The organism is Sphaerotilus sp., assembly GCF_034519685.1.
Taxonomy (GTDB): domain Bacteria; phylum Pseudomonadota; class Gammaproteobacteria; order Burkholderiales; family Burkholderiaceae_C; genus Sphaerotilus.
The window spans coordinates 110,530-164,820 of record NZ_JAXHOF010000007.1; the positions used below are offsets into that span (position 1 = coordinate 110,530).

Annotated in this window: 61 protein-coding genes (2 of these 61 cut by a window edge); 40 read left to right on the forward strand and 21 right to left on the reverse strand. The window is 67.9% G+C overall.

Features of this window, described 5'->3' with window-relative positions; all coding sequences use genetic code 11:
* A protein-coding gene (hpf, locus tag U5O44_RS22385; RefSeq protein ID WP_322590646.1) for a ribosome hibernation-promoting factor, HPF/YfiA family crosses the window boundary here: on the reverse strand, positions 1-268 show its 5' portion. It extends 80 nt beyond the left edge of the window; the window shows 268 of its 348 coding nt (coding positions 1-268); its start codon is at positions 266-268; its stop codon lies off the left edge, out of view.
* A gap of 279 nt (positions 269-547) precedes the next feature.
* Here hpf and corA point away from each other — a divergent pair, with 279 nt between their 5' ends.
* Together corA and U5O44_RS22395 are read left to right on the forward strand one after the other, a co-directional pair.
* On the forward strand, positions 548-1,510 hold the full coding sequence (gene corA, locus U5O44_RS22390; RefSeq protein WP_322590647.1) for a magnesium/cobalt transporter CorA: 963 nt from the start codon (positions 548-550) through the stop codon (positions 1,508-1,510).
* A 197-nt stretch (positions 1,511-1,707) separates the two neighbouring features.
* Positions 1,708-2,115 (forward strand): hypothetical protein, encoded by a 408-nt coding sequence (locus tag U5O44_RS22395; RefSeq protein WP_322590648.1) that lies wholly within the window; start codon positions 1,708-1,710, stop codon positions 2,113-2,115.
* 20 nt (positions 2,116-2,135) lie between these two features.
* Here the strand turns inward: U5O44_RS22395 and U5O44_RS22400 are convergent, their stop codons facing one another.
* The 9 genes from U5O44_RS22400 to U5O44_RS22440 form a co-directional block, all read right to left on the reverse strand.
* The gene (locus U5O44_RS22400; RefSeq protein WP_322590649.1) at positions 2,136-2,585 is read right to left on the reverse strand and encodes a nuclear transport factor 2 family protein; all 450 of its coding nucleotides are present in this window, start codon (positions 2,583-2,585) and stop codon (positions 2,136-2,138) included.
* A gap of 10 nt (positions 2,586-2,595) precedes the next feature.
* A complete protein-coding gene (locus tag U5O44_RS22405; RefSeq protein WP_322590650.1) occupies positions 2,596-3,369 on the reverse strand; it encodes an SDR family NAD(P)-dependent oxidoreductase in 774 nt (257 codons plus the stop codon).
* Between the two features lie 13 nt (positions 3,370-3,382).
* Positions 3,383-3,967 (reverse strand): DUF3833 domain-containing protein, encoded by a 585-nt coding sequence (locus U5O44_RS22410; RefSeq protein ID WP_322590651.1) that lies wholly within the window; start codon positions 3,965-3,967, stop codon positions 3,383-3,385.
* Positions 3,968-3,972: 5 nt separating this feature from the next.
* Positions 3,973-5,235 carry an MFS transporter gene (locus U5O44_RS22415; RefSeq protein ID WP_322590652.1) on the reverse strand — a complete coding sequence of 421 codons (1,263 nt, stop codon included), beginning with the start codon at positions 5,233-5,235 and terminating at the stop codon, positions 3,973-3,975.
* Positions 5,232-5,816 (reverse strand): chalcone isomerase family protein, encoded by a 585-nt coding sequence (locus U5O44_RS22420; protein ID WP_322590653.1) that lies wholly within the window; start codon positions 5,814-5,816, stop codon positions 5,232-5,234. Before U5O44_RS22420 ends, U5O44_RS22415 begins: the two co-directional genes overlap by 4 nt.
* Positions 5,813-7,075: a cyclopropane-fatty-acyl-phospholipid synthase family protein gene (locus U5O44_RS22425; RefSeq protein ID WP_322590772.1), complete on the reverse strand. Its 1,263-nt coding sequence runs from the start codon at positions 7,073-7,075 to the stop codon at positions 5,813-5,815. Before U5O44_RS22425 ends, U5O44_RS22420 begins: the two co-directional genes overlap by 4 nt.
* A gap of 87 nt (positions 7,076-7,162) precedes the next feature.
* A complete protein-coding gene (locus U5O44_RS22430) occupies positions 7,163-7,948 on the reverse strand; it encodes a DUF1365 domain-containing protein (protein ID WP_322590654.1) in 786 nt (261 codons plus the stop codon).
* Positions 7,945-9,261, reverse strand: coding sequence for an NAD(P)/FAD-dependent oxidoreductase (locus U5O44_RS22435; RefSeq protein ID WP_322590655.1), 1,317 nt, complete (start codon positions 9,259-9,261; stop codon positions 7,945-7,947). The genes U5O44_RS22430 and U5O44_RS22435 overlap by 4 nt, the downstream gene beginning before the upstream one ends.
* Positions 9,262-9,537: 276 nt before the next feature.
* Entirely contained in the window at positions 9,538-10,128 is a 591-nt protein-coding gene (locus U5O44_RS22440) for a glutathione peroxidase (protein ID WP_322590656.1), read from the reverse strand.
* Between the two features lie 155 nt (positions 10,129-10,283).
* Here U5O44_RS22440 and U5O44_RS22445 point away from each other — a divergent pair, with 155 nt between their 5' ends.
* The 4 genes from U5O44_RS22445 (at position 10,284) to U5O44_RS22460 (ending at position 13,133) form a co-directional block, all read left to right on the forward strand.
* Entirely contained in the window at positions 10,284-11,225 is a 942-nt protein-coding gene (locus U5O44_RS22445; protein ID WP_322590657.1) for a MerR family transcriptional regulator, read from the forward strand.
* Positions 11,226-11,314: 89 nt separating this feature from the next.
* Positions 11,315-11,875, forward strand: coding sequence for a cytochrome b (locus U5O44_RS22450; protein ID WP_322590658.1), 561 nt, complete (start codon positions 11,315-11,317; stop codon positions 11,873-11,875).
* 36 nt (positions 11,876-11,911) lie between these two features.
* A complete protein-coding gene (locus U5O44_RS22455) occupies positions 11,912-12,496 on the forward strand; it encodes a YceI family protein (RefSeq protein WP_322590659.1) in 585 nt (194 codons plus the stop codon).
* Between the two features lie 61 nt (positions 12,497-12,557).
* Complete coding sequence (locus tag U5O44_RS22460; protein ID WP_322590660.1) at positions 12,558-13,133, forward strand: YceI family protein; 576 nt, start codon at positions 12,558-12,560, stop codon at positions 13,131-13,133.
* On the opposite strand, the gene U5O44_RS22465 is transcribed toward U5O44_RS22460, so the two are convergent.
* Both U5O44_RS22465 and U5O44_RS22470 read right to left on the reverse strand, forming a co-directional pair.
* Complete coding sequence (locus tag U5O44_RS22465) at positions 13,123-13,380, reverse strand: hypothetical protein (RefSeq protein ID WP_322590661.1); 258 nt, start codon at positions 13,378-13,380, stop codon at positions 13,123-13,125. The genes U5O44_RS22460 and U5O44_RS22465 overlap by 11 nt on opposite strands.
* A gap of 213 nt (positions 13,381-13,593) precedes the next feature.
* Positions 13,594-13,755 (reverse strand): hypothetical protein, encoded by a 162-nt coding sequence (locus U5O44_RS22470; RefSeq protein ID WP_310459854.1) that lies wholly within the window; start codon positions 13,753-13,755, stop codon positions 13,594-13,596.
* A gap of 215 nt (positions 13,756-13,970) precedes the next feature.
* Between U5O44_RS22470 and U5O44_RS22475 the strand changes: the two genes are divergently transcribed.
* The 5 genes from U5O44_RS22475 to U5O44_RS22495 all read left to right on the forward strand — a co-directional run bounded on the left by U5O44_RS22475 (position 13,971) and on the right by U5O44_RS22495 (position 18,841).
* Positions 13,971-15,005 carry a hypothetical protein gene (locus tag U5O44_RS22475; protein ID WP_322590662.1) on the forward strand — a complete coding sequence of 345 codons (1,035 nt, stop codon included), beginning with the start codon at positions 13,971-13,973 and terminating at the stop codon, positions 15,003-15,005.
* A 5-nt stretch (positions 15,006-15,010) separates the two neighbouring features.
* The gene (locus U5O44_RS22480) at positions 15,011-15,994 is read left to right on the forward strand and encodes a LacI family DNA-binding transcriptional regulator (protein WP_322590773.1); all 984 of its coding nucleotides are present in this window, start codon (positions 15,011-15,013) and stop codon (positions 15,992-15,994) included.
* Between the two features lie 149 nt (positions 15,995-16,143).
* Positions 16,144-16,824 carry a WYL domain-containing protein gene (locus tag U5O44_RS22485; RefSeq protein ID WP_322590663.1) on the forward strand — a complete coding sequence of 227 codons (681 nt, stop codon included), beginning with the start codon at positions 16,144-16,146 and terminating at the stop codon, positions 16,822-16,824.
* 214 nt (positions 16,825-17,038) lie between these two features.
* A complete protein-coding gene (locus U5O44_RS22490; protein ID WP_322588856.1) occupies positions 17,039-18,094 on the forward strand; it encodes an IS30 family transposase in 1,056 nt (351 codons plus the stop codon).
* Positions 18,095-18,298: 204 nt separating this feature from the next.
* Complete coding sequence (locus tag U5O44_RS22495; RefSeq protein WP_322590664.1) at positions 18,299-18,841, forward strand: hypothetical protein; 543 nt, start codon at positions 18,299-18,301, stop codon at positions 18,839-18,841.
* Between the two features lie 8 nt (positions 18,842-18,849).
* Here U5O44_RS22495 and U5O44_RS22500 read toward each other — a convergent pair whose 3' ends face one another.
* Entirely contained in the window at positions 18,850-19,155 is a 306-nt protein-coding gene (locus tag U5O44_RS22500; RefSeq protein ID WP_322590665.1) for an addiction module antidote protein, read from the reverse strand.
* Between the two features lie 3 nt (positions 19,156-19,158).
* Entirely contained in the window at positions 19,159-19,458 is a 300-nt protein-coding gene (locus tag U5O44_RS22505; protein ID WP_322590666.1) for a type II toxin-antitoxin system RelE/ParE family toxin, read from the reverse strand.
* Between the two features lie 154 nt (positions 19,459-19,612).
* On the opposite strand from U5O44_RS22505, the gene U5O44_RS22510 reads away from it, so the two are divergent.
* The 4 genes from U5O44_RS22510 to U5O44_RS22525 all read left to right on the forward strand — a co-directional run bounded on the left by U5O44_RS22510 (position 19,613) and on the right by U5O44_RS22525 (position 23,626).
* A complete protein-coding gene (locus U5O44_RS22510) occupies positions 19,613-20,599 on the forward strand; it encodes a Gfo/Idh/MocA family protein (protein ID WP_322590667.1) in 987 nt (328 codons plus the stop codon).
* A 142-nt stretch (positions 20,600-20,741) separates the two neighbouring features.
* Entirely contained in the window at positions 20,742-22,001 is a 1,260-nt protein-coding gene (locus tag U5O44_RS22515; RefSeq protein ID WP_322590668.1) for a YbiU family protein, read from the forward strand.
* 31 nt (positions 22,002-22,032) lie between these two features.
* Positions 22,033-23,253, forward strand: coding sequence for an AGE family epimerase/isomerase (locus U5O44_RS22520; protein WP_322590669.1), 1,221 nt, complete (start codon positions 22,033-22,035; stop codon positions 23,251-23,253).
* A gap of 67 nt (positions 23,254-23,320) precedes the next feature.
* Entirely contained in the window at positions 23,321-23,626 is a 306-nt protein-coding gene (locus tag U5O44_RS22525; protein WP_322590670.1) for a Dabb family protein, read from the forward strand.
* 12 nt (positions 23,627-23,638) lie between these two features.
* Here U5O44_RS22525 and U5O44_RS22530 read toward each other — a convergent pair whose 3' ends face one another.
* Together U5O44_RS22530 and U5O44_RS22535 are read right to left on the reverse strand one after the other, a co-directional pair.
* Positions 23,639-24,736: a tartrate dehydrogenase gene (locus U5O44_RS22530; protein ID WP_322590671.1), complete on the reverse strand. Its 1,098-nt coding sequence runs from the start codon at positions 24,734-24,736 to the stop codon at positions 23,639-23,641.
* Between the two features lie 98 nt (positions 24,737-24,834).
* Positions 24,835-26,424, reverse strand: a complete 1,590-nt coding sequence (locus U5O44_RS22535; RefSeq protein ID WP_322590672.1) for an alkaline phosphatase family protein — start codon at positions 26,422-26,424, stop codon at positions 24,835-24,837.
* A gap of 405 nt (positions 26,425-26,829) precedes the next feature.
* Between U5O44_RS22535 and U5O44_RS22540 the strand changes: the two genes are divergently transcribed.
* From U5O44_RS22540 to glnT, 7 genes are all read left to right on the forward strand, one after another.
* On the forward strand, positions 26,830-27,312 hold the full coding sequence (locus tag U5O44_RS22540; RefSeq protein ID WP_322590673.1) for a DUF456 domain-containing protein: 483 nt from the start codon (positions 26,830-26,832) through the stop codon (positions 27,310-27,312).
* Between the two features lie 92 nt (positions 27,313-27,404).
* Complete coding sequence (locus tag U5O44_RS22545) at positions 27,405-28,169, forward strand: tellurite resistance TerB family protein (protein WP_322590674.1); 765 nt, start codon at positions 27,405-27,407, stop codon at positions 28,167-28,169.
* A gap of 179 nt (positions 28,170-28,348) precedes the next feature.
* Positions 28,349-28,861 (forward strand): methylated-DNA--[protein]-cysteine S-methyltransferase, encoded by a 513-nt coding sequence (locus U5O44_RS22550; protein WP_416222229.1) that lies wholly within the window; start codon positions 28,349-28,351, stop codon positions 28,859-28,861.
* Entirely contained in the window at positions 28,848-29,723 is an 876-nt protein-coding gene (locus tag U5O44_RS22555; protein ID WP_322590676.1) for a DMT family transporter, read from the forward strand. Before U5O44_RS22550 ends, U5O44_RS22555 begins: the two co-directional genes overlap by 14 nt.
* Positions 29,724-29,855: 132 nt before the next feature.
* On the forward strand, positions 29,856-30,749 hold the full coding sequence (locus U5O44_RS22560; RefSeq protein WP_322590677.1) for a helix-turn-helix transcriptional regulator: 894 nt from the start codon (positions 29,856-29,858) through the stop codon (positions 30,747-30,749).
* Positions 30,750-30,794: 45 nt separating this feature from the next.
* A complete protein-coding gene (locus U5O44_RS22565; RefSeq protein WP_322590678.1) occupies positions 30,795-31,655 on the forward strand; it encodes a TlpA disulfide reductase family protein in 861 nt (286 codons plus the stop codon).
* 43 nt (positions 31,656-31,698) lie between these two features.
* Positions 31,699-33,066, forward strand: a complete 1,368-nt coding sequence (gene glnT, locus U5O44_RS22570) for a type III glutamate--ammonia ligase (protein WP_322590679.1) — start codon at positions 31,699-31,701, stop codon at positions 33,064-33,066.
* Positions 33,067-33,102: 36 nt separating this feature from the next.
* On the opposite strand, the gene U5O44_RS22575 is transcribed toward glnT, so the two are convergent.
* Entirely contained in the window at positions 33,103-33,726 is a 624-nt protein-coding gene (locus U5O44_RS22575) for a glutathione S-transferase family protein (protein WP_322590680.1), read from the reverse strand.
* Between the two features lie 71 nt (positions 33,727-33,797).
* Positions 33,798-34,055, reverse strand: coding sequence for a YkgJ family cysteine cluster protein (locus U5O44_RS22580; RefSeq protein WP_322590681.1), 258 nt, complete (start codon positions 34,053-34,055; stop codon positions 33,798-33,800).
* 62 nt (positions 34,056-34,117) lie between these two features.
* Here U5O44_RS22580 and U5O44_RS22585 point away from each other — a divergent pair, with 62 nt between their 5' ends.
* From U5O44_RS22585 to U5O44_RS22605, 5 genes are all read left to right on the forward strand, one after another.
* Positions 34,118-34,750, forward strand: a complete 633-nt coding sequence (locus U5O44_RS22585; protein ID WP_322590682.1) for a UPF0149 family protein — start codon at positions 34,118-34,120, stop codon at positions 34,748-34,750.
* Between the two features lie 58 nt (positions 34,751-34,808).
* Positions 34,809-36,752 carry a tRNA uridine-5-carboxymethylaminomethyl(34) synthesis enzyme MnmG gene (mnmG, locus tag U5O44_RS22590; RefSeq protein ID WP_322590683.1) on the forward strand — a complete coding sequence of 648 codons (1,944 nt, stop codon included), beginning with the start codon at positions 34,809-34,811 and terminating at the stop codon, positions 36,750-36,752.
* Positions 36,742-37,380: a 16S rRNA (guanine(527)-N(7))-methyltransferase RsmG gene (gene rsmG, locus U5O44_RS22595; protein WP_322590684.1), complete on the forward strand. Its 639-nt coding sequence runs from the start codon at positions 36,742-36,744 to the stop codon at positions 37,378-37,380. Before mnmG ends, rsmG begins: the two co-directional genes overlap by 11 nt.
* A 1-nt stretch (position 37,381) precedes the next feature.
* Positions 37,382-37,996 (forward strand): LysE family translocator, encoded by a 615-nt coding sequence (locus U5O44_RS22600; protein WP_322590685.1) that lies wholly within the window; start codon positions 37,382-37,384, stop codon positions 37,994-37,996.
* A gap of 66 nt (positions 37,997-38,062) precedes the next feature.
* Positions 38,063-38,911: a ParA family protein gene (locus tag U5O44_RS22605; protein WP_322590686.1), complete on the forward strand. Its 849-nt coding sequence runs from the start codon at positions 38,063-38,065 to the stop codon at positions 38,909-38,911.
* On the opposite strand, the gene U5O44_RS22610 is transcribed toward U5O44_RS22605, so the two are convergent.
* On the reverse strand, positions 38,875-39,948 hold the full coding sequence (locus U5O44_RS22610; protein WP_322590687.1) for an MBL fold metallo-hydrolase: 1,074 nt from the start codon (positions 39,946-39,948) through the stop codon (positions 38,875-38,877). The two genes, U5O44_RS22605 and U5O44_RS22610, sit on opposite strands and share 37 nt — an antisense overlap.
* A 76-nt stretch (positions 39,949-40,024) precedes the next feature.
* Between U5O44_RS22610 and U5O44_RS22615 the strand changes: the two genes are divergently transcribed.
* From U5O44_RS22615 to U5O44_RS22660, 10 genes are all read left to right on the forward strand, one after another.
* Complete coding sequence (locus U5O44_RS22615; RefSeq protein WP_322590688.1) at positions 40,025-40,477, forward strand: MerR family transcriptional regulator; 453 nt, start codon at positions 40,025-40,027, stop codon at positions 40,475-40,477.
* A 131-nt stretch (positions 40,478-40,608) separates the two neighbouring features.
* Positions 40,609-41,283 carry a carbonate dehydratase gene (can, locus tag U5O44_RS22620; protein WP_322590689.1) on the forward strand — a complete coding sequence of 225 codons (675 nt, stop codon included), beginning with the start codon at positions 40,609-40,611 and terminating at the stop codon, positions 41,281-41,283.
* A gap of 15 nt (positions 41,284-41,298) precedes the next feature.
* A complete protein-coding gene (gene aceK, locus U5O44_RS22625; RefSeq protein ID WP_322590690.1) occupies positions 41,299-43,077 on the forward strand; it encodes a bifunctional isocitrate dehydrogenase kinase/phosphatase in 1,779 nt (592 codons plus the stop codon).
* Between the two features lie 31 nt (positions 43,078-43,108).
* Positions 43,109-44,287 (forward strand): acetyl-CoA C-acyltransferase, encoded by a 1,179-nt coding sequence (locus U5O44_RS22630; protein WP_322590691.1) that lies wholly within the window; start codon positions 43,109-43,111, stop codon positions 44,285-44,287.
* Between the two features lie 95 nt (positions 44,288-44,382).
* Positions 44,383-45,582, forward strand: coding sequence for an acyltransferase family protein (locus U5O44_RS22635; RefSeq protein ID WP_322590692.1), 1,200 nt, complete (start codon positions 44,383-44,385; stop codon positions 45,580-45,582).
* Between the two features lie 46 nt (positions 45,583-45,628).
* Positions 45,629-45,904, forward strand: coding sequence for an AbrB/MazE/SpoVT family DNA-binding domain-containing protein (locus U5O44_RS22640; RefSeq protein WP_322590693.1), 276 nt, complete (start codon positions 45,629-45,631; stop codon positions 45,902-45,904).
* Positions 45,901-46,329 (forward strand): type II toxin-antitoxin system VapC family toxin, encoded by a 429-nt coding sequence (locus U5O44_RS22645; RefSeq protein ID WP_322590694.1) that lies wholly within the window; start codon positions 45,901-45,903, stop codon positions 46,327-46,329. The genes U5O44_RS22640 and U5O44_RS22645 overlap by 4 nt, the downstream gene beginning before the upstream one ends.
* A 13-nt stretch (positions 46,330-46,342) precedes the next feature.
* A complete protein-coding gene (locus U5O44_RS22650; protein ID WP_322590695.1) occupies positions 46,343-46,996 on the forward strand; it encodes a LysE family translocator in 654 nt (217 codons plus the stop codon).
* Positions 46,993-47,679, forward strand: coding sequence for an SDR family oxidoreductase (locus U5O44_RS22655; protein WP_322590696.1), 687 nt, complete (start codon positions 46,993-46,995; stop codon positions 47,677-47,679). The genes U5O44_RS22650 and U5O44_RS22655 overlap by 4 nt, the downstream gene beginning before the upstream one ends.
* Positions 47,680-47,739: 60 nt before the next feature.
* Entirely contained in the window at positions 47,740-48,876 is a 1,137-nt protein-coding gene (locus U5O44_RS22660) for an acyl-CoA dehydrogenase family protein (protein WP_322590697.1), read from the forward strand.
* Between the two features lie 227 nt (positions 48,877-49,103).
* On the opposite strand, the gene U5O44_RS22665 is transcribed toward U5O44_RS22660, so the two are convergent.
* Complete coding sequence (locus tag U5O44_RS22665; protein ID WP_322590698.1) at positions 49,104-49,589, reverse strand: Lrp/AsnC family transcriptional regulator; 486 nt, start codon at positions 49,587-49,589, stop codon at positions 49,104-49,106.
* 101 nt (positions 49,590-49,690) lie between these two features.
* Here U5O44_RS22665 and U5O44_RS22670 point away from each other — a divergent pair, with 101 nt between their 5' ends.
* The gene (locus tag U5O44_RS22670) at positions 49,691-53,401 is read left to right on the forward strand and encodes an indolepyruvate ferredoxin oxidoreductase family protein (RefSeq protein ID WP_322590699.1); all 3,711 of its coding nucleotides are present in this window, start codon (positions 49,691-49,693) and stop codon (positions 53,399-53,401) included.
* Between the two features lie 70 nt (positions 53,402-53,471).
* Positions 53,472-53,717: a hypothetical protein gene (locus tag U5O44_RS22675; protein ID WP_322590700.1), complete on the forward strand. Its 246-nt coding sequence runs from the start codon at positions 53,472-53,474 to the stop codon at positions 53,715-53,717.
* Between the two features lie 44 nt (positions 53,718-53,761).
* Here the strand turns inward: U5O44_RS22675 and U5O44_RS22680 are convergent, their stop codons facing one another.
* The gene (locus tag U5O44_RS22680) at positions 53,762-54,004 is read right to left on the reverse strand and encodes a hypothetical protein (RefSeq protein ID WP_322590701.1); all 243 of its coding nucleotides are present in this window, start codon (positions 54,002-54,004) and stop codon (positions 53,762-53,764) included.
* A 169-nt stretch (positions 54,005-54,173) separates the two neighbouring features.
* Here U5O44_RS22680 and U5O44_RS22685 point away from each other — a divergent pair, with 169 nt between their 5' ends.
* On the forward strand, positions 54,174-54,291 hold the beginning of the coding sequence (locus U5O44_RS22685) for an ornithine cyclodeaminase (RefSeq protein ID WP_322590702.1). The gene runs 950 nt beyond the window's last position; only the first 118 of its 1,068 coding nucleotides appear in the window; its start codon is at positions 54,174-54,176; its stop codon lies beyond the right edge, outside the window.

The window sequence follows — 54,291 nt, forward strand, 5'->3', positions numbered from 1 at the left end:
CCTGGCGGTCGAGCTTGTCCATCAGTTGGTCGATCGCGGCATACAGATCCTCGCTGGCGCTTTCCACGAAGATGTCGCGCCCCTTGACGTGCAGCGTGACTTCGGCGCGTTGGCGGCGTTCCTTCTCCTTCTGCTTCTCCACAGTGAGCAGCACGTTGACATCCACGACCTGATCGAAGTGTCGCGTGACCCGGTCCAGCTTGGTCAGCACATATTCGCGCAGAGCAGGTGTAACTTCCAGATGATGACCGCTGATCGTGAGATTCATGAGGCCTCCTTTCGAGAGGTTGGGTGGGGAGTCGTTGAACCCAGTGTGACCATTTCATGAATCGCTGACAAGCCCTCCCTGTCACACCCTGCAAGCGCTGTGTGGAATTGCGCTGCACCCCTGAAAACCCGGTCAGTCCTCGGGTTTTCGAGCATTCAGACACACCCGCTTCCGCAGTGCAATAATTGGTTATCCCCGCCGGCACAGGAGTTGAACTCGGACAGCAGTCGCCCTCGGTGAACGTCCCCCTCCGGGCACGATCTGCATGCAGGAGCCCTGATGCTCAACGTCTTCACCTTGGCCAATGGCCGCCTGTTCCAGGAAGAGATCGATGCCCCCGAAGCGCTGGCCCATGTGGCGCCGGTCTGGGTCGACCTGGAAGCCCCCACGGCCCAGGAAAAAGGCTGGATCCAGGCACGCTTCGACCTGACGATTCCCGAGAACATCGTCGACGACGATCTGGAGGAATCGGCGCGGTTCTACGAGGAAGACAACGGCGAGCTGCACATCCGCTCCGACTTCCTGATCGACGACGGCGAGACGCCGCGCAACGTGCGCGTGGCCTTCATCCTGCACCACAACGTGCTGTTCTCGGTCCACTCGGAAGACCTGCCCGTGTTCCGCCTGCTGCGCCTGCGCGCACGGCGCATCCCGGCGATGATCGAGGACGCCAAGGACGTGCTGCTCAAGCTCTACGACGCCGATGCGGAGTATTCGGCCGACGCGCTGGAGGGCATCTACGATGCACTGGAAAAGGTCAGTGCACACGTGCTCAAGCAGGACGTGGACGACCACGCCGCCGGAGAAGCCCTCTCCGCCATTGCCCACCAGGAAGACCTGAACGGTCGCATCCGCCGCAACGTGATGGACACACGTCGCGCGGTCAGCTTCATGATGCGCAGCCGGCTGCTCAACGCCGAGCAGTTCGAGGAAGCGCGCCAGATCATGCGCGACATCGACTCGCTCGACTCGCACACCGCCTTCCTGTTCGACAAGATCAACTTCCTGATGGACGCGACCGTCGGCTTCATCAACATCAACCAGAACAAGATCATCAAGATCTTCTCGGTGGCCTCGGTGGCGATGCTCCCGCCGACGCTGATCGCCAGCATCTACGGCATGAACTTCCAGCACATGCCCGAGCTGTCGCAGACCTGGGGCTACCCGTTTGCACTCGGGCTGATGCTGGCGTCGGTGGCGGCGCCGCTGATCTACTTCCGCCGCAAGGGCTGGATGCGCTGATGGCGCAGGCCGAGACCGCCACTTCGCCAACTATGCACGCCGGAAATGCGCAAGTGATCGCTAGACTCCGTGGAACTCGGCCGTTTCAAGGCCGAACACACCAAGAAAGCCCGCAGCAGCCCTGGCGCGTGTGGGGGATGGGGTTGCTGGCAGGGTGGTGTCTGGCCGCCCTGCCAGCATTCGCTCAGTTCCAGTCCGTGCCGCCGCCCCAGCCGGTCGACGAGATCGCCTCGCTCACCACCTCGGCCGCCCGCAACGCCAGCGAATACCGCATCGAGGCCGCGCGCCACCTCTACATGCGCTACTGGCCGCAGATCCTCGACGGCAAGCTGCCCCCGATGCTGCACGCCGTCGCCGCGTTCCGCACCACCGTCGACAGCCGCGGCCGCATCACCGACCTGCGCATCACCCGCTACCCCGCGTCCGCGCATGAGGTCGTGCCGTGGATCCAGCGCCTGGTCTACGCCGCCGAGCCGTACCCACCACCGCCACGCGGCATGAAAACCGTGGTCTATCCCGAGGTCTGGCTGGTCACGGCCGAGGGCAAGTTCCAGCTCCACACCCTCTCCGAAGGGCAGGCGGACTCGGACGACCCGCCGCGCTGAGCCGATCTCTGCCGCAGCCCTCAGCCGGCCGCGCGGCGCTTGAGCCAGCGCATCAGGGCGCCGATCGCCGGCAGCTTCTCGTACAGCTCCTCCGCCGCGTCCCAGTAGTCGCGGTGCAGCACCAGTCGGCCATCCGGGCCGAAGCGCAGGTGCGAGCCACCGTGGATGGTCGTGGTGCCGGGCCCGAGCCGGGGCGCCTCGAACAGGAAGTCCCAGGTCAGGAAACACTGGTCGCCCTGCGCGATGGCGTCGAGCACGACAAACCGCGGCGAACCGAGCCCGTCGAACATGTGCGCGAACACGCGCCGGATGCCGGGGATGTCGTGGACCTCGTTGAACGGATCCTTGAAGCGGGCATCCAACGCATACAGCTCGCCCAGCCGGTCCAGATCGGCGCGTGTGAGCCCCTCGAAGAAGGTGATCACGCGGACCACCCGCGGGTCGGGATGGCGCAGCGTCGGCAAGGTCATGGCGTGGTCCTCACAGCCCCGTGGCGCGGCGCACCAGCGAGAAATACAGCCCGTCACCGAGCAGGCCCAGCAGCTTGAGCACCCGGCTGAAGCGCTTGGGGAAATGGACCTCGAACTCGCCCCGCGCCCAGCCCTTCAGGATCTCGTCGGCCGCCACCTCGGGCGTGATGAGCGCTGGCATCGGGTGGGTGTTCTGCGCGGTCAGCGGCGTCTCGACGAAGCCGGGGTTGATGACAGAGACGTCGATGCCGCTGGGCTTGAGGTCCATCTGCAGCACCTCGGCCATGTTGATCAGCGCCGCCTTGGTCGGGCCATACGCCAGCGCCTGCGGCAGGCCGCGGTAGCCGGCCACGCTGGCGACGAGGCTGATGTGGCCGCTGCGCTGGGCGAGCAATGTCGGCAGCACGGCGTCGAGCATCCGCATCGCGCCGGTGACGTTGATGTCCTGGTGGCGGAGTACCTCGTCGAGGTCGTAGGCGGTGGCGCGCACCGGCAGGTAGTGGCCGGCGCAGTAGAGCGCCAGATCGAGCCGGCCGTGCTGCGCCAGCAACTGCGCCATGCCCGCTTTCAGCGCACCGGGCGCAGCGGCGTCGAGCGGCAGGGCCATCGCGCCGGGGTGCGCCTCGGCGAACGCCTGCAACGGCGCGGCCTTGCGCGCCGAGACGACCACCTTGGCACCGCGCCGCGCCAGCGCCTCGGCCGTGGCCAGCCCGATGCCGGACGAGGCGCCGACGATCCAGACGACGCGGCCGGTCCAGTCGCGCAAGGGTTGGTTGACGGGCATGGCCGGTCCCGGTTCAGGGCTTGTGGAAGGCCAGCGTGACCTCGCCGAGCCGGATGCCGAACTTGCTCATCACGGCCTTGTTCAACATCACCTTCTCGTCCATCAGGTACATCCAGTCGTCGAACTGCACCTCGTAGACCTTGCCGTCCACCGGCAGCTTCAGCGTGTACTGCCAGCGCAGCGCATTGCCCGCCGCACGGCCCTGCGCCTCGCCGAGCACATCGTCGGCGCGGCCGGTGTAGCGCCCGTCGCCGAGGTCGGTCAGGCGCCAGACGCGGCGCTCGGTCTTGCCGTCGCTGTAGAAAAAATCCTCTTCGAGCACACCTTCGTTGCCGCTCCAGCGCCCGACCATGCGCACGGTGAAGCGCCGGGCGACCTTGCCGGAGCGGTCGGTGAAGACACCGTGGGCCGTCATCGGGCCGTTGAAATACTCGCGCAGCACCAGCTTCGGGGTCTCGCGGGCGTAGTCGTCCACCTGCGGCCCGGCACAGGCGGCCAGCAAGGCGGTCGTGGCGGTCGCCACGGCCACCGCCAGGCGCCGCACCGATCGGGTCACGTTCAGGGGGTTCACAGCGTTCATGGCGTTCATGGCCTTCATGGCATCTATCCTTCGATCACCCGGCGCAGGCGCCACAAAGCCCCCAGCGCCAGCAGTTTCAACCCGCACGGCAGTGCGGCATAGGCCAGGCTCAGCGACCACAGCGCGTCCGCGTCTCGGCTGCCCGGCGTGTAGCCCGCCCACTGCAGCGTGGGCAGCGCCAGCCCGGCGGCCAGCGCCAGGTTGAGCTTGGTCGCGCTGTTCCACCAGCCGAAGAACGCGCCCTCGGCCGCCCCGCCCTGCCCGCTGCGGCGCACGACGCCGGCCAGCAGCGCGCCCGGCACCACCAGGTCCGCCCCCAGCGCCAGCCCGCTGGCCAGACAGACCGCGAAGAAGCCGCCCGTGTCGCCCGCGCCCAGCCCCAGCGCGCCCACGAACGTCACCACCGCCAGCCCCATGCCCGCCGACCACGTCCGCACCAGCCCCCAGCGCGCCACCGCCCGCACCCACAGCGGCAGCGACAGCGCCCCGGCCACGAAGTACGCCGCGAGGAACGCGCCCTCCAGCGCCGGCGCCTGCAGCCGGTCGCGCACGAAGAACAGCACCAGCGTGGCCGGCACCGCGCTGGCGATGCCGTTGAGCAGGAACACCGCGATCAGCCCGCGGAACCCCGCCACCCGCCACGGCGCGCCCATCGACGGCGGCGCCGCCACCCGGCTGCGCAGCACCGGGCGCGGCGCCCGCCCCAGCGCCAGCAGCCCGGCCCCGAGCGCCAGCGCGAACACGCCCACCATCGCCGGCAGCCCCGCCACCGACGGCAGCACGCTCGCCAGCACCACGCCGACCAGCGCCGCGCCTTCGCGCCAGCCGACCCAGCGCGCCTGCGCCGCGTCACCGCCGCCGAGGCGCGCGCCCCAGCTCTGATGCAGCACGCTGGCCACGCTGTAGGCCAGGTACGTCGCCACCAGCAGCGCGCCACACCAGGCCAGCAGCGCCGACGGCGCCCCGCGCACCCCCGCCAGCGGAAAGAACAGCCCCGTCAGGCCCGCCACCAGCACCAGCGCCGCCAGCCCGAGCACGGCCCAGACCCGCTCCATCGCCCCGCCCAGCAGCGCATCGACGCGCTGGCCAATCCACGGATCCACCCCCGCATCGAACGCACGCACGGCCAGCAGCAGCCCGCCCAGCGCCGCCAGCGGCACGCCGAACTCCGCCGCGTAGTGGTTCGGCAGCACGACATACAGCGGCAGCGCCACGAATGCCAGCGGCAGCCCGAGCGCACCGTAGGCAAGGCCAGACCCGGCGCCGGACGCGGTGGCCGCGTTCATCCCGTCGCGCCCAGCAGCGCCTGGCGCAGCGTCGGCTCCGGGCTGCGCGGAGAGAGCCAGATGCCGAAGAACAAACGCGCGAACTCGGCGTCCGCCACCTCGCGGGTCGGGCGGGTGTTGTGGAAGAAGCGCGCCCCGCGCCCCGGCTGGTGCAGGCCGGTGAGGCGGTCGCCGCTGACCACATCCGGGAACGCGGCCACCATCGCCGCGCGCCAGTCGCCCGCCTGCCGGTCCTCGACGCGGTCGATGCGGCGCATCTCGTCGACCGAGCGGTCGGCGATGTCCGCGCCGCCGAGCTTGCGGGCGTAGAGCAGCTCCAGCGCAAACGGGCGCGTGGCGTAGTCCTGCGCGCTGATCGGCTCGCCGGCCACCCACAGCCGCGTGTCGTAGATGGTCAGGCCGAACCAGCGAAAGCGCATCTGCCCTTGCAGCCGCGCACCCGGCAACGCCGCGCGGACCTCGGCCGGCGGCTCGTTCGTGCCCTGCGCCGCCGCTGTCGTCGTCGTCGCCAGCAGGCCCGGCAGCGTGCTCATCGCGGTCAGCGCCGTCAGCACGGTCAAGGACTGGCGGCGGGTGGTCATGCCGCTTTCCTCAGCGTGTACTGCACGACGTTGGTGTTGCCGGTGTCGAACGCCGCCTCGCAATACGCGAGGTAGAAGTCCCAGGTCCGCATGAACGGCGCGTCGAAGCCCAGGCGCTGCACCGTCTCCGCCTGCGCGTGGAAGTCGGTCCGCCAGCGGCGCAGCGTCTCGGCGTAGTCCGGCCCGAAGGCCATCGCGGTCTCCACCACCAGCCCGGCCCGCCCGGCCGCCTTGCGGAACTCGGCGTCGCTCGGCAGCAGGCCGCCGGGGAAGATGTACTGCTGGATGAAGTCGGTGGAGCGCACGTAGCGCTCGAACAGGTCGTCGCGGATGGTGATGCTCTGGATGCAGGCGCGCCCGCCCGGCTTCAGGCAGCGCGCCACCGTCTCGAAGTACGACGGCCAGTAGGCCCGCCCCACCGCCTCGAACATCTCGATCGACAGCACCGCGTCGAACGGCGCGAAGCCGGGCGCCTGGGCGATGTCGCGGTAGTCCTGCAGGCGCAGGTCGGCCTGTGCCGCCGTGCCGTTGCGGGCCATGCGCTCGTTCGCCCAGGCGAGCTGCTCGGTGGACAGCGTGACGCCGGTGACGTGGGCGCCGAACTCGCGGGTCCCCATCTCGGCCAGCGCGCCCCAGCCGCAGCCGATCTCCAGCACACGGTCGCCCGGGCCGACACCGGCCTGCTGCAGCGCGCGGCGCACCTTGGCGTGCTGCGCGTCGGGCAGCGGCTTGGAGTGGTCGCCGTCGAACCAGGCGCTGGAGTAGTTCATCGTTCCGTCGAGCCACAGCCGGTAGAAGGCGTTGCCGAGGTCGTAGTGGGCGTGGATGTTGCGCTTGCTGCCTTCGCGGCTGTTGCGGTTGCGCAGGTGGCGCAGGCGGTGCAGCAGCGAACCCCACCAGCTCCCGAAGATCAGTTGATCGACCGCCTCCCGGTTCGCCAGCATGAAGCGCAGCAGCCCCGGCAGGTCCGGCGTGTGCCAGCCCCCGGCGATGAAGGTCTCGGCGAAGCCGATGTCGCCCGACTTCAGCACCGCCGAGAACAGCGACCAGTCCTTCACCGCGATCGACGCCTGCGGCTCGGCGCCGTGGCCGACGCGGCAGTGCGAACCATCGGGCCATTGCAGGTCGAGCGTGCCGCAGGGCAGTTTCTGCAGCACGCGGAACACCGCGCGGGCCGACGCCGGCGCACCGGCAGGCAACATCAGCGCCGCCGGGGTCAGCACGGCACCCATGGGCAAGCCGGCGCCCGCACCAGGCATGGCAGACAAGGCAGTCACGGCAGAAGCGGATCGAGCAGGACAGTTCATGGTTCGAAGCGGGTTGCGGGTTGCGGGGAAGGGCCGCCCTCAGCGGCTGACCAGCGCCGCAGGCGGCACCGGCTTGCGGAAGAACGGGACGCGCTGCCACCACAGGTGCAGCGCCTGCCAGTGGATGCGCGCCATGACGCCCAGCGTCAGCAGCGGGCTGCCGAGCCAGGCGCGGTGCAGGGCGTGGCGGGTCAGCGGCGTGAGCTGGCCGCTGACGCTGGTCTGCAGCAGCGGCTGGCCGGTGGCATCGTCGTGGTCGATGCGGGCCACCGTGCGATCGGCCGTGCGCATGAAGCGGAAGCGGTAGCCGCCCTCGATGGCGCAGAACGGCGAGACGTGGAACACCTTGTCGGCGCGCAGCTCGCGGCCCCAGCCCAGCGGCGCGGCGTCCGCGCCCGCCCCGGTCAGCAAGTAGCAATGGCGCTCGCCGAAGGTGTTGTTCACCTCGGCCACGATGGCGCGCAGCGTGCCATCCGCCCGGTGCGCGTACCAGAAGCTCACCGGCTTGAAGGCATAGCCGAGCACCCGCGGGTAGGTGTGCAGCCAGACCTCGCCGTCCGCGTCGGTGATGGCCTCGTCGGCGAGCAGGCGCTCGAACCAGGCCAGCGCATCGGCGCCACCGTCGCCGTGGTCACGGTCGTGGAAGCTGACGAGGCCGGCCCGGTTGCGCGCCAGCACCGGGTCCGGCTGCGTGCGCAATGTGCGCATCGGCAGCAGCAGGAACCACGTCGGGTAGCGGAACGCCCGCCGCACCGGCCGCAGCCGCGTGTGGCGCACCTCGCCGCGCCCGATCAGCGCACGCACCGGGCCGGTGTCGGGGTTCATGCCAGCTCCAGCGTGCGGGTGTCGACCCACTGGCGCTGCAGGCCGCGCACCACGTTCAGCCCCGACTTCAGGCCGTCCTCGTGGAAGCCGTAGCCCGTCCAGGCGCCGCAGAACCAGGTGCTGCGCTGGCCCTGGATCGCCGGCAGGCGGGCCTGTGCGTCGATGGCAGCGCGGTCGAAGACGGGGTGGCTGTAGTCGAACTCGGCCAGCACCTGGTTGGCGCGCACCGGCCGCACCGGATTGAGCGACACCACAACCGGCTGCTGAAAGGGCATCGGCTGCAGCCGGTTGAGCAGGTAATGCAGGCAGACGCCGGCATCCTCGGTCGCCGTGTCGCCGGCGTGTTCATAGTTCCATGCGGCCCAGGCCTTCTGGCGCCGGGGCAGCTGCCCCACGTCGGTGTGGAGCACAGCGCGGTTCGGGTGGTAGCGGATCGCACCGAGCACCCGCACCTCATCGGGGGTCGCATCGGCCCCCAGCAGGCGCAGCGACTGGTCGGAGTGGCAGGCCAGCACCACCTCGTCGAACAAGGCATCCCCATCGGCCGCCGACACCATCGCCCCGCCCGACGTCAGCCGCCGCACCGCCCGCACCGGCGTGTTCAGCCGCACATCGCGGAACCGGGGGCGCATCTTCTCGACGTAGTGGCGCGCGCCGCCCGTCACCGTGTACCACTGCGGCCGGTCGCTGACCTGCAGCAGCCCGTGGTTGTGGCAGAAGCGGATCATCGTGGCGATCGGGAACTGCAGCATCTGCTCGGTCGGGCAGGACCAGATGCAGCCGATCATCGGCAGGAAGTACCAGCGGCGGAAGGTGTCGGAGTAGCCCTCGGCGTCGAGGAAGGCGCCGATGGACTGGGCGAGCTGGGCTTCGCTGCCGGTGCGGGCGAGTTCGGTGGTGCGCTTGTTGAAGCGCATCAGCTCGCGCAGCATGCCCAGAAAGCGCGGGCTGAACAGGTTGCTGCGCTGCGCGAAGACGGTGTCGAGGTTGCAGCCGCTCCACTCCAGCGTGCCCTGCTCGGCCTGCACCGAGAACGACATGTCGGACGGCGCGGTCTCGACGCCGAGTTCGGCGAAGAGCTTCAGCAGCTCGGGGTAGGTGCGGTGGTTGAAGACGAGGAAGCCGGTGTCCACGCCCTGCGTATGCAGGCGCCCGTCCGGCCCGGGCAGCGTCACGTCGACGGTGTGGGTGTGGCCGCCGAGGTAGTCACCGGCTTCGTAGAGGGTGACGTGGCAGCCCTGGCCGGGAGCGCTCAGGTGCCAGGCGGTGGACAGGCCGGCGATGCCGGAGCCGATGACAGCGATGCGCCGCATGGTTCAGGCCCCCGCCGCAAGAGAAGAAAAGAAAACCCGTGCAGCACCCGGAAACGAAGGAGTGGGGAGGGAGGAGGAGATGAGCCGCCTCCGGGGGACTGCCGACCCCGGAGGGACGGTCAGGCTGCACGGTCGAAAATCGGTGATCGGGTCCATGCGGTAGACATACGCAGCACGGACCGGATCGGATGCACGGGTTTGGAGGATGGGTTGGCGACGAAGTTCCGGCGCCAAGGCAAAGATTTGTGTCGTCGGCATGGTGGATTCCTGGCCGGTTCAGCGCGCGCCGAGCATCGCCTGGACATCGCGCAGCAGCGCGGCGTCGTCGGGTTCGGTCTGGCTGGAGTAGCTGCGCACGGTCTTGCCGTCGCGGCCGATGAGGTATTTGTGGAAGTTCCACCGCGGTGTCTGGCCCGCGCGCCGGGCCAGGTCGGCGTAGAACGGGTGGGCCTTGTCGCCCTTGACCGTGACCTTGGTGAACATCGGGAACTGCACGGCGAACTGGTTCTCGCAGAACGCCGCGATCTCGGACGCCGAGCCTGGCTCCTGCCCTCCGAAGTCGTTCGACGGGAAGCCCAGCACCACCAGCCCCTGCGCGCGGTGGCGTTCGTACAGGGCCTCCAGGCCGCGGTACTGGGGGGTGAAGCCGCACTGGCTGGCGGTGTTCACCACCAGCACCACCTTGCCCGCGTACTGGCACAGCGACTGCGGCCGCTCGTCCTGCAGACGCGGCACGCTGCGGTCCAGCAACGCCGGGCAGGTGGCAGCCTGCGCAGCGCCTGCCCAGACGACCAGTCCGATCCAGCCGAGCGCCCGCCGGCGCTGGGTGGCCTGTGCGGTGCGTGAATCTTGCCGAGTCTTGAACATGATTTGTCTTGGGCAAATGTGGTGTTGAGGGTTATATTAGGCCTCAACACGGAATTTCACAAGCATTTGTCCAAGACATACCAAAGACACAAGGTTGACACTGGGGAACGCTGCAAGGTGGCGCGATCCGGTGTACGGCACACTCGGAGCCCCTGATGAACGACCGGGCACCCGCCGCACTGCACATGCTGACCATCGCCGCCGTCGAACGTGACACCCGCATCGGCAAGGACACGCTGCGTGTCTGGGAGCGGCGCTATGGCTTTCCGGCGCCCCTGCGCGACGACAACGGCGAGCGCCTGTACCCGCTCGACCAGGTCGAGCGGCTGCGCCACATCAAGCGCCTGCTCGACGCCGGGTGGCGGCCTGGGCGCGTGGTCGGTCTGCCATTGGAAGACCTGCAGTCCATCGGCGAGCTGGTCCGCCCTGCCAATGCCGCCGACGCCCCGGCCACCGACACCACGCTCAGCGCCGAGCCGCACGCGCTCTACCGGCTGCTGCGCGCCCACGATGTGATCGGCTTGCGCCGCGCCCTGATGCAGTCGCTGCTGCGGCGCGGTCTCGGGCATTTCGTCGCCGAGGTGGCCACGCCGCTGCTGGTGGAGATCGGACAGGCCTGGTCACGCGGACAGCTCGCCATCTTCGAGGAGCACCTGTGCAGCGAGGCGATCGAGACCGTGCTGCGCTCGGCCATCGCGTCGGCGCCCGAGGCGGCGGTGGACGGCAGCCCGCGTGTGCTGCTGACCACCATGCCCGACGAGCAGCACGGCCTGGCGCTGCTGATGGCCGAAGCGCTGTTCACGGTCGAAGGCTGTGCCTGCATGAACCTGGGCCGGCAGACCCCCGTGCCGGACATGGTGCTGGCCGCGCGTGCGCACCGGGCGCAGGTGGTCGCGCTGAGCTTTTCCTCGCTCAGCCCGACCGGCCCCTCGCTCGACCACCTGGGCAACCTGCGGGCGCAGCTGCCCGCCGACATCGAGATCTGGGCCGGCACCCCGCAGCAGGCCATGCTGCGCCGGGGCGTGGCGGGCGTGACGCTGCTGGACAAGCTGGGACAGGTGCGCACCGAAGTGGCCCGCTGGCGCGCGGTTCGCTGATCCGTGCGGCCATGGCGTTCAGCTTTTTGCTACGCATGCGTCAAGCCGGGTGAACTTGCGCCAGCGCAAGGCCCGGCAGACTGGCCCCCATGACAACGCGCAACACCTCCTCCCGCTACCACGGCCTGTCGATCGCCCTGCACTGGCTGCTGGCCTTCGGCCTGGTCGGCTCCTTCGCCGTGGGGATCTACATGCACGAGCTGCCGTTCTCGCCGACACGGCTGAAGCTCTACAACTGGCACAAGTGGGCCGGCGTGACGATCCTGGTGCTGTCGGCCGGGCGGCTGGCCTGGCGGCTGGTGCAGCCGCCGCCGGCGCTGCCGGCGCGCATCCAGGCCGCGATGCCCGGCTGGCAGACCAAGGCCTTCCACGCCACGCACCACCTGATGTACCTGCTGTTCTTCGCCGTGCCGCTGACGGGCTGGGCCTACAGCTCGGCCGCCGGTTTCCCGATCGTGTGGTTCGGCGTGCTGCCGCTGCCGGACTTCGTGCCGGTGGACAAGGCGCTGGCCGAGATGATCAAGCCCCTCCACGAACTCACCGCCTTCGCGCTGGCCGCGCTGGTCATCGCCCACGTCGGCGCCGCGCTCAAGCACCAGTTCATCGACCGCGACCGCCTGCTTGGCCGCATGGGCATCGGCCCGGTCTGAGCCCTGAGCACCACGATCCTTTTTCGGAGCGTTCACATGAACACCAGATTCAACACCTTCAGCACCGCGGCCCTGGCCGCCGCCGCCTTCCTCGTGCTGGCCAGCCAGCCCGCCCTCGCCCAGCAGAAGCTCGACGCAGCCAAGAGCGAGATGGTCTTCGTCAGCAAGCAGATGGGCGTGCCGGTGGAAGGCAAGTTCCGCAAGTTCGACGCCCAGGTCGCCTTCGACCCGAAGAAGCCCGAGACTGGCAAGGTCAGCTTCACCATCGACACCGGCAGCGCCAGCTTCGGCTCGCCCGAAACCGATGCCGAAGTCGTCAAGCCGGTGTGGCTGGGCGTGGCCAAGTTCCCGCAGGCCACCTTCCAGTCCAGCGCGATCAAGGCGCTGGGCGGTGGCAAATTCGAGGTGGCGGGCAAACTCACCATCAAGGGCAGCACACAGAACTTGACCGTCCCCGTGGCCCTGGCGCAAGCCGGCAGCACCACCACCGCCACCGGCGCCTTCGCCCTCAAGCGCCTCGAATTCAAGATCGGCGAAAACGAATGGGCCGACACGTCGATGGTCGCCAACGATGTGCAGGTCAAGTTCAAGCTGCTGCTGAGCGGCGTGCCGGCGCTCTGAGCGCGCCTGCGCCATCCCCTCCGAAATCCCCTCCAACCCTGAAGCTGAAGGAAACCCTCCCATGAAGAAGACCCTGCTCGCCCTGGCCCTGGTGCCCGTGCTGTTCGCCTCCGCCGCCAACGCCCAGAGCGCCGCCTACGCGATCGACCCGACGCACACCTTCGTGACCTTCGAGATCGACCACTTCGGCACCTCGACCAACCGTGGCCGCTTCGACAAGAAGGAAGGCACGGTCAGCTTCGACCGCGCTGGCAAGACCGGCAAGGTGGACATCACCATCGACACCACCTCGGTCAACACCGGCACCGCCCCGTTCGACGGCCACCTGAAGAGCGCCGACATCCTGAACGTCGCCGCCCACCCGACCGCGCGCTTCGTCAGCGACAAGTTCGTGTTCGAGGGCGACAAGGTCAAGGAAGTCACCGGCCAGTTCACGCTACTGGGCAAGACGCACCCGATCACGCTGAAGGCGAACAAGTTCAACTGCTACATGAACCCGATGGTCAAGCGCGAGGTCTGCGGTGGCGACTTCGAGGCCACCATCAAGCGCAGCCAGTGGGGTGCCAGCTACGGCATCAACTACGGCTTCTCGGACGACATGCGCCTGGTGGTCCAGGTCGAAGCCGTCAAGCAGTGAAACCTTGACGCCCCGCGGCACGGGCGAGCACCGTGACCAGCCTCTCGCTCGCTGTGCGCCAGGGTGCGCGCGGCTGGCGCGGCGTGAAGCCCAGCAAAGAGAGCGCGCCCTCCAGCGCCATCACGACCGATGCCAGCGCTGCCGCCAGCACGAGGGCGGGGCTCACTAGCACGATCAACGCCAGCCGGGTCAGCCCGGAGGACGTGGTGAACAGATTCGACCAGCGAATGCGCCTGTGGTACTTCATGGCGGTCCTCTCTTGAACAATTGTCACGACAGATACACAACAACCCTACAAAAGATCCATGTCGTAACACTCGTCACATGAGAATACCTTGATTCAGGGGGATTTTCGCCATCAGAGACAACTTTGCGTGTTTTTACCGCACAGCAATGTCCCTGGTGTCGGAGGACGCGATACTGGGGTCAGCGGGGCGCACCCCTTGTGTGCAGGCGCCGCTCAGCGCTTGCGGTCCATGCGCAGGGCAAACGCCATGCTGCGCTGGTCACAGCCGATGCGGCCGTAGTCGAAGGTTTCCTGCTTGCGGCCCTTTTCGGTCTGGCGGTCCTGCAGCGGCAGGCGGCGCGGGGCGGGATGGTCGGTGCGGAGAAGGTGCTTCATGGCGGTAGGACTCATCGGGGTTTTTTCACATCTTCCGGTGACACGTCGGATGCCGCTTGAAGGTGAACTTATTGATACCGTTGACAACGCGCCGGTTAATCTTGGCGATGACAACGCATCATTACCCTGAAAGAAACAACATTGAATCCTCCTCCGTTTACTAAACGGACGGACGTTCCTACACTTGGGCCTCCGGATTACCCGCAGTCAAGCCCATGGTCAACCCTGACACCCCCCCCGCCGAGGCCCGGTCGATCGCCTGGCTGCACGGCCGCCTGACCCTGAACCGATTGGGGGCGATGCTGGCGCCGGTGGTGTTCACCGCACCGGGCCATGCCGATTTTTCGCCCCTGCAGATCGCGCCCTGGCACGCCGAGCCGATCGGTGCGGTGCAGACCGGTCTGATGCGCGGTCTGCGGGGTGACTGGCCTTGCGTGCCCTTCGGGCGCACCGACCGGCCCGCGGATCTGCCCACCGGCTGGACCCCCCGCACCCCGCACGACGGCTGGGGTCACGGCCACAGCGCCCACCATGACTGGGACTGGCTCGCCACCGACGATCCGCACACCCTGGCGTTGACGATCGCCCTGCCCGACGCCGACCCGATCGCGCGGCTGACCCGCACGGTGCAAGCGCACGCCGACGCGGCCGTGGTCGATCTCAGCCTGTGCATCGAAGCCCGGACACCGTGCACGCTGCCGGTCGCCTTGCACCCGACGCTGCGGCTCGATGCTGGCCGTGTCGCGCTGGACCTGCCGCACCACGGCCCCGGTCTGACCTACCCGGTGCCCGCCGAACCCGGCCGTTCGCGGCTGGCGCCCGACCAGCATTTCGACCGGCTGGACGCTGTGCCTACCACCGATGGCCCGCCCGCCGACCTCACCCGCTTCCCGCAGCCCCAGGACAGCGAAGACCTGCTGCAGCTCATGGCGCTCGGCGGCCCCGTCGCGGTCCGTTACCTGGACTGCGGCTGGACGCTGACGCTGGACTGGGACCGCACGCTGCTGCCCGACCTGATGCTCTGGATCAGCCACCGGGGTCGGCTGTATCCGCCGTGGAATGGCCGGCATCTGGCGCTCGGTGTCGAGCCGGTGTGCGGCGTGTTCGATCTGGGCCGGGTCGCGGCGCCGCCGGCCGATCACCCGCTGGCGGCCCGCGCCGGCCTGACGCTCACGCCCGGCGTGCCGCTGGTGGTGCGCAGCCGCCTGAGTGCGCGGCCCCTACTGTCTGCGGCGGAGGATCGGCCATGAGCCCCGTGAACGTGACCGTCCGCGACATCGCCGACGCGGCGGGCGTGTCGGTCGGCACCGTCTCGCGTGCGCTGAAGAACCAGCGCGGCCTGTCCGACGAGACGCGCCGCCATGTCCGGCAGGTGGCCGCGGACCTCGGCTACGACCTGTCGCGGCTGCGCTCGGGCAAGGCGCCGCGGCTGGTGTTCCTGATCCACCGGCACCACAGCAACTTCGCCGTGAACCCCTTCTTCGCCGAGGTGATGCACGGCGTCGAGGAGGGCTGCCGCCAGTTCGGCGTGGCGCCCACGCTGCTGAGCGCGCGGCAGGGCGACGCGGTGGGCAAGCTGCTCAAGCTGCACGAACCCGATGCGCTGCTGGTGGCGGGGTACTTCGAGGACGAGGTGCTGGCGCAACTGACCGACCTGGGGCTGCCGCTGGTGCTGGTCGATGGCTGGATTCCGGGCTGCGCCGCCGTCAACCCGGACAACACCGGCGGCGGCTACCAGGCCACACGCCATCTGCTCGACCTCGGCCGACAGCGCATCGCCTACATCGCCGGCTCGCTGGCGCACTTCAGCATCCGCGAGCGCAGCCGGGGCTACCGACGCGCCCTGTTCGAGGCGGGGGTGCTGGCCGATCCTGATCTGGAAGCGCTGGCGCCGCCCGGGATGGATGACGCGGAAGGGGCGGCGGCGGCCATGCGCACGCTGCTGCGCCGGCGGTTGCGGCCGGACGCCGTGTTCGCCTACAACGACAGCGCGGCGCTGGCGGCGATGCGGGTGTGCCTGGACGCGGGGCTGCGCATCCCGGAAGACATCGCTTTTGTCGGCTTCGACGACATCCCGGCCGCCCGCTACGGCGCCATCCCGCTCACCACGCTGCGGGTGGACAAGCAGGAACTGGGGCGCACGGGGGTGGAGATGCTCGTGGGAGGTGGGGCGATGCCGCAGGAGATGGTGATGGGGGTGGAGTTGATGGTGCGGGGGAGTTCGGGGGTGGGACTGTGAAATTGGCAGTAGACCGGCGACAGGACTCGCAGCTATGATTTACCACTTTCACAGCAGAATATATTCTGCTTGCAGGGCAGTAAATTATAAATCGACCTCAGCAAACCAAATTTGATGCAGTCACTTTATTAATCAAAATGAACGGCGCCATGGAAAAAATTACATACTACTCAAGGAACGGCAACAAGCCCCCCTTTGAAGTGGTCATACAGACCGACAAAAATATGGTGTACGTTAATTGCAACTGCAAATTAGGCGTGAATAAAAATATTTGCAGGCACACAATAAATGCCGTAAGAAGTGACAAGGAAAACAGGCACCCCAACACTTCTGACGAAGTCATTACAAGACTGAAATCTATATTTGGCACATCTTCGGCGGCCAGATTACATCTGGAAGAGCAATGGCGATTGCTACGTGAGTTCTCTTCCAAATACCCAGAAAACGAAATAGAAATGGCCAATAAAAGAAGGATATTGGGAACAGCATTTGCAGATGGGCTCTTAAACTCGCCCTCACAAAAAAGCAATGCCACATTTGATGCAGAGGCATGGGAAGAAAATCGAACGCCACACACAAAAGGATTAAACTGCTTAGCAACACTGGATTACAAGAATAATGATGGCGAGAGTACCACCAGGCGTGTGAAAATAGAAGAAATTTTCATCAGCAACTCCAATTTTTATTTGCTCGGCTTTTGCCAATTACAGCAAAGAATCCGAACATTTCGAGTCGATAGAATCCAAGAAATTTATTTTGACAAAGAAGCGCCGCAGCGAGAGATAAATGTCCTGCTGAATATAATTTTTCAAGGCAAAATTCATCAATAATATTCCAAAAAATAAATATGGCAAACGACTCATTTGAAGTTCAAATTCGTGGCAGCACGGGGGCGCGCTACACCGCAACATTCGTTCGAACTGGCGATACGCTACAAACAACTTGCAGTTGCCAAGCCGGCGCGAAAAAAATGCACTGCAAGCACCGACTTGGCACGCTCTAAACTGAAGTGCAACACGGCAATGAAAACAACAGGTTGAGCCAATGGGACAAGAGTATTCAAGCCTGAGTCTGGAAGAGCGCACGCAGCTTGGGCTGCTGGTCACGCAGAAGCTGACGCAGCGACAGATCGCCGTGCAACTGGGGCGTTCGGCCTCGACGATCAGCCGGGAGCTGGCGCGAAATCGACACCCGAAGCGGGGCTACCTGGTGGCGACTGCGCAGCAACAGGCCGCCCGGCGCCGGGTGCAGGCCAAGGCCGGGGTGCGCAAGCTCGGCCAGCAGTTCGACACGCCGCTGGGCAAGTGGGTGCGCCACGAGCTTGAGCGGGCCTTGTCACCCGAACAGATCGCAGGCAGGCTCAAGCTGATGAACCCCGAAGACACGACGCAGCGCGTCTCGCACGAGACAATCTACCAGGCGATCTACATGGTGCCGCGTGGCGAGCTGCGCACCGAGTTGATCGGGGAGCTGCGGCGCAGCCACACCAAGCGCATGCCGCGTGCGCGGGGCACCAGCCGCAAGGGCGGCAACATCGCCAACCTCGTGCCGCTGAGCGAGCGCCCCGCAGAGGTGGACGCCCGGCTGGTGCCCGGCCACTGGGAGGGCGACTTCATCAAGGGGGCTCGCAACGCCAGCGCCATCGGCACCGCCGTGGAACGCCACAGCCGCTTCGTGCTGCTGACCCAGATGAATGGCTGCACCGCCACCCACGCCCTCGACGGCTTCACCCGGCGCTTCAACGGCGTCATCCCCGAGCTGCGCAGGAGCTTCACCTACGACCGCGGTTCGGAGATGGCCCGCCACCTGGAGCTGACCGAGGCCACCGGCATGCCGGTCTTCTTCTGCGAGCCCTACAGCCCCTGGCAGCGCGGCTCCAACGAGAACATGAATGGCCTGGTGCGCCAGTTCCTGCCCAAGGGCACTGACCTGTCCACCGTCACCCCGCAGAAGCTCGCCTACATCGAGTCCATGCTCAATGACCGCCCTCGCAAGATCCTCGGCTTCCGTACTCCTCGCGAGGTCTACACCGAACTCGTCCAGACAAAACTCGCCCAGCGGCAGGCGCTTGCCGCCAAAACTGTTGCACTTCAGACTTGACTCCGCCCTTCAACTTCTCAATGGAAATATTTCCTCAGTCCTTGACCCAATAGTGGACAACTTAGAATATAGATTGTCAGCTATCCTGCAAGGTACACTTGTTCAGTCCGCAATTCAGGATGTAGCTGTACTTGATGCTGAGGCGAAAGATGCAGCCGACAGACTCAAACGCGCCAAAAAACAGTTAGATCGGGTGATGCACCAATGAGCAACAGACGTCGAACAGAGAATTTTTCAGTGCGCTTTGTGGAGCAGCGTGCTGAGGGATGGGCATTCCATGTGGGCGACTTCTTTCGCATGCAGCTAGATATCAGGCTAGATCAGCGCATGGATGTGGCAGCCAACAAGAAAAAGAAGGAACAACTAGGCCGCCCGCTGAGTTCATCAGAGAGAGTTATTCGCTCAGTTTGGACGCAGGGCGACCCTCCAGCTTACTCATTCGATAGGGGTCATATTTTTCATGAAGTAGGGACTTCTAATGAAGGAATCCGACGGTCCATAGTCGTACTTCTGGGTAAGCCAGATCCAGGGGCTTTGGTCGAAAGAGAGTCGACTGATGAATCTGGATCCGAAACAACGCTAGTTGCTGAAACTGAAGCAGCGGATGGCAAAGAAGGCTTTGTTGACTACGAAGTTCTCACGTACAAGAACGGCGTCCTTGTTGTCAATGAAGACGGGAATGCCATAAAAGAGCAATCGAGTCGCACCCAAGCTGGTTTTGTCGAACTACTTCGCACGGGGAGGTAAGAATCAATTCAGCCATGAATAGGCTGCGCAACCAATCGCACCCCAAGCGCCGCGCAAACCTTGCTGATCGTGTCGAATCGAGGCTGTGCGTCTGCTCGCAGGGCCTTGTACAGCGCCTCCCGCGCAATCCCTGAAGCCTTGGCAATTTCCGTCATGCCACGCGCCCGAGCGATGTCACCCAACGCCGCGGCGAGCAACGCCGAATCTCCAGCCTCCAGGATGTCGGTCAAGTAGGCCGCAATGGTCTCTTCCGAATCCAGATAAGGCGCAGGATCGAACTCCGCCAAGTCACTGACTTTTATGCTCTTGGTCATCTGCTACTCCATGCTCAGCGTTTTTGCCAGGGCTTTCGCCTGACGAATATCGGCTGGCTGGCTCTTCTTCGAGCCACCGGCCAACAGAACGATCACTTCGGCACCGCGCTGCACGAAGTACACGCGCCAGCCAGCACCCAAATGAATACGCAACTCGGAAACACCTTCGCCCACCGGCGCAACATCACCGGGCAGACCAAACGACAAGCGGCGCACACGCGCCGAGACCACTGCTTTCACTTTGGCATCGGGCAAGCCGTCAAGCCAACGGGTGAATTCGGGAAGCGCTTTCACACGGATCATGCCGCACTGTAATCGTTCGATTACATCGCCGTCAATCGCCGCTCGCTTGTTTCGCTCCCAACGCTGACTCCCCCACGGGAAAGTGCGCTGCCCTCCCCGCACGCCGCGCCCTAGCATCCTCGGCATCAGGTCACGACATGCGAGGACACACACCATGCGCTGGGGTTTCATCGGAGCAAGCAACATCGCCGAGCGGGTCATCCCGTCGCTGCGCAAGATCGCCGGGCAGGAGCTGGTCGCCGTCTGTTCGCGCAGCGCAGCGCGCGCGCAGCAGTTCGCCGAGCAGCAGGGCCTCGCCAGCGCCCACACCGAGCTGAGCGAGTTGCTCGCACTCGGGCTGGACGCCGTCTACATCAGCTCCACCAACGAACAGCACGCCGCGCAGACGCTGGCCGCGCTCGACGCCGGCTGCCATGTGCTGTGCGAGAAGCCGCTGGCGATGTCGCGGGCGGACGCCGCGCAGATGATCGACCGGGCGCAGACCGCCGGCCGCGTGCTCGCCACCAACCACCACCTGCGCGCCTCGGCCCTGCACGGCCAGGTGCGCCGGATGGTCGAGGCCCGCACCATAGGCCGCGTCCACGCCGTGCAGGTCTCGCACGCGGTCTACCTGCCGCCCCACCTGCAGGGCTGGCGACTCGACGCGCCGGGCGCGGGCGGTGGCGTGGTGCTCGACATCCTCGTGCATGACGCCGACCTGCTGCGCTTCCTGCTGCAGGCCGAGCCGCGCCGCATCACCACCGTGACGCGCCAGCAGGGCCTCGGCCAGGGCCAGGTCGAGGACAGCGCGATGAGCCTGATCGAATTCGACGGCGGCGTGCTGGCGCAGACCCACGAATCGTTCGTCGCCCGGCACGCCGCGACCCGGCTGCACGTGCTCGGCACCGAGGGCACGCTCTACGCCGAAGGCTCGCTGACGCAGGCCGGCGGCGGGCGGCTGTGGCTGCGCGACGAACAGGGCGAGCGCGAGATCCCGGTGCCGACCGTCGACCTGTACGAGATCGGCTGCAGCGCCTTCGTGCAGGCCTGTGCCGGACAGGGCGCGCCGCTGGCCAGCGGCGTGGACGGCGAGCGCTCGCTGGCCGTGGCGCTCGCCGGGCTGGCCAGCGCCGCCAGCGGCCGGGCGCAGCCGATCGATTGACCGAAACCCCCACCCCAACCCTCCCCCGCTGGGGGAGGGAGCAAGACAGTCAGACCGCAAGACCGGATCGCCTCGCATCGGTTCTCCTCCCCCCAGCGGGGGGAGGCCGGGAGGGGGGCTTCGGAACCAGAAGGAACCCACCATGGAAGCCTGGATGCACGACATCCCCGCCGCCGTGCGCGCCAGCCAGCAGCGGCTGCGCGCCGAGGTGCCCGACCTCGCCGGCCGCTACGTCCGCCTGACCGAAGCGCTGAACGACGAGGTCGCCGCGATCCGCCACGAGATGGCCAGCGGCCACGCCGTCCCGGAGATCGCCTACGCCGACCTCGCCGCCGGCCGCGTCTCGCCCGCCGACATCGCCCGCGTCCACCGCCGAGGCTGCGCGGTCATTCGCAGCGTGTTTGACCCCGCGCAGATCGCCGAGTGGAACGACGAGGTCGTGCGCTACATCGACGAGGTCGGCTACCTGCTGCGCATGAAGGACAAGGCCGGTCTCGACAAATACTTCAGCGCGCTGGCCGCCGGCCGGCCGCAGATCTTCAGCCTGTTCTGGTCGAAGCCGCAGATGCAGGCCCGCCAGCACCCGAACATGGCCACCACCCGCGCCTGGCTGAACCGGCTGTGGACCTTCGAGAAGACCGGCCCGGACGGCCAGATCACCCGCTTCTTCGACCCCGACCGCCAGTTCAACTACGCCGATCGCATCCGCCGCCGCGAAGCCGGCGACGCGACGCTCGGCCTGTCGCCGCACTCGGACGGCGGCTCGGTCGAGCGCTGGTGCGAGCCGAGCTTTCGCCACCTGTACCGCGACGTGCTGCAGGGCGACCCGTTTGCCTTCGACCCCTTCGACGGCGAAGGCCGCACGCAGACGAAGGAGATTCCCTCGCCCGCCGTGTGCTCCGCGTTCCGCACCTTCCAGGGCTGGACCGCGCTGACCCGCCAAGGCCCGGGCGACGGCACGCTCAAGCTGGTGCCGATCGCGCGCACGATGCCGTGGATGCTGCTGCGGGCGCTGCAGCCGGATGTGCCGGAGGGCGACCTCTGCGGCGCGCAGCCGGGCCGGGCGCTCGGCGCGTCGGAACAGTGGCACCCCGAGCTGCTCGCCGGGCTGGTGTCGATCCCCGAGGTGCAGCCAGGCGACACCGTCTGGTGGCACTCGGACATCATCCACGCCGTCGAGGACCACCACCACGGCAGCGGCTACAGCAATGTCATCTACATCGGCGCGGCGCCCTGGTGCGACAAGAACGCCCGCTTCGCCGAGCGGCAGACCGCGGCCTTCCTCGCCGGCCGCAGCAGCCCGGACTTCGCGCCCGAGGACTACGAACTCGACTTCCCCGGCCGCGCCACGCCCGCCGACCTCAGCCCGCTCGGCCTGCAGCAGATGGGCCTGGCCCCCTGACGATCCCCCGATGCCTCTCACGACGACCGCCATGACCGCACCCGCCTTCCGCACGCCCGCGTTCCTGCTCGACCACATCCGCCACACGCTGTCGTTCTACCGGCGGGCGGGCGCGCTCGACCCGACCGGCGGCTTCTTCCATTTCTTCAAGGACGACGGCACCGTCTACGACCGCCGCACCCGCCACCTCGTCAGCAGCACCCGCTTCGTCTTCAACCACGCGATGGCCTACCGGCGCTTCGGCGATCCGGCGGACCAGGACGCCGCGCGCCACGGCCTGCATTTCCTGCACGCGGCCCATGCGCAGCCCCAGGGCGGCTACGCCTGGCAGCTCGACTGGGACGGCGAGCAGCGCGTGGCGACGGTGCAGGACGGCACGAACCACTGCTACGGCCTCGCCTTCGTGCTGCTGGCGCACGCGCACGCGCTGATGGTCGGGATCGACGAGGCGCGCGTCGGGCTGGACGCGACGTTCGCGCTGATGGAGCAGCGTTTCTGGGAACCCGCGCACGGCCTCTACGCCGACGAGGCGACGCCCGACTGGCAGGTCGGCCCCTACCGCGGCCAGAACGCCAACATGCACAGTTGCGAGGCCATGATCGCCGCCTTCGATGCGACGAAGGACCGCCGCTACCTCGACCGCGCGCTGACGCTGGCGACCTCGGTCACGCAGCGGCTGGCGGGGCTGTCAGGCGGGCTGGTCTGGGAGCACTACCGCGCCGACTGGTCGGTCGATCCCGACTACAACCGCGACGACAAGACCAACATCTTCCGCCCCTGGGGCTTCCAGACCGGCCACCTCACCGAGTGGGCCAAGCTGCTGCTGCACCTCGACGCGCACCTGCAGGCCACGCCCGGCGCCGACGTGCCGGCGTGGATCGTCCCGACGGCACGCCACTTCTTCGACACCGCCATGCGCCACGGCTGGGACGACACCCACGGCGGCCTCGTCTACGGCTTCGCGCCGGGCGGCGAGGTGTGCGACGCGGACAAGTATTTCTGGGTGCAGGCCGAGAGCTTCGCCGCCGCCGCGCTGCTGGCGGTGCGCACCGGCGACGAGGCGTACTGGCAGTGGTACGACCGGATCTGGGCCTACGCCTGGGCGCACATGGTCGACCACGTCCATGGCGCCTGGTACCGCATCCGCACGCCCGACAACCGCGCCTACTCCGACGAGAAGAGCCCGGCGGGCAAGACGGATTACCACACGATGGGCGCGTGCTGGGATGTGCTGCGCGGCCTCGGCGCCTGACGGAACAACCTGTTATTCACAGAATAACAACAGCTTTATCTACAGACTTGTACACAGGTTTATCCACATGCTGCGTCACCTCGTCCTGCTCAAGTTCAAGCCGGACACCGCGCCGGCCACCATCGCCGACATCACCGCCGCCTTCCACGCGCTGCGCACGGCGATCACCACCGTGCGCGCCCTCGAATCCGGCACCGATGTCAGCCCGGAAGGGCTGGCGAAGGGCTACACCCACGCCTTCCTGCTGACCTTCGACGACGCGGCCGGGCGGGACCACTACCTGCCGCATCCGGCGCACCAGGCCTTCGTCGCGCAGTTACAGCCGCTGCTGGAGGACGTGCTGGTGCTCGACTACGCCACTGGCGGCGACTGAGCGCGACGGACTTCAGCCGTTCAGCACCGCCGCCGCGATCGCCTCGCCCATCTCGGTCGTGCTGGCCGTGCCGCCGAGGTCGGGCGTGCGCGGGCCGCTGCGGATCACGTCCTCGATGGCGCGCACGATCGCGTCGTGCGCGGCGCGGCCAGCGCCCTGGCCGTGGCCCAGGAAATCCAGCATCAGCGCCCCCGACCAGATCATCGCGACCGGGTTGGCGATGTTCCGGCCGAAGATGTCCGGCGCCGAGCCATGCACCGGCTCGAACAGCGACGGGAAACGCCGCTCCGGATCCAGGTTGGCCGATGGCGCCAGCCCGATCGTGCCGGTGCAGGCCGGCCCCAGATCGCTCAGGATGTCGCCGAACAGGTTGGACGCCACCACCACATCGAAGCGGTCCGGCTGCAGCACGAAGCGCGCGCAGAGGATGTCGATGTGCTGCTTGTCCACCGCGATCTCCGGGTAGGCGGCGGCCACCGCGTCGGCGCGGCCGTCCCACCACGGCATGCTCACCGCGATGCCGTTGCTCTTGGTCGCCACGGTCACCTTCTTGCGCGGGCGCGACTGCGCGAGGTCGAAGGCGTATTTCAGCACCCGGTCCGCGCCACGGCGGGAGAACACGTTCTGCTGCAGCACCACCTCCTGCTCGGTGCCCGGCCACATCACGCCGCCGATGTTGGTGTACTCGCCCTCGGTGTTCTCGCGCACGACGCAGAAGTCGATCTCGCCCGGCTTGCGGTTCGCCAGCGGGCACGGCACGCCCTCGAACAGCCGCACCGGCCGCAGGTTGATGTACTGGTCGAACTCGCGGCGGAACTTCAGCAGCGAGCCCCACAGCGAGACGTGGTCCGGCACCGTCGCCGGCCAGCCGACAGCGCCGAAATAGATCGCGTCATGGCCGTCGAGCTGCTGCTTCCAGTCGCTGGGCATCATCTCGCCGGTGCGCAGGTACCAGTCGCAGCTCGCCCAGGCGATGGGCGTGTAGTCGAGCGCCAGGCCGAAGCGCTGCGCCGCGGCGTCCAGCACACGCAGCCCTTCCGGCATGACCTCCTGGCCGATGCCGTCGCCGGGCATCACGGCAATGCGGAAACGTGGAGAGGACGTGGTCATGGGCAGGCTCCGGAACAAGGGGCGCCCATGCTAACGAACCCTCCGGACCCGCTGGTCCGGATGGGCACGTCAGCCCACCCACTGACGCAGACGCAGACTCAGGCCGCGATTGGCAGCGGCGCCGGCTTCGCAGCAGCGTTCTGCCGGGCGCGGGCCGCGAAGGCCTCAGTGCAGCCCAGCACCTCGCCTTCCATCACCGCCGGCACCGGCACGTCCATCAGCGCCAGCAGGGTCGGTGCCACATCCAGGTTGGTGCAGTCCGGCAGTTGCACGCCGCTGCGCACCCCGGCGCCGTAGAACGCCAGCAACCCGTCGATGTGGTGCATGCCTTGCTTGACCGTAGGGGCATCGATGGCCATCAGCGACGCGATCGGATACCCCTTCGGATCGGCGCCCGGAGCCTGCGGAAAACAGTAGCGCCAATCCCGCTGGTCCTGGGTCAGACCGAGCGGCGTCACGGTCAGGATGGATTCCGTCTCCTGCACGACAAACGAGGCCTCACGCCCCGCGACCGTGTCACCGCGCTGCCGGTATGCCGTCTCGAACGCTGTTTTGACGGCCAATCGGCGGGCCGCATCCTCGATCCGTAAATTCCACTGCGGCACCATGGTCGGCACCACATCGGAGATGCCCGCGCGCCCGACAATCTTCAGCAAGGCCTCGATGTCGCGGATGCGCACGATGACCTTTCCCGCACGGTAGACATCGCTGATATAGGGCTGCTGGCCCATGCTGGAGGCCACGACGAGCACGGTCTGCGGATCCAGCAGGCGCATGGCCCGGCCAATCAGCTCATCGCACAGCCGATACCCCTCCGGAACGGCCTCGCCATATTCCGCACGCTCCTTCGACGAAGATTTGACGGGAAATACCGCGTCATCCCACGCACGCCAGTAATGGTGCATGAAATGCGCCGCATGGTTGCTGTGCCAGGTGGCGAAGTCCGGGCGTTCCTTGCGGTACAGGTTCGCAAAAATATCGAAATTGAGCCGCGGCTGCAGGCAGACCCGGCGCCAGCGCTGCCCGGACTGCAGTCGCTCGCGCACCAGCTGCGTCGCGACATGCGCCATGGTGCCCAGACTCAGCCCCATGCCGATCAGTGCCGCTGCAGTTCCGGCGTTCTCGGAGAGAGTGGGCGCTCGCGTTGTCTTGTTGTGGACCTGGGTGTAGCGCCGGTTCACCGCCTGCACGGGCGCCAGGCGCGGCGGGTGGGTTTCATTGCCGGGGGCAAAGGGGCCGGGCACGACAAACCCGTTCAGCGGCGGCGGCGGGTAGGAGCTGATGCTGCCGAATACCCCCACCTTGCGACCGGCCTCGGCGGCATATTGCCAGGTGCGGGGCGCGCTGATGGAATCCGAGGATTGCTCCAGCACGGACGCGCCATGCACCGCCGGAGAAACCCCCGTGTGCAAGGTCACCCAGGTGATCCAGGGATCCAGCAAGGGCGACCGCTCCACCGCGGATTGCACCGCCCAGGCGCCCTCGGCGCGCAGTTTCTCGAAATGGGGCAGAAACCCCTTGCCCCGCTGCTCGATCAGCCGGTCCACCACCCGCCAGTTGATTTCATTCAGCTCCAGCAGCAGCACCTTATTTTTCGATCGCATCACATCCCCCGCAACAGCAACGCTGAAAACATTTGATACGGACACCCGGGCATTGACCAGCGGGTTTGTGTCGATTCGTTGCATTGTTCAGTTACAGACCCGGGCGAGAAACGGATCGGCCGGTCCGGCATTCCTGCGGCCAGCACACCAGATTCAATTGGAACCAAGCAGGACCAAGTGATTGATCAATCACCAAAATTTTCCGGATATGGAAAAAATTCCATCGGTCCGCGGGGGGCTCTGTCTACCGGCACAGGGGGTTCCGGACAGGCCTGAACTGCAAAACAGACAGCAGTCGACCTCCCTTGACCACGGGGGATCTTTGTCACAAACAGATGCATCTGGATTCCCCTGCCGCGCAGGACATCCCGTCCGAAAGCGGCGGCCGAGTCAAGCGCAACCAAGCACCCCTTGATCCCTGGGCGCCCACCCGCATCTGGTGCAGCGAATGCATCTGATGTATCCAATGATCGGGAGACTGCGACAACCATGACCGATACCCTCTGGTGGCTGCTGAGTGCGGCGCTGATCACTGCGGGTCTGGCCGGCACCGTGCTGCCAGCCTTGCCGGGCACGGCCCTGGTGCTGGGCGGCATCGTGCTCGGCGCCTGGATCGACGATTACACCCGTGTCGGCGGCTGGACCGTCGGTCTGGTGGCCGTGCTGGCGGTGCTGGCATGGGCACTCGACTATGCGGCAGCCCTGCTCGGCGCCCGACGTGCCGGCGCGAGCCGGCAGGCCTTGTTCGGCGCTGCCCTCGGCACCGTGGTCGGCCTGTTCATGGGGATCGTGGGGGTGCTGTTCATGCCGCTGGTCGGAGCAGCGGTTGGCGAGTACCTGGCACAGCGCGACCAGCAACGTGCAGTCCAGGTCGGGGTGGCCACCTGGCTGGGTCTGCTGGCCGGCCTGCTAGCCAAGGTGGTGCTGGCCTGCATGATGGTCGGGGTGTTCATCGTGGCCCTGGTGTTCTGATGACCGGGAGAAGGTCCGCGGGGAACCTACTGTGCCCGGGTCGATCTATCCCCGGCATTGCCTCTGTCCATGACCCAAGAAGGAACCCCGAGATGAGCGCCCAATCGATGCTCGAACAATTGCTGCGTCAAGGCATGACGCTGATGCAGGGCCAGACTCCGCAACCGCCAGGGTCCGCGCCACACCGCGGCTTCCCGGCGGCGCCCTCAGCAAACAGCCCGTCCCCGCAGCGCGGCATGGACTGGGGCAGCTTCGGCGCCGGTACCGCCACCGGCGCTGCCGCCACCGGGGCACTGGGCCTGCTTCTGGGCCACAAGCAGGCACGGCGACATGCCGGCAAGGCGGTCAAATACGGCGGTATCGCAGCGATCGGGCTGATGGCCTACAAAGCCTACAGCCAATGGCAGTCGTCCCAGACTACAGGGCACCCCTCCCGGCCTCAACCGCCATCCGCCCTGCCCCTGGAGGCACCACGCACGGTCAATCGGCTCTTCGGCGCGGACGCTGAGACGCACAGCCAGGCCATGCTGACCGCGATGATTGCCGCCGCCAAGGCCGACGGCCACCTGGATGCCCGGGAGCGCAGCCTGCTGGAGGCGGAACTCGGCCGACTCGCCGCCGACCACGCGCTGCGCCACTGGGTCGACCAGGAATTGCAGCGGCCACTGGACCCGGCCCAGGTGGCCCGCGCAGCCCGAGGCGACTCCGCGCTCGCCGCCGAGATGTACCTGGCCAGCCTGCTGATCGCGGATGACCAAAGCTTCATGGAGCGCGCCTATCTGGACGAACTGGCCCGCCAGCTCGCACTGCCCGCCGACCTGAGGGCTCGACTGGACGCCCAGGCCCTGGAAGGCTGAACCGGCCCTCTGACCCGGGGTGGCCCGCGACACCACTGCCAGCCTGTTGACAAGCTGTGGATAACACTGGCCATCCCGATCGAAAAATCTCGCCATACATCAGCGAGTCAGCCTGAATCTGCTGTGGATAATCCCGTTGGTGGCCCGCCATTTCACTTGGCCACTTCCTGGGAGCCCCCATGCAGACAAGCACATTCTGGTCAGAACTGTCAACGCCGCTTCAGACCATGGTCCTGGCCTGTTCCGAGGCCGGCCTGCGCGGCGCGTGGTTCGTCGGGCAACGCCATTTCGACGGCCCCGCGCCCGACTGGCAACGCGATGACCAGCACCCGCTGCTGCAGGAAGCTGCCACGCAGCTGACCGACTGGTACGCGGGCCGGCGCCGCACCTTCCACCTGCCACTGGCCCCCGCGGGCACACCGTTCCAGCAGGCCGTCTGGGCCGAACTGGCCCGCATCGGCCACGGCGACACCCGCACCTACGGCGAGGTCGCCGCCGCGCTCGGGCGCCCCGCCGCGTCGCGCGCCGTGGGCGCGGCGACGGGCCGCAACCCGCTGTCGATCCTCATCCCCTGCCACCGCCTCGTCGGTCGCGACGGCGCGCTCACCGGCTACGCGGGCGGTCTGGACCGCAAGCGCACACTGCTGGCCTTCGAATCCGGCCCCCCAGGAGTTGCCCTTGAAGCCGCGTGACCTCGCCGACCTCGTCCTGCTGGCCGCCCTCTGGGGCGGCTCTTTTCTGTTCATGCGCTTTGCCGCCCCGGCCTTCGGCGCGCTGCCGCTGATGTGGCTGCGGGTGGTGATCGCCACGGTCTGCCTGCTGCCACTGCTCGTCTGGGGCGGCCAGGTGGACGCGCTGCGTGAGCGGATCGGCCTGGTGACCGTCATGGGACTGTTCAACAGCGCGATCCCTTTTGTGCTCATCGCCTGGGCAACGTTGTCGATCACGGCGGGATTGGCATCGATCCTGAACGCGACCGTGCCGATCATGACCGCCTTGATCGGCGCCGTCTGGCTGCATGACCGGCTCGGCGCGGGGCGGGTGGCCGGGCTGGTGATCGGCATGGCGGGGGTCGTGCTGCTGGCGGCGGACAAGGCGGACTTCCAGCCCGGCGGCTCCGGCTGGGCCTTGCTGGCGATGGTCGGCGCGACGCTGTGCTACGGCTTCGCAGCCAACTTCACCAAGCGCCACCTCACCGGCGTGCCCCCGATGGTCAACGCCGCCGGCTCGCAGATCGTCTCGGCCGTCGCGCTGACACCGTTCGCGCTGTGGACCTGGCCGGCGCAGACCCCCGCACCACTCGCCTGGGCCGCCGCCGCAGTGCTCGGCGTCGGCTGCACGGCCATCGCCTATGTGCTGTTCTTCCGACTGATCGAGCGTGTAGGCGCGTCGCGGGCGGTGACGGTGACCTTCCTCGTGCCGGTGTTCGGGACGCTGTGGGGCGCGCTGTTTCTGGGCGAGGCGGTGACGGGATCGATGCTGCTGGGCGGGGCCGTCGTGCTGGTCGGAACGGGGTTGTCCACAGGGGTGATCCGGTGGCCGGAACACCCCTGAAATTGTTTCAATTTATTACAAATAATCCAAATTCGTTGCTTAAAAAATACATTGGCGGCAGTCTGAATCTTTGGCAATCAAAACAGCATTTTGATTGCCTGATCGTTCGCACATTCCTCGGAAAATCCGCGGATGAACGATCGCCTGACGACGCTGCTGCAACGCTTTCCGCTGAACGCCGGCCCGGTCCGTCCGACTCCGCTGTCGGCGCCGGTCTCCCCTGACACCGCCCTCCCCTCAGCGCCCGGCTGGCTGCACCTGCTGCTGCACGGGCCGGTCCAGATCGACGGGATGGACGAAGCCCCGACACGGATCGGGCGCCAGCAGCTGCTCCAGCCGGCGCTGCTCTGGCTGCCCAGCCCCACCGCCCACACGCTGCGCGCGATGAGCGACCGCGGCGCCACGCTGCTGAGCACGCCGGTGCATTTCGGCGATCCGGCGCTGAACCCACTGATCGGCGCGCTGCCGCTGCTGGTCGTGGTGCCGCAGCGCGAGATGCCGCCCCCGATGGCCGCCACCTGGGCGCTGCTGGTCGGTGAACACGAAGCCGCAGCAGATGCGCACGGCGAGGTGCTGGCGCGGCTGGCCGAGGCGCTGCTGCTGCAGGTGCTGCGCCAGGCGGTGGACGGCGCGCGCGGGCGGGTCGGCCTGCTCGGCGCGCTGTCGGACGAGCGGCTGCGGCGCGTGCTGGACGCCGTGCATGCGCACCCCGGCCTGCCGTGGACGCTGCAGACGCTGGCGGCCGAGGCGGGCTGGTCGCGCACGGTGCTGGCGACGCGGTTCCGGGCCGCGGTCGGCGTACCGCCGGGCGACTACCTGACCGACTGGCGGCTGCGGGTGGCGCGGATCCGGCTGGCCGAGGGGTGGCCCGTGAAGACCGTGGCCGAGGCGGTCGGCTATGCCTCGGCGGCGGCGTTGACACGGATCTGCACGCAGCGACTGGGCGCCCCTCCATCACATTGGCATCCCCGACATTCCCGACACTCCCGGCATGCCGACCATTCGACGCCGGACAGCATGCCGTGATACGGTTACAGGTATTTTCACCACTGGCGATGGCCGCCTCCACCCATGCTGTCGATCACGCTCGGTCCACTGGCCTTGCCACTGGCGCCAGTGGCCTTGCTGCTGTCCATCGCCCTGTCCGCCTGGCTGGCCAGCCGACTCGCCCGCCGCACTGGCGCAGACGCCGCGCAGGCCGACCGCTCGGTCATGCACGCGGCAGGCATCGGGCTGCTGGCCGCACGGCTCGTCCACATCGCCGGGCAGGCCGATCTGTATGCCGCTGCGCCACTGTCGGCGCTGGATCTGCGGGACGGCGGCTGGCACCTGCCGTCCGGGCTGGCGGCGGGTCTGGTGGTGCTGTTGCATGCGCTGTACCGCCACCCGGCCCTGCGCAGCGCCCTGGTGGCGGGCGCGTCGGCCGGGCTGCTGCTGTGGGGTGGTGTACTGGTCTGGCAGCAGCAGCAACGCCCACCCGCCCTGCCCGACCTGGAGCTGGTCAGCTTTCCGGCCGCACAGCCCGTGGTGCTGCCGACACTCCTACGCGGACAGCCCACCGTGGTGAACCTGTGGGCCAGCTGGTGCGGCCCGTGCCGGCAGGAAATGCCCGTGCTGCACGCCGCCCAGCAGCGCGAGCAGGCACGGGGTGCGGCCGGTGTGCGCTTCCTGTACATCAACCAGGGCGAGTCGGCGCAGGCAGTGCAGTCCTATCTGCACACGCTGGGACTGCCGCTGCAGAACGTGCTGCTGGATCCCGGTGCACGGCTCGGCCCGGCGATCGGCTCGCGCGGGCTGCCGACGACGCTGTTCCTCGACGCCTGGGGGCGGCCGGTGTCGGCGCATTTCGGCGTCCTCAGTTCGGTGGCGCTGGAAACCCGGTTGCGGGATCTGCGCAGCCTGGGGGCACCGGGACAGAGGCCTCCTCCTTGACGCCCGTTGCGGCCATGTCCCGGACACGGGACACTGTCCAGCCATGACCGCCACCCCCCACCTGCCCACGGACCTGTCTGCCCGCCTGCATGCCCAGGGGATTCACACCCTGCTCGTCCAGTTCACCGACCTGCACGGCACCGCCAAGGGCAAGCTCGTGCCGCTGGCCCACCTGGACGGCGTGCTGCGCGTCGGCGCAGGCTTTGCCGGCCCGTCGATCTGGGGCACGGGCCTGCCGCGCACGGGGCCGCGTGCGGAGTTCTACGCCCGCGGGGATGCCACCACCGTGCAGCCGCTGGCGTGGATGCCGGGTGTCGCGCGCATCGTCGGCGACGGCTTCGTGGACGGCACGCCGTTCGAGGCCTGCCCACGCCAGGTGCTGCGCCGCGCCACCGGGCGGCTGGCGGCGCGCGGCTGGTCGCTGCGCACGGGGATCGAGCCGGAGTTTTTCCTGCTGCGCCACACGCCGGACGGCCGCTGGATACCGGCCGACGACGGCGACCGGCTCGACAAGCCGTCCTACGATCTGAAGTCGCTGCCGCGCCAGCTCGATTTCCTGCAGGCGCTGCGGCAGGTGCTGAGCGACGCCGGGCTCGACGTGCTGCAGCTCGACCACGAGGACGCGCACGGCCAGTACGAGGTCAACTTCGCCTACGACGAAGCCCTGGCGAGCGCCGACCACGTGATGCTGTTCAAGCTCGCCGCGCACGCGCTGGCCGAGGCACGCGGCATGGTGTTCTCGATGATGCCGAAGCCGTTCGCGAACCAGCCGGGCAGCGGGCTGCATGTGCACGCCTCGCTGTGGACGGGCGACGGCGACGCCGCGCGCTGCGTGTTCCAGCCTGAGGCGGGCGATCCGCCGGGCGCGAACCTCTCCGCGCTGGGCCGGCACTTCATCGCCGGGGTGCTGCACCACGCGGCGGCGCTGTGCGCGCTGGCGGCGCCGACGGTGAACTCGTACAAGCGGCTGGTCGTCGGCGAATCACTCTCCGGCACGACATGGGCGCCCGCCTACATCGCGCACGGGCCGAACAACCGCACGGCGATGGTCCGCACGCTGCCAGGGCGCTTCGAGTGGCGCGTGCCGGACGCGAGCGCGAACCCCTACCTCGCCACCGCCGCACTGATCGCCGCCGGTCTCGACGGCATCGACCGCCAGCTCGACCCCGGACCGGACTGCACCGACGACCTGTTCGCACTGCCGCTGGCCGACATCCGCGCCCGGGGCATCGCGCTGCTGCCGCAGTCGCTCGACCAGGCGCTGGACGCGCTGGCGGCGGATGACGTGGTCTGTGAGGCGCTCGGGCCGGTGCTGACGGGCGAGTTCCTGCGGCTCAAGCGCGACGAGGCGCTGGCGTATGCGCGCCATGTGTCGGGCTGGGAGCTGGCGCGTTACGCCAGCGCGTTCTGACGGTCGGGGGGGCCGCCGGGTTCACCGTCGGGCGGCTCACATCCCCGCCTTGGCGCTCGGCCGCGCGTTGATGCGGTCGCGCCAGTCCTGCAGGTGCATCAGCCCCGCGTCGCTCGGCCGGAACTTCATCAGCCCGCGCGCGAACTCGACCGCACAGAAGGCGGTGATGTCGGCGATCGTGAAACGATCCCCCGCCCAGTACGGCCGCGATGCGAGTTCCACGTCGAACACCCGCAGCAGATCGGGCAGCTTGCCGGCCTGCGACTGGCCGAACTCGGGGAACTGCGGCTGTTCCAGCGGCGCGAGGCCGGGGTGGCAGTGGCGGATCCAGTTCGCGATCGGCAGCAGGCAGTAGAACTCGGCGCGCCGGTCGTGCATCTCGATGAAGGCGCGCTCGTCGGCATCGACGCCCATCAGGTTCGGCTCCGGGTGGTGGCCCTCGAACCAGGTGCAGATGGCGCGGGTCTCGCCGAGGAAACGCCCGTCGTCCAGCTCCAGCACCGGCACGCGCGACACCGGGTTCTTGGCGACGAACTCGGGCGAGCGGTGTTCCTGCGTGTTGATCGCCACGGGCACCGTCTCGATCGACAGCCCCTTCTCGGCAAGGAACATCTGGACGCGGCGCGGGTTCGGGGCGCGGGGGGCGATGTGCAGTTTCACGTGGAACACTCCGGTTGAAAGGAAGGCCGCACCGGGGTCGGCGGGCCTGACTGCCAGAGCATGGCGGAACTTCAGCCGGGCCGCGTCAGGTCTTCCATGTAGCCGAGCCAGCGCATCGCCTGCTCGCGGCTGTCGCCGCACATCTCTTCGCTCGGCAGCAACCCGCCGCAGACAGCGGGGCGCTCCGGCTGGCCGAAGATCCTGCAGCGCAGGTCGGCATCGAGCTGGACGCAGGGCACACCTGCCGGCTTGCCATCGGGCATGCCGGGAATCGGGCTGGAGATCGAGGGCGCAATGCAGCAGGCAGCGCAGCGGGGACGGCATTCCATGGTGCGCCGATCGTGCCACACTGACCGCCTCCCGATCTGCCGCGGCCTGCCCGCTGTTCCACGTGAAACACCCCCAATACAACCCCGCCCTCGACAACCCGCCGCTGACCGAAGCGGAGATGGACGAACTCGACCAGCTGCTGCTGTCGGCCGCGTCGGACGAGTCGATCATGGACATGGAGAGCCTCGACGGCTACCTGACCGCGCTGCTGCTGACGCCGACGCTGCCGGCGTCCGATGTCTGGGTGCCGGCCCTGTGGGGCAGCGACGACCCGGACAGCTCGCCCTTCGCCAGCGGCAAGCAGACCAAGCGTGTCGTGCAGCTCGCGCTGCGCCACCTCGCCTCGATCGACCGCCAGTTGCAGGAAGACCCGGACACGCTGGAGCCGCTGTTCGGCATCGCCGAGGTGCCGGGCAGCGACGACGCCTCGGACGTGGTGGTGGACGCGGAGCTGTGGTGCATCGGCTTCCTGCACGCCACCGCGCTGTCGCCGGAGCACTGGAACGCGATGTTCGACGACCCGGAACTGGCCGACCTGCTGGCGCCGATCATCCTGCTCGGCGGCGACCCGGACAGCATGACGCCGGAGCAGGTGGAGATGATCGCCTCGTCCGAAGCCCGCGATGCGCTGAGCCGCATGGTGCCGGAAGCGGTCTCTGCACTGCACGCACGCGCCGTGGCCGCACGAAACTAAAATCGAGGTTTGTCCGCGCGCCCCGTGCGGACCCCCCGGTCTTCACACGGAGCGCCCGATGCTCTACCCCCAGGAATTTGACGTCATCGTCGTCGGCGGCGGCCACGCCGGCACCGAGGCCGCGCTCGCCGCGGCCCGCATGGGCAGCCGCACGCTGCTGCTCACCCACAACATCGAGACCCTCGGCCAGATGAGCTGCAACCCGTCGATCGGCGGGATCGGCAAGGGCCATCTGGTCAAGGAGGTCGATGCGCTCGGCGGCGCGATGGCGGCGGCGACCGACGAGTCGGGCATCCAGTTCCGCATCCTCAACGGCAGCAAGGGCCCCGCCGTGCGCGCCACGCGGGCCCAGGCCGACCGCATCCTCTACAAGGCCGCGATCCGCCACCGCCTGGAGAACCAGCCGAATCTGTGGATCTTCCAGCAGGCGGTGGACGACCTGATGGTCGAAGGCGACCGCGTGGTGGGCGCCGTGACGCAGATCGGCATCCGCTTCCGCGCGGCGGCGGTGGTGCTGACGGCGGGCACCTTCCTCGATGGCAAGGTCCACGTCGGCCTGAACAACTACCCGGCCGGCCGCGCGGGCGATCCGCCGGCGGTGAGCCTGTCGGCGCGGCTCAAGGAGCTGAAGCTGCCGCAGGCGCGCCTGAAGACCGGCACGCCGCCGCGCATCGACGGCCGCTCGATCGACTTCTCGAAGTGCATCGAGCAGCCCGGCGACCTCGACCCGGTGCCCGTCTTCAGCTTCCTCGGCAACGCGGCGCAGCACCCGCGCCAGGTGCCCTGCTGGATCACGCACACCAACCAGCAGACCCACGACATCCTGCGCACCGGCTTCGACCGCAGTCCGATGTTCACCGGCGTGATCGAGGGCATCGGCCCGCGCTACTGCCCGTCGATCGAGGACAAGATCAACCGCTTCGCCGACAAGGACTCGCACCAGATCTTCCTCGAACCCGAGGGCCTGACGACCAACGAGTTCTACCCGAACGGCATCTCGACCTCCCTGCCCTTCGACATCCAGCTCGCCGCCGTGCGCACGATGCCGGGGCTGGAGAACGCCTACATCCTGCGCCCCGGCTACGCGATCGAGTACGACTACTTCGACCCGCGCGAGCTGAAGAACACCTTCGAGTCGAAGGCGATCAGCGGCCTCTACTTCGCCGGCCAGATCAACGGCACCACCGGCTACGAAGAAGCCGCTGCGCAGGGCCTCCACGCGGGCGCCAACGCCGCGCTGCAGGTGCAGGGCAAGGGCCCCCTCACCTTTGGCCGCGACCAGGCCTATCTGGGCGTGCTGGTCGATGACCTCATCACCAAGGGCGTGACCGAGCCCTACCGCATGTTCACCAGCCGCGCCGAGTTCCGCCTGCAACTGCGCGAGGACAACGCCGACATGCGCCTGACCGAACTCGGGCGCCAGGTCGGGCTGGTGGACGATGCGCGCTGGGATGCGTTCAACCGCAAGCGGGACGCGGTTTCACGTGAAACACAGCGCCTGAAGAGCACCTGGGTGCGCCCGGCCACGCTGCCGGCGGCGGACGGCGAGCGCCTGCTCGGCAAGGCGATCGAGCACGAATACAACTTCACCGACCTGCTGCGCCGGCCGGGCATCACCTTCGACACGCTGGCCGAGGTGCAGGCCGTGGCCAGCCCACAAGCGGTGGTTTCACGTGAAACACTGCGGGCCGAGCTGGGCGAGGTGCTGGCCGATGCGGTGATCGAGCAGGTCGAGATCGCCACCAAGTACGCCGGCTACATCGACAAGCAGAACGACGAGGTGCAGCGCGCCAGCGCCTACGAGCACCTGAAGCTGCCGCCGGACCTCGACTATGCGCAGGTCACGGCGCTGTCGATCGAGGTGCGCCAGAAGCTCACCCGCCACCAGCCGGAAACGCTGGGGCAGGCGTCGCGGATTTCCGGGGTGACGCCGGCGGCGGTTTCGCTGCTGCTGGTCCACCTGAAAAAACACCGGATGCAGGGGTTCGTCCATGCGGCATGAACTGATGGCCGGCGCCGACGCCCTCGGTTGCCCGCTCGACGATGCGCAGGCCGACCGGCTGCTGGGCTACCTCGACCTGTTGGCGCGCTGGAACAAGGTCTACAACCTGACCGCGCTGCGCGACCCAGCGCAGATGCTGACGCACCACCTGCTGGACAGCCTGGCGGTGATCGCGCCGATGCGGCGACACACGGGCGGGGCGGCGACGGCGGTGCTGGACGTGGGCAGCGGCGGCGGCCTGCCCGGCGTCGTCATCGCCGCCACGCAGCCGAACATCACGGTCACCTGCGTGGACACCGTGCAGAAGAAGGTGACCTTCGTGCGGCAGGTGGCGGCCGAGCTGCGCCTGCCCAACCTGCAGGCGCGCCACACCCGCGTCGAGGCGATCACCGACACGCAGTGGCCACTGATCACCGCACGCGCCTTCGCCTCGCTGCCGGACATCGTGACGCTGACGCGCCCGCTGCTGGCGCCAGGCGGCGTGTGGATGACGATGAAGGGCCAGCACCCGGCCGACGAGATCGCCGCGCTGCCGGCCGATGTCGAGGTGTTCCACGTGGAACCGCTGCAGGTGCCGGGCCTGAACGCCGAGCGCTGCATCGTCTGGATGAGGATGAGGAACCACTGACATGTTCGGCATCGCGGACTACGGCGCTTTCTGCGCCGCCATCGTCGTGTTCCTGGCGCTGCCGGGGCCTGGCACCTTCGCGCTGCTGGGCGCGACCTCCAAAGGGGGATTCCGGGGCGGTGCGGCGGCGACGCTCGGGCTGATCGTCGGTGACCAGATCCTGCTGTGGCTGGCGGTCGCCGGGGTGGCGGCGCTGCTGGCGGCGCACCCGACACTGTTCGACGCCGTGCGCTGGGCCGGAGCGGGCTACCTGGGCTGGATCGGTCTGAAGCTGCTGCTGGCACGGGACGGCGATTCGGCCAGCCCCGTGCAGATCGCGCCACGCCAGTACGCCCGCCAGGCGCTGCTGATCACCGTGCTGAACCCGAAGGCCATCGTGTTCTACATGGCGTTTTTTCCGCTGTTCATCGACCCCGCGACGCACCGTGGCGTCCCGACCTTCGCCGCGATGGCGCTGACGATCGCGGTCATCACCGCGGTGTGGTGCCTGACGCTGTGCGCGTTTGCCGATGCGGTCGCGGCCAAGGTACGCGCCCATCGGCGACTGGGCATGGCCCTTCAGCGTTTCGCAGGCTTGTGCATGATCGGATTCGGGCTCCGCCTGATACGCTCCTGATCACCGGCCGGCCTGTCTGCCGGCCCCTCCCCACGAACCGACCACGGCCCGAGCGCCCTCCCCCACATGGCCAAGATCTTCTGCATCGCCAACCAGAAAGGCGGCGTCGGCAAGACGACCACCAGCGTCAACCTGGCCGCCGGGCTGGCGCGCATCGGCCAGCGCGTGCTGCTGGTCGACCTCGATCCCCAGGGCAACGCCACCATGGGCTCGGGCCTCGACAAGCGGGCGCTGGCGCTGACGGTCTACGACGTGCTGCTTGGCTCGGCCAGCGTGCGCGAGGCGCGGCAGACGGTGGAGAAGGTCGGCTACGACGTGCTGGGGGCCAACCGGGAACTGGCTGGCGCCGAGGTGGAACTGGTCAACCTGGAACACCGCGACCGCCGGCTGAAGGCCGCGCTGGCCGAGGTGCAGGACGAGCATGACTTCATCCTGATCGACTGCCCGCCCAGCTTGAGCCTGCTGACGCTGAACGGCCTGACCTGCGCCCATGGCGTGATCGTGCCGATGCAGTGCGAATACTTCGCGCTGGAGGGGCTGTCGGACCTGGTCAACTCGATCAAGCAGGTCCACGCCAACCTGAACCGCGACCTGAGCATCATCGGCCTGCTGCGGGTGATGTTCGACCCGCGCATCACGCTGCAGCAGCAGGTCAGCGAGCAGCTGCAGGCGCACTTCGGCGACAAGGTCTTCCGGACCATCATCCCGCGCAACGTGCGGCTGGCCGAGGCGCCGAGCTACGGCCTGCCCGGCGTGGTGTTCGACCCGAACGCCAAGGGCTCGCTGGCCTTCGTCGCCTTCGCGCAGGAGATGGTCGAGCGGGTCGGCCTGCCGGCTGCGAAGAAGAAGGCCTCGTCCCGCAAGGCCTCCTCGGCGGCTCAGACCACCCCGAAGCGCCAGACTCCGTCGGCCTGACGCACCCGCTTCAGGTCGCCGTCCAGCCACAGCGCGTGCAGGTGGGCGATGGCCTCGCCCATCGCGAAGGTGAGCTGGTGCAGGTCGAGTTCGCGCTTGAACAGCACCGGCAGGATCTCGAACGCCGAATGCGGCCGCACCGCGCAGGCGGCCATCACGTCAGCCAGCCGGTCGGTGTGGTGGTCCTGCAGTTGCTGGATGCGTGGGTGCAGGCCGCGGAAGGGCTTGCCGTGGGCCGGCAGCACCAGCGTGTCGGCGGGCAGGCGGCGCATGCGCTCGATCGACGCCAGGTAGAGCGGCAGCGGGTCGGCCTCCGGCTCGATGTCGATGACGCTGATGTTGGTCGAGATGCGCGGCAGCACCATGTCGCCCGAGATCAGCACGCCGAGCGCCTCGCAGTGCAGGCTGATGTGTTCGGGCGCATGGCCAAAGCCGGCGTGGCAGGTCCAGACATGGCCGCCCATCGTCAGCCGCTGCCCTTCCATCATGCGGCGGAACTGGCGCGGTACGGCCGGGACCATGCTGGCGTAGTAGTTGCCGCGCTGGCGCACCTTGTCGAGTGCGGCCGGATCGGTCACACCGTGGCTGCCGAAGAAGGTGGCCGCCGCCTCGCCGCCAAAGCCGGTGGTCGAGATCGACGCCATGCGCGCCGCGTTCCAGTCCGACAGGCTGATCCACAGCCGGCACGGCCACTCGGGCGTGCTCCAGCGCTCGGTCAGCCAGTGCGCCAGGCCGATGTGGTCCGGGTGCATGTGCGTGACGAGGACACGCAGCACGGGCAGGCCGTCGAGTTCCTCGGCGAAGATGCGCTCCCACGCGGCGCGGGTGGCGTCGTTGGCGATGCCGCAGTCCACGATGGTCCAGCCCTGGCGGCCGTCGACCTCGTCGCGCACCAGCCAGAGGTTGATGTGGTCCAGCGCGAAGGGCAGCCCCATGCGCAGCCAGCGGATGCCGGGCGCGATCTCCAGCGTCTGGCCGCTGGCGGGCAGCGTGTCGCCCAGCACATAGGTGAGTTCGTGTTCCTGCGGGTTCGCCATGTCTGCTCCAGAGGCCGGACTGGGTAGACTGACGTCCGTCCCAGTGATTTACGTTAACGTCAACGGCAGTGTATCCATGACCACCCTCGACCGCTCGACCCCAGACGCCGGCGATGTCGCCCAGGCGACCTGCGGCGTCACCTACACCATCACGGAGCTGGCGCAGGAGTTCGACATCACGCCACGTGCCATCCGCTTCTACGAGGACATGGGCCTGCTGACCCCGGCGCGCGACGGCCGCAACCGTGTCTACACCGTGCGCGACCGCACCCGGCTCAAGCTCACGCTGCGCGGCAAGCGGCTCGGCCTGAGCCTGCAGGAGATCAAGCAGCTGGTGGACATGTACGAGTCGCCCTCGGACACCACGCAGCAGCTCAACGCCTTCCTGGCGATCCTGCAGAGCCACCGCGACCAGCTGGAGCAGCAGCTCGAAGACATTCGCATCACGCTGGCCGAGATCCAGCAGCACGAGGAGCGGGCGCTAGGCCTGCTGGCCGAGGCGGGACAAACCCGGATGCCGGAACGCTGAGGGGGTCGCTATGATTGACGTTTACGTAAACGTCAATCACAACCGACACAACAGACCATCCGCGGCCCAGCCTGGAGGCTCGAAACCTGCTTGTCAGCCCGCTGCCATCACTGCCAGTCAACAATCCGCGCATGAGCACCGAACTGAACGAACTCTTCGAGAGCAACCGCCGCTGGGCCGCCGAGATCGAACAACGCGAGCCCGGCTTCTTCTCCCGGCTGATCCAGCAGCAGACGCCGCAATACCTGTGGATCGGCTGCGCCGACAGCCGCGTGCCGGCCAACGAGCTGGTCGATCTGCTGCCCGGCGAGCTGTTCGTCCACCGCAACATCGCCAACGTGGTCGTGCCGAGCGACCTCAACGCGCTGTCGGTGATCCAGTACGCGGTGGATGCGCTGAAGGTGCGGCACATCATCGTGGTGGGGCATTCCAACTGCGGCGGCGTGAAGGCGGCGCTGAACAACCTGCGCGTGGGTCTGGCCGACAACTGGCTGCGCCACATCCAGGACGTGCGCAACACGCACCGCATCTTCCTTGAGCGCGTGCCGGCCGCGCGGCGGGTCGATGCGCTGGTCGAACTCAATGTGCTGGAGCAGGCCCGCAATGTCTGCCGCACCACCATCGTCGAGGACGCCTGGCTGCGCGGGCAGGAGGTCATCATCCACGGCTGGGTCTACGGGCTGCACAACGGCCTGCTCGAAGACCTGCGCATGACGGTGGCGGGCATCGACGACATCGAGCCGGCCCACGCCCGCGCGGTGGAGTCGGTGCAGCGGCGCTACCTCGGCAGCAGCACGACAATCTGAGCGGAGACCCGCGCGATGTTCCCCCAGCAGCTCACCGACACCCGCGCCTTCGACATCGCCCGTGTGCTGATCGAGGGGTTCAACCGCCATTACCGCCTCTTCCGCGAGGCCAGCGCCCAGGCCCAGAAGCGCTTCGAACAGGCCGACTGGCACGGCCAGCAGCGCGCCCAGCGCGAGCGCATCGAGTTCTACGACCTGCGGGTGTCCGAAGCGGTCGAGCGGCTGCAGACCGAGTTCCAGGCCGGCTCGCTCGGCATGGACGTGTGGCAGCAGGTCAAGCTGCACTACATCGGCCTGCTCACCAACCACCACCAGCCCGAACTCGCCGAGACCTTCTTCAACTCGGTGACGACCCACATCCTGCACCGGGACTACTTCCACAACGACTTCATCTTCGTGCGTCCGGCGGTCTCCACCGAGTACATCGAGAACGACGAGCCCGAGGCCAAGCCGACCTTCCGCGCCTGGTACCCGACACGGGCGACGCTGCGCGAGACGCTGGCGGAGGTCGTGCGCAGCTTCGACCTGCAAGGCCCGTGGGAAGACTTCGAGCGCGACCTTGACGAGGTGCACGCCGCCGCCGACGCCGCCATCGGTCAGGACCGGCTGCGCACCAACTTCCAGCTCCAGGTGCTGTCGTCGCTGTTCTTCCGCAACAAGGGCGCCTACGTCATCGGCAAGATCGTCAACGGCCATGTCGAGACGCCGTTCGCGCTGCCGATCCTGCACGCCGAGGACGGCGCGTTCTTCATTGACGCCGCGCTCTTCGGCGAGGACGACCTGCAGCGGCTGTTCAGCTTCGTGCGGGCCTACTTCCTGGTCGACATGGAAGTCCCCTCGGCTTATGTGCAGTTCCTGCGCTCGATGATGCCCAGGAAGCCGCGCAGCGAGATCTACAACGCGCTCGGTCTGCAGAAGCAGGGCAAGACGCTGTTCTTCCGCGACTTCCAGTTGCACCTGCGCCACTCGACCGACCACTTTCGCATCGCGCCCGGCATCAAGGGCATGGTGATGCTGGTGTTCGACCTGCCGAGCTACCCCTTTGTCTTCAAGCTCATCAAGGACTACTACCCGCCGCAGAAGGACACCAGCCGCGCCCTCATCAAGAGCAAGTACCTGCTGGTCAAGCAGCATGACCGCGTCGGGCGCATGGCCGACACGCTGGAGTTCAGCAACGTCGCCCTGCCGCGCGCGCGCTTCACCGACGCGCTGATCGCCGAGATCGAGAAGTTCGCGCCCAGCCTGCTGGAGATCTCCGACCGCGACGGCGATGGACAGCTGGAGGTCATCCTCAAGCATGTCTACATCGAGCGCCGGATGATCCCGCTCAACATCTACCTGCAGGACGCCACCCCCGCGCAGCTCGAACACGCCGTCATCGAATACGGCAACGCGATCAAGGACCTGGTCGCGGCCAACATCTTCCCCGGCGACATGCTGTGGAAGAACTTCGGCGTGATGCGGCACAACAAGGTGGTCTTCTACGACTACGACGAGATCGAATACATCACCGACTGCAACTTCCGCCGCGTGCCCGAGCCGCGCAACGAGGAAGAGGAGATGAGCGGCGAGGTCTGGTATTCGGTCGGCCCGAAGGACGTGTTCCCGGAGACGTTCGGGCCGTTCCTGCTGGGCAACCACGCCGTGCGGTCCGTGTTCATGAAGCACCACGGCGACCTGCTCGACGCCGCCTTCTGGCAAGGGCACAAGGACCGCATCCAGGCCGGCCATGTCCACGATGTCTTCCCCTACGAGCAGGACAAGCGCTTTTCCCACCGTCGATCCCCACCCTGACCCCGACCCCGAAACACAACAGGAGCACTCCATGTCTGATCCGATCGTCATCGTCTCGGCCGCCCGCACGCCCATCGGCGGCCTGCTCGGCGACTTCTCCAGCCTCGCCGCCTGGGAACTGGGCGGCGTGGCGATCCGCGCCGCGGTCGAGCGCGCCGGCATTCCAGGCGATGCGGTGAACGAGGTGCTGATGGGCAACTGCCTGATGGCCGGCCAGGGCCAGGCGCCCGCACGCCAGGCCGTGCTCGCCGCGGGGCTGCCGCAGTCGGCCGGCGCGGTGACGCTGTCCAAGATGTGCGGCTCGGGCATGCGCGCGATGATGTTCGGCCACGACATGCTCAAGGCCGAGAGCGCAGACGTGGTGGTCGCTGGCGGCATGGAGAGCATGACCAACGCGCCGCACCTGATGTTCGCGCGCAAGGGCGTGAAGTACGGCGCCACGCAGATGTTCGACCACATGGCGATGGACGGACTGGAAGACGCCTACGAGCGCGGCAAGGCGATGGGCGTGTTCGCCGAAGCCTGCGTTGAACAATACGGTTTCACCCGCGAGGCGCAGGACCACTTCGCCATCGCCTCCACCGTGCGTGCCAAGCAGGCCAACGAGGACGGCAGCTTCGACTGGGAAATCGCCCCCGTGACGGCCAAGGCGCGTGGCGGCGACCAGGTGTTCCGGTTCGACGAACAGCCCTTCAAGGCCAAGCTCGACAAGATCGCCAGCCTCAAGCCCGCGTTCAAGAAGGACGGCACCATCACCGCCGCCAACGCCAGCAGCATCTCGGACGGCGCCTCGGCGCTGGTGCTGATGCGCGAATCGACCGCAGCGGCGCGCGGCCTGACGCCGGTGGCGCGCATCGTCAGCCACGCGGTCCATGCGCAGGCCCCGGCGTGGTTCTCCACCGCCCCGGCCGGCGCGATCCACAAGGCGCTGGCCAAGGCCGGCTGGCAGGCGGGCGAGGTCGATCTGTGGGAAGTCAACGAGGCCTTCGCCGCAGTGACGATGGCGGCGATGGCCGATTTCAAGCTGCCGCACGAGATCGTCAACGTCCACGGCGGCGCCTGCGCGCTGGGCCACCCGATCGGCGCCTCGGGCGCGCGGATCGTCGTCACACTGCTGGGCGCGCTGCGCAAGCGCGGGCTGAAGAAGGGCGTGGCGGCGCTGTGCATCGGCGGGGGCGAGGCGACGGCGCTGGCGGTTGAATTGCTGTGAGTCCATGCCCCCCCGACCTGTCCACCGGGGCGAGGGGGTGTTGGCACAGGGTTTCGATGTATCATTTTGTTACTTCTTTTCCTGAAGAACAGACGATGACATCGACCTCGAATCGACCCACGCGCCTTTATTCACTGGATGCGCTGCGCGGTTTGGCTGCGCTAGCCATCATTTTCTGGCACTGGCAGCATTTCTATTTTTCCGGTGTCACCCCACCCGCCAATTTCAGCATCCCGTCTCAGCCGCTCTACAGCCTGTTTTTTCTCTTTTACAGAAGCGGCCATCTGGCCGTTGACATGTTTTTCACGCTGTCGGGGTTCATTTTCTTCTGGCTGTATTCCAAGAACATTTCAGAAGGAAAAGTCTCGGCGGGTGAGTTCTTCATTCTGCGATTTTCGCGCCTCTATCCGCTGCATTTCTTGACGTTGATTCTCGTTGCAGTGGGGCAAGCGCTTTATTTGAAAACACAAGGTCAATACTTTGTCTATGCCGACAACGATCTTTACCATTTCATTCTGAATATTTTCTTTGCCTCGTCGGTCGGTCTGGAAAAAGGACTGTCCTTCAACTCGCCGACGTGGTCGGTGTCGGTGGAGGTGTTCCTGTACGTTGTCTTTTTCCTGCTGTGCCGGTGGGCCAAGGGACGCTTGTCCATCATCTTTGCCCTGTCGCTGCTGGGGTTCATGATCCTGCCGCTGCACCTGTCCATGGGGCGCGGCCTCTGGGCGTTTTTTCTGGGCTGTAGCCTCTACCCGCTGTACCTGCGACTGATCAGCCACCGCACGGCACACCGCTGGCCTGCCCCGCTCTACCTGCTCACCGTGGTGCTGTGGGTGGCCTCGATCGCGTTTTCACTGAACGAATTTGTCCTTGTCCGCCGCTCGGCCCTCTGGTGGCTGACCTACCTGTTCCCGATTCTGGTCCTGTTCCCCGTCACCATTCTGAGCTTGGCCGTCATCGAAACCCAGAATGGTGCTCTCGGCAAGAAACTGTCGTTCCTGGGCGATATCTCATACTCGCTGTACCTGTGGCACTTTCCGCTGCAGCTTCTCTGTGTCGGCTTGGCGGACTACTTCCATGTCAGCCGTGACATCTTCAAGTCACCGCTGGCCGTGCTGGTTTTCTTTTGCTATCTGATGATCATTGCCATCATCAGCCATCGGTATTTCGAGATGCCCGCGCAGCGTTGGTTGAGGTCTATTCTCCCAATCTCAAAATACTCAAATTCAAGTCGCAAAAAATCATCCAACATGCACGGCGTCAAAGCGACAGTGCTGGCAAGCGGACGGCCATGAGGCACACTCGGTTCCACCACGGGCATTGAACAAGGCGAGTCGCACGATGAGCACGGTTTCCATCACCAGCAAGGGTCAGATCACCATCCCGCTGAGTCTGCGCAAGCGGCTCGGTTTGCAGCATGGCAGCCGTGTGGAGCTGGTGGTCGTGAATGACCACCTGGAAATGCACTTGCCGGACCCACCCGCTGCCGCCAGCACACGGGCTGGCAGCGGTTTCGGTCTGCTCAAGAGTCCGATGTCCGCAGTGCCCGTCGATTTCGACGCTGCAACGCTGGCAACGCCTGGACCGCGCACGCGCAAGAACCCCCCTCATCGATGAGCATCGGCCTCGACACCAACATCCTGGCCCGCTACTACATCGAGGATGCGGGAGACACGGAAGCGCAAAAGCAGCGTGAACGTGCCCGGCAACTGGTCGAGTCAGGCCAGTCGCTGGTCGTCGCCAAAACCGTGCTGCTGGAATTCGAGTGGGTCATGCGCGGTTACTACCAGTTTTCTGCAGCGCAAGTGGCGCAGGTCGTGCAGCACCTGATGACGCTGCCGCATGTGCTGATCGAGGATCGCCCTGCCATTGAAACCGCCATCGCCTTGATGGCCGCAGACAGCAACGCACTGGATTTCGCTGACGCCTTGCACCATGCCAGTTACCGCGACTGTGAATCGATGGCCACCTTCGACGACCGACGGTTTGCACGGCGAGCACAGCGTCTGGGGCTGGTGCCACGCGTGATCGTTCCTCGCTGACGCGGAAGTGCCCATGTCTTTTCTCGGCCTGCACGACCTGCCCCTCTTCGCCGCCACGGTGCTGGTGCTCAACGCCACGCCGGGGGTCGATCTGGTGTTCACCATCAGCCGCACGCTGCAGCACGGCGTGCGCACCGGGCTGTCGGGGGCGGCGGGCATCAGCGCGGGCTGCGTCGTGCATGCGCTGGCGGCGGCCTTCGGGCTGGCAGCGCTGCTGGCGGTGTCGGCGACGGCGTTCGCCGTGCTCAAGGGGCTCGGGGCGGCCTACCTGGTCTGGCTGGCGGTCGGGATGCTGCGCAGCGCGCTGAGGCCCGCTGCACCCGCCGCTGCCGCAGTGACCACCGCGCCGGTGCCCGTGCCGCACGGGCGGGTGTTCCGGCAGGGCCTGCTGACCAATGTGCTGAACCCGAAGGTCGCGCTGTTCTTCCTCGCCTTCCTGCCGCAGTTCATCGACGCGGACGCGCCGCACAAGACGCTGGCCTTCCTCGCGCTCGGCGGCTGGTTCGTGCTGCAGAGCGCGCTGTTCCTCACCGCGCTGGTGCTGCTGACCGCGCGGCTGCGCCACCTGGGCGGCGGCTCGGCGACACCGGGTCGCTGGCTGAACGGGCTGGGCGGCGTGCTGTTCCTCGGTTTGGCGGCCAAGCTGGCCCGCACGGATTTGCCATGACCCCTCCGCCCCTTCCCTCCTCCGTCCTCGTGGTCGGCGCCTCGCGCGGCATCGGCCTGGAACTCGTGCGGCAGTACCGCGCCGACGGCGTGCGCGTCACCGCCACGGCCCGCGAGGCCGCAGGTCTGGACGCGCTCACCGCCCTGGGCGCCCAGGCGCTGCGGATCGACGTGGCCCGCATGGCCAGCGTGTCGGGTCTGGCCTGGCAGGTCGATGGCGAGGCGTTCGACCTCGTCGTCGTCAACGCGGGGGTCTACGGCCCGCGCCTGCGCACGCTCGACACCCCCGCCGACACCGACTTCGACCAGGTGATGCACACCAACGTGCTCGGCCCGATGCGCGTCATCCCGCAACTGCTCGACGCGCTGGCGCCGGGCGCCCGGGTGGTGTTCCTGTCGTCCACGATGGCCAGCCTCGGCGCGCGCCAGCAGACGACGGGCTGGCTCTACGCCGCGTCCAAGGCGGCGCTGAACTCGGTGATGAAGGACGTGTCGCTGGCGCTGGCCGACCGCGCCACCTGCGTCGCGGTCCACCCCGGCTGGGTGCGCACGGCGATGGGCGGGCCGCAGGGCCAGCTCTCGGTCGAGGACAGCGTCGCGTCACTGCGCACCACGTTCGCCCGCCTCGGCCCGGCGGACAACGGCACCTTCCTGAACCATGACGGCACCCCGCTGCCCTGGTGAATCGGCCCTGCCCGGCCCTGTTCTGCTCTGCTCACCACACAAGACCCCGGAGACACTCCCATGCTGCTCAGCGACGACCACCGCGCCATCCAGGACGCCATCCGCTCCTACGTCCAAGACCAGATCGCCCCCCACGCGGCGCGCTGGGACAAGGAACACCACTTCCCCGCCGCCGAGCTGAAGGGGCTGGCGGCGCTGGGCTGCTACGGCGTGGCCGTGCCGACCGAGTACGACGGCGCGGGCCTCGACTACCTGGCGCTCGCCCTGATCCTCGAAGAGGTCGCCGCGGGCGACGGTGGCACCTCCACCGTCATCAGCGTCAACAACTGCCCCGTCTGCTCGATCCTGATGGGCTTCGCCAACGAGGCGCAGAAGCAGGCCTTCCTCAAGCCGCTGGCGCGCGGCGACATGCTCGGCGCGTTCTGCCTGACCGAGCCGCATGTCGGGTCGGAGGCGGGCGGACTGCGGACCACGGCGGTGCGCGACGGCGACGACTATGTGCTCAACGGCGTCAAGCAGTTCATCACCAGCGGCAAGCACGGCGACGTGGCCATCGTCATGGCCGTCACCGACAAGGCCGCCGGCAAGCGCGGCATCAGCGCCTTCCTGGTCCCGACCACGACACCCGGCTACACGGTGGCGCGGCTCGAAGACAAGATGGGCCAGCACAGCTCGGACACCGCGCAGATCCTGTTCGAGAACTGCCGCATCCCGGCGGCGAACCGCCTCGGCGACGAGGGCCAGGGGCTGAAGATCGCGCTGGCCGGGCTGGAGGGCGGGCGCATCGGCATCGCCTCGCAGAGCCTGGGCATGGCGCGCGCGGCGTTCGAGGCGGCGCTGCGCTACAGCAAGGAGCGCGTGGCCTTCGGCGTGCCGATCTTCGAGCACCAGGCGGTGCAGTTCCGGCTGGCCGAAATGGCGATGCAGCTCGAAGCCGCACGCCAGCTCATCTGGCACGCCGCGTCGATGAAGGACGCCGGCCTGCCCTGCCTGAAGGAAGCCGCGATGGCCAAGCTGTTCGCCAGCGAGATGGCCGAGAAGGTCTGCTCGATGGCGATCCAGACCTTCGGCGGCTACGGCTACGTCAGCGACTTCCCCGTCGAGCGCATCTACCGCGACGTGCGCGTCTGCCAGATCTACGAGGGGACGAGTGATGTGCAGAAGATCCTGATCGGAAGGGCGCTGGCGGCGGGGTGATGCTGACGCACATTCGCTGTTTGCGAATGGCGAATGGCGAATGGCAGCGTCGGGTGGGTCAGTCGTCCAGCGGCTCGAAAAACGCATCGTCCACTTTGCCGGACAAGCCGGCTCGCACGACGAATTTTCAGTTCATGTAAAGCCGAATACTCCGGAGCCTTGCACCACCGATCTTTGAATGGTTGCACAGGGTCAAGCACCGACCCGTTGGCCGCAGCTGCCCCGGATCACGCTGCCCCACCCCCCGGCACCTCGATCGGCAGCCGTCCCTGCCCCTTCACCTCCCGCAGCACCATGCTCGACCGCACATGCGTGACGCCTGGCAGCTTGAACACCGTGTCGTGCAGGAAGCGGTCATACGCCTTGATGTCGCGCACCAGCACGCGCATCACGTAGTCGCTCTGCCCGGTCGTGCTGTAGCAGCTCACGATCGGCGGGCAGGCGGCGACGGCGCGCTCGAAGCGCTGCACCGTCTCCTCGGTGTGCGGCGAGAGGTTCACCTCGGCGATCACGCACAGGCCGAGCCCGACCTGTTCGCGGTCCACCAGCGCGGTGTAGCCGGTGATGACACCCCGCGCCTCCAGCTCGCGCAGCCGCTTCCAGCACGGCGTCGTGGACAGCCCCGTGCGCTCGGCGATCTGGGCGATGGACTGGCGCGAGTCGCGCTGCAGCTCGGTCAGGATCAGGGCGTCCCGGCGGTCAAGTTCATCCATTCGCGTGTCTCCGCAGCATCTGGTTGGTTCATTCCTATTTTCAGCCAAACAGGCGGAAGAAAAGAACCAGTCGATCGACCGAGCTGCCTACAGTGTTCGCCATGAACACCCCCCTCGCCACCGCCCACGCCACCGCCCACGCCACCGCCCACGCCCCGGTCCTGCGCGCCGACTACCGCCTGTCCGACAACCTGTGGGCCACGGCGGGCACGGTCTTCCTCACCGGCACGCAGGCGCTGATCCGCCTGATGGCGATGCAGCAGGCGCTGGACACCCAGCGCGGCCTGCACACCGCCGGCTTCCTCAGCGGCTACCGCGGCTCGCCGCTCGGCATGGTCGATCAGCAGGTGTGGAAGGCGCAGCCCCGGCTCGACGCACTCGGCATCCGCTTCCTGCCCGCGATCAACGAGGAGCTGGCCGCCACCGCCGTGCTCGGCACGCAGCGTGTCGAATCCGACCCGCAGCGCACGGTCGAAGGCGTGTTCGCGCTCTGGTATGGCAAGGGGCCGGGCGTGGACCGCGCGGGCGATGCGCTCAAGCACGGCAACGCCTACGGCTCGTCCCCGCACGGCGGCGTGCTGGTCGTCGCGGGCGATGACCACGGCTGCGTGTCGTCCTCGACGCCGCACCAGAGCGACCAGGCGTTCCAGGCGTGGAATGTGCCGACCGTGTCGCCGGCGACGGTGGCCGAGATGCTGGAGTTCGGGCTTTACGGCTGGGCGCTGTCGCGGTTTTCGGGCGCGTGGGTCGGGTTCACGGCGCTGTCGGAGGTGGTCGAAAGCGGCACGACGGTGGACCTCGACACCCTCGCGCAGCGCGTGGCCGCCTGGCAGGACGGCGACACCGTGTGCGCCCGCACCGGCTACACGCCGCCCGTCGATGGGCTGCACTACCGCTGGCCCGACCTGCCCTCGCTGACCATTGAGGCGCGGCTGCACGCCAAGCTCGACGCGGTGCGCGCCTTCGCCCGCGTCAACCCGATCGACCGCACGGTGATCGCGTCCGCGCACGCCACGTTCGGCATCGTCACCGCCGGCAAGGCGCATGTGGACCTGATGGAGGTGTTCCGCCGGCTCGACCTCTCGCCGGACGACCTCGCCGCGGCCGGCCTGCGGCTCTACAAGGTGGGGCTGACCTACCCGGTGGAGCCGACGCGGCTGACCGACTTCGCCGCCGGGCTGCGCGAGATCCTCGTCATCGAGGAAAAGGGGCCGGTGGTCGAGACGCAGTTGCGCGAGCTGTTCTACAACGCGCCCGCCGACCAGCGCCCCACCCTGCTCGGCAAGCGCGACGCGGCCGGCCAGCCGCTGGTGTCGGCGCTGGGCGAGCTGCGGCCGTCGCGGCTGATCGAGCTGGTGGCGCGCTGGGTGGCGGAGCGGTTTGCGGCGCTGGACCGGCGGCACCTGGTCGTCGATTTCACGCTGCCGGCGCTGCTGCACAACGACGCGGACGGCGTGCGGCGGGCGCCGTATTTCTGCGCCGGCTGTCCGCACAACACCTCCACCAAGGTGCCCGAAGGCTCGCGGGCGCAGGCGGGCATCGGCTGCCACTTCATGGCGACCTGGATGGACCGCGACACCGAGGGCCTGATCCAGATGGGCGGCGAGGGCGTGGACTGGGTCTCGCACGCGATGTTCACCCGCGAACCGCATGTCTTCCAGAACCTCGGCGACGGCACCTACTACCACTCCGGCTACCTCGCGATCCGCCAGGCGGTGGCCGCCAAGGCGACGCTGACCTACAAGATCCTCTACAACGACGCGGTGGCGATGACTGGCGGACAGCCGGTGGACGGCGTGACGAGCGTGGACCGCATCGCGCGGCAGGTCGAGGCCGAGGGCGTGCGGCAGGTCGTGGTGCTCAGCGACGACATCGCCCAATACGACGGCCAGCACGCCCAGTTCCCGCCCGGCACCACCTTCCACGACCGCAGCGAACTCGACGCCGTGCAGCGCCGCCTGCGCGAAGTGCCCGGCGTCACGGTGCTGATCTACGAGCAGACCTGCGCAGCGGAAAAGCGGCGCCGGCGCAAGAAGCAGGAACTGGTCGATCCGCCGAAGCGCTTGTTCATCCATCAGGCGGTGTGCGAGGGCTGCGGGGACTGCACGGTGCAGTCGAACTGCGTGGCCGTGCTGCCCGAGGAGACGGCGTTTGGCCGCAAGCGGCGCATCGACCAGTCGAGCTGCAACAAGGACTACTCGTGCGCCAAGGGCTTCTGCCCGAGCTTCGTCGGCGTGGTCGGCGGGCGGCTGAAGCGGCACGTCGGCGCGCTGGTCGGCGCAGCCGGGGTGGACAGCCCGTTCCAGCGCCGCATCGACGCGCTGCCGCTGCCCGCGCCGCATGCCTGGGCGGCGCCCTACGACCTGCTGGTCACCGGCGTCGGTGGCACGGGCGTGGTCACGGTCGGCGCGCTGATCGCGATGGCCGCGCACCTCGAAGGCAAGGCCGCCAGCGTGCTCGACTTCATGGGCTTCGCGCAGAAGGGCGGCGCGGTGCTGAGCTTCGTGCGGCTGGCGGACCGGCCCGAGCGGCTGCACCAGGTGCGCATCGACGCGCAGCAGGCGGACGCGCTGCTGGCGTGTGACCTCGTGGTGGGCGCCTCTGCTGACGCGCTGCAGACCGTGCGCCACGGCCGCACCCGCGTGCTGGCGAACACGCACGAGACGCCGGTGGCCGCGTCGCTGCACAACCCGGACGCGAGCCTGAAGGCACCGTTGCTGCTGGAGAAGATCGCGCACGCCGCCGGCGCCGCGCAGGTGCGCACGCTGGACGCGCAGCGGCTGGCGCAGGACTTCCTCGGTGACGCGATCGTGTCGAACATCGTGGCGCTCGGTTTCGCGTGGCAGGCGGGGCTGGTGCCGGTCGGGCTGGCGGCGATGCGGCGGGCGATCGAGTTGAACGGCGTGGCGGTGGAGAACAACCAGAACGCCTTCGCGCTCGGGCGGCTGGCGGCGGCGGACCCGGCGGCGTGCCGGGCGCTGCTGGACGAGCCGGCGGAGGACGCGCCCGTGGTCGAGCCGCTGGACGCCCTGATTGCACGCGGCATGGCGCACCTAACGGGCTACCAGCACGCCGCCTGGGCGCAGCGCTGGCGCACGCTGGTGGACGCGGTCCGACCCAACCCCCCCACCACCGAATCATGCGCGTGCACCTCCCCCCCCCCCTCCCCCCGAAAGGGGGAAACCCCCCCCGCCGCGGGCGACGGGGATGTCTTGTCGCTGACCCGCGCGGTAGCAACACAATTCCTGCGGCTGATGTCCTACAAGGACGAATACGAGGTCGCCCGGCTCTACACCGACCCCGCCTTCCGCCAAGGGCTTGACGCCCAGTTCGAAGGCGACTTCCAGCTCGAATTCCACATGGCCCCGCCGCTGCTCAGCCGCCCGAAGGACGGCCAGCCGCCGCGCAAGCTCCGCCTGGGCGGCTGGCTGCTGCCGGCGATGCGCTGGCTCGCCAAGGGCAAGGCATTGCGCGGCACCGCATTCGACCCGTTCGGCCACACCGACGAGCGCCGCACCGAGCGTGGGCTGATCGCCGCCTACGAGGCCCGCGTGCAGGAGCTGCTCGCCGCGCTGGCGGTGGACGCCTCGCCGCGGCGGCGCGCGCTGGCCGTGCAGATCGCCAGCGTGCCGCACACGGTGCGCGGCTTCGGCCACGTGAAACTCGCCAACCTCGCGCTGGCGCGGGTGCGGGAGGCCGAGTTGCTGCACCGCTTCGATCCGGCCCGTTATCCACCGCCCGCGAACCCCGGGGCGGGCGCGCCGGTGGCGGGGCAGTTCAAGGGCATCCGGGTCGAGCGCCTGTCGGGCTGAGGGCTGCCCCATATGGTGTCGGTGTCGCGGGCCACTCGACAATCGGGACGTCTCAACCCAGGAGTCCGCCATGTCTTCCCTGCCCTTGAAGTCTCGTTCGATCTGCTTCGCGCTGACCCTCGGCGCGGCGCTGCTGGCGGGGTGCGCCACCCCCGTCACGGTGCTGAAACACCCGTCCACAGGCGCGGTCGCGCAGTGCGGCGGCAGCCGCGTCGGCTCGGCGGCGGCCGGTCTGATTGGCTACAACATCCAGCGTGGCAGCGATGACCGTTGTGTGGCCGATCACCAGGCCCGTGGCTTCCAGCGGGTGCCCTGACCGGCGCGTGACGGCCGGCGCATGGCCAGCCCGCGGCCCCGCCGCTACGGCTTCGCCGGCCGCAGCCCGTCGACCTGCCGCTCGTAGTCTTCGCGCGAGCGGCTCATGTCGGCCAGGCAGCGGGCGCGGTCCTGGTGGTTGGGCAGCTTCATGCAGTGGTCGCGCTGCCAGGCCTGGCCGATCTGCCAGAACTGGTCGGTACTGCAGGCCGGCAGCAGGCCGAGGACGCCACAGGCGAGGGCCACGCCGGCAAGGCGCCGCAGGGGGGAGGATGGGGGCTGGTGCATGGTGGGGCAGGGTGGGATGACCGCCAGGTGACGGCAATGTGGCGGCAATGTGGCAGCGAAGCCTGTCATTTCGGCAGATACCGCAGCAGAACGCGACAGTTCATGCGCTTCCGCCTGACAACGACCTCCGGGAGACTCTACCGAAACCCCAGCGCTTCCGGAGACTTCGATGCACACCGCCGCCGCCACCACGGGCACCACCACCGCCACCACCCTCTACCTCGGCGTGGCCGACATGGTCCGCCTCGTCCAGCGTGTCGGCCTGCCCGCCTGCCTCCGGGGCATCG

Coding starts and splice junctions, on each gene's coding strand:
- corA (WP_322590647.1), top strand. CDS start 548: ATGCTCAACGTCTTCACCTTGGCCAATGGCCGCCTGTTCCAGGAAGAG.
- U5O44_RS22400 (WP_322590649.1), bottom strand. CDS start 2,585: ATGACCTTGCCGACGCTGCGCCATCCCGACCCGCGGGTGGTCCGCGTG.
- U5O44_RS22405 (WP_322590650.1), bottom strand. CDS start 3,369: ATGCCCGTCAACCAACCCTTGCGCGACTGGACCGGCCGCGTCGTCTGG.
- U5O44_RS22410 (WP_322590651.1), bottom strand. CDS start 3,967: ATGAAGGCCATGAACGCCATGAACGCTGTGAACCCCCTGAACGTGACC.
- U5O44_RS22415 (WP_322590652.1), bottom strand. CDS start 5,235: ATGAACGCGGCCACCGCGTCCGGCGCCGGGTCTGGCCTTGCCTACGGT.
- U5O44_RS22420 (WP_322590653.1), bottom strand. CDS start 5,816: ATGACCACCCGCCGCCAGTCCTTGACCGTGCTGACGGCGCTGACCGCG.
- U5O44_RS22425 (WP_322590772.1), bottom strand. CDS start 7,075: ATGCCTGGTGCGGGCGCCGGCTTGCCCATGGGTGCCGTGCTGACCCCG.
- U5O44_RS22430 (WP_322590654.1), bottom strand. CDS start 7,948: ATGAACCCCGACACCGGCCCGGTGCGTGCGCTGATCGGGCGCGGCGAG.
- U5O44_RS22435 (WP_322590655.1), bottom strand. CDS start 9,261: ATGCGGCGCATCGCTGTCATCGGCTCCGGCATCGCCGGCCTGTCCACC.
- U5O44_RS22440 (WP_322590656.1), bottom strand. CDS start 10,128: ATGTTCAAGACTCGGCAAGATTCACGCACCGCACAGGCCACCCAGCGC.
- U5O44_RS22445 (WP_322590657.1), top strand. CDS start 10,284: ATGAACGACCGGGCACCCGCCGCACTGCACATGCTGACCATCGCCGCC.
- U5O44_RS22450 (WP_322590658.1), top strand. CDS start 11,315: ATGACAACGCGCAACACCTCCTCCCGCTACCACGGCCTGTCGATCGCC.
- U5O44_RS22455 (WP_322590659.1), top strand. CDS start 11,912: ATGAACACCAGATTCAACACCTTCAGCACCGCGGCCCTGGCCGCCGCC.
- U5O44_RS22460 (WP_322590660.1), top strand. CDS start 12,558: ATGAAGAAGACCCTGCTCGCCCTGGCCCTGGTGCCCGTGCTGTTCGCC.
- U5O44_RS22465 (WP_322590661.1), bottom strand. CDS start 13,380: ATGAAGTACCACAGGCGCATTCGCTGGTCGAATCTGTTCACCACGTCC.
- U5O44_RS22470 (WP_310459854.1), bottom strand. CDS start 13,755: ATGAAGCACCTTCTCCGCACCGACCATCCCGCCCCGCGCCGCCTGCCG.
- U5O44_RS22475 (WP_322590662.1), top strand. CDS start 13,971: ATGGTCAACCCTGACACCCCCCCCGCCGAGGCCCGGTCGATCGCCTGG.
- U5O44_RS22485 (WP_322590663.1), top strand. CDS start 16,144: ATGGAAAAAATTACATACTACTCAAGGAACGGCAACAAGCCCCCCTTT.
- U5O44_RS22490 (WP_322588856.1), top strand. CDS start 17,039: ATGGGACAAGAGTATTCAAGCCTGAGTCTGGAAGAGCGCACGCAGCTT.
- U5O44_RS22495 (WP_322590664.1), top strand. CDS start 18,299: ATGAGCAACAGACGTCGAACAGAGAATTTTTCAGTGCGCTTTGTGGAG.
- U5O44_RS22500 (WP_322590665.1), bottom strand. CDS start 19,155: ATGACCAAGAGCATAAAAGTCAGTGACTTGGCGGAGTTCGATCCTGCG.
- U5O44_RS22505 (WP_322590666.1), bottom strand. CDS start 19,458: ATGATCCGTGTGAAAGCGCTTCCCGAATTCACCCGTTGGCTTGACGGC.
- U5O44_RS22510 (WP_322590667.1), top strand. CDS start 19,613: ATGCGCTGGGGTTTCATCGGAGCAAGCAACATCGCCGAGCGGGTCATC.
- U5O44_RS22515 (WP_322590668.1), top strand. CDS start 20,742: ATGGAAGCCTGGATGCACGACATCCCCGCCGCCGTGCGCGCCAGCCAG.
- U5O44_RS22520 (WP_322590669.1), top strand. CDS start 22,033: ATGACCGCACCCGCCTTCCGCACGCCCGCGTTCCTGCTCGACCACATC.
- U5O44_RS22525 (WP_322590670.1), top strand. CDS start 23,321: ATGCTGCGTCACCTCGTCCTGCTCAAGTTCAAGCCGGACACCGCGCCG.
- U5O44_RS22530 (WP_322590671.1), bottom strand. CDS start 24,736: ATGACCACGTCCTCTCCACGTTTCCGCATTGCCGTGATGCCCGGCGAC.
- U5O44_RS22535 (WP_322590672.1), bottom strand. CDS start 26,424: ATGCAACGAATCGACACAAACCCGCTGGTCAATGCCCGGGTGTCCGTA.
- U5O44_RS22540 (WP_322590673.1), top strand. CDS start 26,830: ATGACCGATACCCTCTGGTGGCTGCTGAGTGCGGCGCTGATCACTGCG.
- U5O44_RS22545 (WP_322590674.1), top strand. CDS start 27,405: ATGAGCGCCCAATCGATGCTCGAACAATTGCTGCGTCAAGGCATGACG.
- U5O44_RS22550 (WP_416222229.1), top strand. CDS start 28,349: ATGCAGACAAGCACATTCTGGTCAGAACTGTCAACGCCGCTTCAGACC.
- U5O44_RS22560 (WP_322590677.1), top strand. CDS start 29,856: ATGAACGATCGCCTGACGACGCTGCTGCAACGCTTTCCGCTGAACGCC.
- U5O44_RS22565 (WP_322590678.1), top strand. CDS start 30,795: ATGCTGTCGATCACGCTCGGTCCACTGGCCTTGCCACTGGCGCCAGTG.
- glnT (WP_322590679.1), top strand. CDS start 31,699: ATGACCGCCACCCCCCACCTGCCCACGGACCTGTCTGCCCGCCTGCAT.
- U5O44_RS22580 (WP_322590681.1), bottom strand. CDS start 34,055: ATGGAATGCCGTCCCCGCTGCGCTGCCTGCTGCATTGCGCCCTCGATC.
- mnmG (WP_322590683.1), top strand. CDS start 34,809: ATGCTCTACCCCCAGGAATTTGACGTCATCGTCGTCGGCGGCGGCCAC.
- rsmG (WP_322590684.1), top strand. CDS start 36,742: ATGCGGCATGAACTGATGGCCGGCGCCGACGCCCTCGGTTGCCCGCTC.
- U5O44_RS22600 (WP_322590685.1), top strand. CDS start 37,382: ATGTTCGGCATCGCGGACTACGGCGCTTTCTGCGCCGCCATCGTCGTG.
- U5O44_RS22605 (WP_322590686.1), top strand. CDS start 38,063: ATGGCCAAGATCTTCTGCATCGCCAACCAGAAAGGCGGCGTCGGCAAG.
- U5O44_RS22610 (WP_322590687.1), bottom strand. CDS start 39,948: ATGGCGAACCCGCAGGAACACGAACTCACCTATGTGCTGGGCGACACG.
- U5O44_RS22615 (WP_322590688.1), top strand. CDS start 40,025: ATGACCACCCTCGACCGCTCGACCCCAGACGCCGGCGATGTCGCCCAG.
- can (WP_322590689.1), top strand. CDS start 40,609: ATGAGCACCGAACTGAACGAACTCTTCGAGAGCAACCGCCGCTGGGCC.
- aceK (WP_322590690.1), top strand. CDS start 41,299: ATGTTCCCCCAGCAGCTCACCGACACCCGCGCCTTCGACATCGCCCGT.
- U5O44_RS22630 (WP_322590691.1), top strand. CDS start 43,109: ATGTCTGATCCGATCGTCATCGTCTCGGCCGCCCGCACGCCCATCGGC.
- U5O44_RS22635 (WP_322590692.1), top strand. CDS start 44,383: ATGACATCGACCTCGAATCGACCCACGCGCCTTTATTCACTGGATGCG.
- U5O44_RS22640 (WP_322590693.1), top strand. CDS start 45,629: ATGAGCACGGTTTCCATCACCAGCAAGGGTCAGATCACCATCCCGCTG.
- U5O44_RS22645 (WP_322590694.1), top strand. CDS start 45,901: ATGAGCATCGGCCTCGACACCAACATCCTGGCCCGCTACTACATCGAG.
- U5O44_RS22650 (WP_322590695.1), top strand. CDS start 46,343: ATGTCTTTTCTCGGCCTGCACGACCTGCCCCTCTTCGCCGCCACGGTG.
- U5O44_RS22655 (WP_322590696.1), top strand. CDS start 46,993: ATGACCCCTCCGCCCCTTCCCTCCTCCGTCCTCGTGGTCGGCGCCTCG.
- U5O44_RS22660 (WP_322590697.1), top strand. CDS start 47,740: ATGCTGCTCAGCGACGACCACCGCGCCATCCAGGACGCCATCCGCTCC.
- U5O44_RS22665 (WP_322590698.1), bottom strand. CDS start 49,589: ATGGATGAACTTGACCGCCGGGACGCCCTGATCCTGACCGAGCTGCAG.
- U5O44_RS22670 (WP_322590699.1), top strand. CDS start 49,691: ATGAACACCCCCCTCGCCACCGCCCACGCCACCGCCCACGCCACCGCC.
- U5O44_RS22675 (WP_322590700.1), top strand. CDS start 53,472: ATGTCTTCCCTGCCCTTGAAGTCTCGTTCGATCTGCTTCGCGCTGACC.
- U5O44_RS22680 (WP_322590701.1), bottom strand. CDS start 54,004: ATGCACCAGCCCCCATCCTCCCCCCTGCGGCGCCTTGCCGGCGTGGCC.